Source organism: Pseudomonas sp. JL2, from assembly GCF_031570495.1.
In the GTDB taxonomy this organism is placed as follows: domain Bacteria; phylum Pseudomonadota; class Gammaproteobacteria; order Pseudomonadales; family Pseudomonadaceae; genus Aquipseudomonas; species Aquipseudomonas rhizophila.
Map to the genome: position 1 here is coordinate 1 of NZ_JAKUDH010000035.1, position 42,308 is coordinate 42,308.

The following is a 42,308-nucleotide window of genomic DNA, read 5'->3' on the forward strand; positions in this document are numbered from 1 at the left end:
CAGGATTTCGTAAAAGTCATGACTCGACTGCTCAACCTCGGAGCCCCAGGCCATCGACTTGCTGCTGACCGAATGTTTCGATCTGTTAGCCAGCCGTTCAAATGCCAGTTCGCGCATGTAGGTGGTGCGGGCAGCAAGTGGTTTGCGCTTGCCGTGCTTGTCACGATCACCCCAAGCAATCACATCCTTGAACCTGCTTGCTGTTAGGCGACCGCTGCGGTCCTGATGCCACTGCTCCGTGCGCTGAAGCTCTACAGAGGCGCTCATTGATTGCCGTCCTGCAGATCGCTGTCGGCATTAACGTCGAATCCCTCCTTGAGAGTTGTGAACTCTGCTTCGATAGTCTGCACAATCGACTTCAGCTCGCCGTGACGAGTTACACCAATGGCGCGGCGCTGCTGCGGCTTCAGGCGGTTGCGTCGGTTGTATCACCCTGAGGAACTGGCACGGCGCCCACGTCTGCTGGCTTTTCGTGGGTAGATCTCGGGGGTAACGTCTGTTTCAGAAAGCGCATAGCCGTCGTCCAGTTCGTCGCGTGTGTACACGCCCAAGATCACGTCAGGGCAATACAGCCGGGCGCATTTTTTGAGGGTCAGGTACGCGATCTGCTGCATGGATCGTCCGCCCATAGCGTCGAGTTCCGTGTTCGCGCTTGAGTCATCAAGGTGGTCAGTTCGCGGGGAGAGTCTTCGCCCACGAACGTAGCCCAAACGTGGACCCCAAGCCCTTTCTCGTCGTTTATGTTCCAGTTTGGGATGCGGTACTTCTTCGGCTGCGGATACCGTATTCGCAGCCTCGATCAGATGCCCACGCTCGGCGCTGTTGCTGTTTTTTTGCTGACAAGGGCTTCGATGCTGAAGCCCTGCGGCGCTACTGTGACCATTGCCGGATGCAGCCGGGAATAGATCCAACAATACGTCTGGTTATCGCGGCTTACCTTGAAACACTGTTGCGAGAATCGGTCATGGCCGACAAGGCCACGGAGGTCGCTGCTGTGCGCGTTTCTACACCTAACTTCACATACACATGCTCCAGATGTTTGTTCACGGTGCGTGGGCTCAGATCAAGAATGGTGCCGATGTCGCGGTTGGTCTTGCCGCAGGCCACCCAGCGCAGAACCTCGACTTCCCGACCGGTGAGCTGAAAGCGTGCCGACAGCACCCTCTGCGCCGGCTCGTCGTCCAGGCTCGGCGCGGCTGGCTGTGACGCCGCTCGGGCCGACAGCAGGATGCGCGAGGTGCGCAGGTGTGCGGCGACCCGGGCCAGCACTTCGTCGGTCTGGATCGGCTTGGTCACGTAGTCGCTGCCACCGACTTCAAAGCCCTGGACCACATGCCTGCTTTCCGTCAGCGCGGTCATGAACAGCACCGGAATATCGGCGTTGGCCGGTTGCTCCTTGATCCGCCGGCAGGTCTCGAAACCGTCCAGGCCCGGCATCATCGCATCCAGCAGGATCAGGTCCGGACGCCGGCGTTCGATGCGGTTCAGGGCGCTGAGCCCGTCGAGGGCCACCAGCACCATGTAGCCGGCATCGTTGAGGGCGTCGGAGAGCATGGCGAGGTTGTCCGGGGTGTCGTCCACAATCAGCACGACACCGGGCTCAGCGACTGAGGTCAATACATTCATCTTCTGCCTCCTTGAGGGCGCGGTTGATTTCGTCCAGGCGAAAGTTTTTCAGCAGCTTGCGTAGGGAACTGATGAAAGGGGCGGTGGCTGGCGTCTCGGCCTGGATGGCGTCAAGTTTTTCGTGCAGACCGCGTACGTAGCCAATGGCGCTGAGTTCGCCGAGGGCGATGAGGTCAGGCTGTGAGGGCAATACCCCCGGTACGGGGAATGTCGCAGGGGCTGGTTTTTCGCGGCGCAGCCAGCGCAGGTCGAGTTGCTGCTGGATCCGTTCGAGCAGCTCTGGGGTGTGTACCGGCTTGGCAAGGTAGTCGTTGCAGGCACTGGCCAGGCTGCGCTCGCGCTCGTCGTTAAAGGCATTGGCCGATATCACGATGATCGGTGCTGTGGACAACGCATTGCGGCGGATCAGTCGGCTGGTTTCCCAGCCATCCATCGTCGGCATCGACAGGTCCATGAGGATCAGATCCGGCCCCCGCAGGGCGACCTGGCGAATCGCTTCCTGGCCGTTGCTGGCCTGGATCACTTCAAAGCCCAGGGGCGTAAGCATGCCGCTGAGGACCTTGCGATGGTCCACATGGTCGTCCACTACCAGCACCAGACGCCGCGGCCCCTGGTAGCCGATGATGTCGTGTTCGACATGGATCACCGCTTGCGGCACCCGTACTTGCGAGAGAAACAGGCGCACCTGGAAACAGGTGCCCTTGTCCTGCTGACTCTTGACCTGCAACTCGCCGCCCATCAGCGAGGTGAGCATGCGGGTAATGGTCAGGCCCAGGCCAACGCCCTTGTCCTGGCGCATCAGATCACCGCGCTCGAAAGGCTGGAAGATTCGCTCGATGTGCTCGGGGTCGATGCCGATACCCGTGTCGATGATGTCGAAGGTTGCCGTCTCGCGCATGTAACTGACCCGCAGGCAGACCTCGCCGCTGTCGGTGAAGTTGACCGCATTGCCCAACAGGTTAATGAGGATCTGCCGGACGCGCTTTTCGTCGCCCCGCACTACCGCCGGTATCTTGCCGATCAGCTCCAGGCGAAAGCGCAACCCTTTGTCCCGGGCTTGTGGGGTGAACATCTGCTCCAGATCGTGGATCAGTTCCGGGAAGGGGATTTCCGTCGGTTCCAGGCGCAATTTGCCGGCCTCGATCTTGGCTACATCGAGCAGGCCGTCGATCAGCGACAGCAGGTGAGAGCCGCTGCGCAGGATGGTCGCCAGGGCATCCTGATGCTGCTCCGGCATGGCCGCATCGCGCTGCAGGATCTGGGTAAAACCGAGGATGCTGTTCAACGGCGTACGCAGTTCGTGGGACAGTCCGGTGACGTAGCGACTCTTGGCCGCGTTGGCCGCCTCGGAAGCCTCCTTGGCATCTTGCAGGGCCTGGTCGGTCAAGCGGTGGGCTTCGATTTCCTGCATCAGCAGCAGGGTCTGGCGGTCCGATTCTTCTTGGGCCACGCGGCGGCTTTCCCGCGTCAGAACCACCCACCAGGCGAGGATGGCCGCCAGTACCGAGAGCGTCAGGAAGGCCTGGAAAAATGCCTGGTACAGCGTCGCCTGGGCTTGCGGCGAGTGAGGCAGCCCCTGGGAGGCCTGGCCATAGATCAGCGCCAGAGCGCCGCTGAGCATCAGGATCAGCGCGAGCAGCAGGCCCAAGTAATGGACTAGCCGGGTGTGCAGGCGTGGCACCGTGGCATTGGGCAACAACCAATGCAACAGCGCTTCGAATTGCGCCGACAGACGCCCGTGGGGTTTGCAGCGATCGCCGCAACGCGCGTCCAGCGAACAGCAAAGCGAGCAGATGGGCGTGCTGTAGGCCGGACAGAAAGCCATGTCGGCGGTTTCGAATGGGTTGCTGCACAGGCCGCAGGTGATCTGCGTGCTCGCAGCTACCGGTTGCAGCAGTAACGGATCGCTGGTGCGGGCGATGTAATAGCGGCTACGGGTGGCCCAGGCCAGCAGCGGGGTCATGACCAGCGAGGTACCGAGGGCGACGAAGGGCGGAGCGGCCTGGGCCAGTGCACCGAATAGACCGAAGTGGGCGAGGACCGACAGCAGCGAGGCAATCAGCATGGAGCCGACGCCCACCGGGTTGATGTCGTAGAGGTGAGCGCGCTTGAACTCGATGTATTTCGGTGACAACCCCAAGGGTTTGTTGATCACCAGGTCGGCGACCACCGAGCCGATCCAGGCGATGGCGATGTTGGCGTAGAGACCGAGCACCTGGTCGATGACGTCGAATACCCCCAACTCCATCAGCATCAGGGCAATGGCCACATTGAACACCAGCCAAACTACGCGGCCGGGGTGACTGTGGGTGACCCGGGCGAAAAAGTTCGACCAAGCCAGGGAACCGGCGTAGGCGTTGGTCAGGTTGATCTTCATCTGCGAGACGAAGACGAACAGCACCATGGCCGCCAGGGCCCATTCCGGCGAGGCGAACACATAACCGAAGGCCACCAGGTACATCTGGGTCGGTTCCGTAGCGCGCTCGATGGGGATCTCGTGTTGCAGAGCGAGAAACGCCAGGAAGGCGCCAGCGAACATTTTCAGCGCGCCGGGCAGGATCCAGCCGGGGCCGGCGCAGAGCAGGGCGGCCCACCAGCGCTTGCGGTTGGCCGCGGTTTTTTCCGGCAGGAAGCGCAGGTAGTCGACCTGTTCGCCGATCTGCGTCACCAGGGATAGGGCCACGGTACAGGCTGCGCAAAACGCCAGCAGATTGAAGTCGCCGCTGGCATCACGGCCCTGGAAACTGGTCCAGTCGCTGAAGGCCTCGGGGTTTTTCAGCAGCACAAACAGATAGGGCAGCACCAGCAGCACCAGCCACAATGGCTGGGTCCAGAGTTGCAGGCGGCTGATCAGGGTCACCCCATAGGCCACCAGGGGGATCACCAGCACAGAGCAGATCACATAGGCAAAGGCCAATGGGATATGGAAGTACAGCTCCAAGGCCAGGGCCATGATCGCTGCTTCCAGGGCGAAGAACAGAAAGGTGAAGCTGGCGTAGATCAGCGAGGTGATGGTCGAGCCGATGTAGCCGAAGCCGGCACCGCGGGTCAGCAGGTCCATATCGACGCCGTAGCGGGCGGCGTAGTAGCTGACGGGCAGGCCGGTGAGGAAGATGATCAGGCTCACGGCGAGGATCGCCCAGAAGGTGTTGGTGAAGCCGTAGCTCAGGGCCAATACCCCGCCAATCGCCTCCAGGGCCAGGAACGACACCGCGCCCAGGGCGGTGTTGGCAATGCGCAGCTCCGACCACTTGCGGAAGGACTTTGGTGTGTAACGCAGGGCGTAGTCTTCCATGGTTTCGTCGGCGACCCAACTGTTGTAGTCGCGACGGATCTTGGCGATGCGCTGGGTGCCAGGTGGAAGCACGGCGAAAGACTCCTGGGTCAAGGCGCTCCGTGCCTGTCGGGTGTGCCCGTGGCGGATAGCCGAGCAATTTTCATGCCCTGCACCACGCCGTCTTGCCGCGCCAGCTGTTGCCTGCGCGCGCGTCCGCGCAGTGCCGTTCAGGCGGGGCCTGGGGCGATAGCCTGCGCCGCCTTGGTGCATTTTTCCCTACGTCAAATGACGTATGCGCTTACGTCAGGCTGCGTATACCCGTCACCGATCCGCGCCGCCATGCTGATGCCACCACCGTTGCCGGCCGCCTCAAGGCGAGCTGTCAGCGTCACCGCAGAGGAGTAGCAGCATGGAACCACGATTGATCCGCACTAAAGGCCTGTTGCCGCGCCGCCTGGCTCTGGGGGCGGCGGCCCTGTCGTTATTGGCTGCCAGTGTGTTCAGCCAGGGTGTGTGGGCGGACGAGGCCAACAGCACCGGCCTGGCGGTGACCGCCACTGAAGTCACGGTCGGCCAGTTGCACTCGGCCACCGGCACCATGGCGATTTCCGAGACCGGCTCGATCCAGGCCGAACGCCTGGCCATCGAGCAGATCAACGCTTCAGGCGGCATTCTCGGTCGGCAGATCAAGGTGATCCAGGAAGACGGCGCCTCCGACTGGCCGACCTTCGCCGAGAAGGCCAAGAAGCTTCTGGTCAACGACAAGGTGGCAACGGTGTTCGGTTGCTGGACCTCGGCCTCGCGCAAGGCTGTGCTGCCGATTTTCGAGAAAGAAAACGGCCTGCTCTACTACCCGACTTTCTACGAGGGGCTGGAGCAGTCGAAGAACGTGATCTACACCGGCCAGGAAGCCACCCAGCAAATCCTCGCCAGCCTCGACTGGATCGCCAAGACCAAAGGCGCCAAAACCTTCTACCTGGTGGGGTCGGACTATATCTGGCCACGCACCTCGATGAAGATTGCGCGCAAACACATTGAAAACGTGCTGCACGGCACCGTGGTCGGCGAAGACTACTACCCGCTGGGCAACACCCAGTTCGGCTCGCTGATCAACAAAGTCAAGCTGAAGAAGCCCGACGTTGTGTTCGCCGCGGTGGTGGGTGGCTCCAACGTGGCCTTCTACAAACAACTCAATGCGGCGGGCGTCAATTCGGCCAAGCAGACCTTGCTCACCCTGTCGGTGACCGAGGATGAATTGCTGGGCATCGGCGGCGAAAACATGGCCGGCTTCTACGCCTCGATGAAGTACTTCCAGAGCTTGGACAACCCCAACAACAAAGCCTTCGTCGACGCTTTCAAGGCCAAGTACGGCAAGGATTCGGTGATCGGCGACGTGACCCAGGCCGCGTATCTGGGCCCATGGTTGTGGAAGGCTGCGGTGGAAAAAGCCGGCAGCTTCGATATCGACAAAGTGGTTGCAGCCTCGCCGGGCATCGAGTTGAAAACCGCGCCTGAAGGCTACGTCAAAGTGCATGAAAACCATCACCTGTGGAGCAAGACCCGCATCGGTGAAGTGCAACCCGATGGCCAGTTCAAAGTGGTGTACGAGTCCGATCTGATCGAACCGAATCCGTTTCCTAAAGGCTATCAGTAAGGTCTGGGCCTATCTCGGCAAGCCGACTCCAACACTCTGTAGGAGCTGGTTTGCCGGCGATGGAGTTCCATCGTTTTTCCACATCCTCCCTCCAAGCAGGAGTCCATCATCATGGAATGGCTATCGGAATTTGGTGCCATCGCGGCGATGCAGGGGTTCAACGGCTTGTCCGTGTTCTGCGTGCTGCTGTTGATGGCATTGGGGTTGGCGATCATTTTCGGCCAGATGGGGGTCATCAACATGGCCCACGGCGAGTTCCTCACGATCGGCGCCTACACCACCTATGTCTGCTCGAGCCTGACCAGTCATTTCGCCCCGTGGTTTCAACCCTATTATTTTTTCATCGCCATCGCCCTGTCGTTCCTGATGGCCGGGGCCATCGGCTGGCTGGTGGAGTGGGCGATGATCAGTCGGCTCTACAAGCGTCCGCTGGACACATTGCTGGCGACCTGGGGGCTGTCTCTGGTGATGCAGCAGACCTTCCGTTCGGTGTTCGGCGCCCGTGAAGTCAGCGCGACGCCGCCGGAGTGGCTGATGGGCTCGTTCAACTTCACTGAGTCCATCGAGATCCCGCGCAACGGTCTGTTCATGATGGCCCTGACCCTGCTGCTCACCGGGGCCATTTTTCTCTTGCTCTACCGCTCACGCTGGGGCCTGCAAGTGCGGGCCACGGTGCAAAACCGACTGATGAGCCGTGCCGTGGGTATCAATACGCGCAAGGTCGACCGAATGACCTTTGCCCTCGGTTGTGGTGTCGCGGGGGTGGCCGGCGCGGCCTTTACCACCATCGGCTCCACCGGTCCCACCGCGGGCTCGCAGTACATCGTCGACACCTTCCTGGTGGTGGTCTTCGGCGGCGCACAAAGCCTGTTCGGCACCATTGCGTCGGCGTTCGTCATTGCCCAGACCCAATCGATTTCGGAATTTTTCCTCAGTGGTTCGATGGCCAAGGTGCTGACCCTGTCCGGGGTGATTCTGATCCTGATGTTGCGCCCTCAAGGGTTGTTCTCCATCAAAGTGCGCAAGTAGAGGCGAGCCAATGAAGCTTTTAGACAAGATGCTGGCGGGCAAGCAGAACCTGTTGGGCGTGGCCCTGTTGGCGCTGCTGATCTTCGTGGTCTTCCCGCTGACCCTGGATGCCTTTCGCCTGAACATGGTGGGCAAGTACCTGACCTATGCCTTCGTCGCTGTCGGCCTGGTGTTGTGTTGGGGCTATGGCGGCATTCTCAGTCTCGGGCAAGGGGTGTTCTTCGGCGTCGGCGGCTACTGCATGGCGATGTTTCTCAAGCTCGAAGCCTCCGACCCGCAGAGCACCAAAATCCAGTCGACGCCGGGTATTCCGGATTTCATGGACTGGAACCAGATCACCGAGCTGCCGTGGCTCTGGGTGCCGTTCCACAGTTTCAGCTTCACCCTGTTAGCGGTGATCCTGGTGCCGGTGGTGCTGGCCTTCATCATTGGCATGGCGCTGTTCAAGCGGCGGGTGGGGGATGTTTATTTCTCTATCGTCAGCCAGGCCATCGCGCTGATTCTCACGGTGCTGATCGTCGGCCAGCAGGGCCTGACCGGCGGGGTCAACGGCATCACCGATCTCAAGACTCTGCTCGGCTGGGACCTGCGCAGCGACAGCGCCAAGCTGCTGCTGTACTTCATCAACGCGGCCTTGTTGTTCGGCTGCATTTTCATCGGCCGTTTCGTCCTCGCGTCGAAGCTCGGGCGGCTGCTGATGGCGATGCGCGATAAAGAGGAACGGGTGCGCTTCTCCGGTTATGACGTAGCCAGTTTCAAGATTTTCGTGTTCTGCATCGCCGCTGCCTTCTCGGCCATTGGCGGCGCCATGTTCGCCTTGCAGGTGGGCTTCATGTCGCCTTCGTTCGTCGGCATCGTGCCGTCCATCGAGATGGTGATCTTTGCCGCTGTCGGCGGGCGCATGTCGCTGCTCGGCGCGGTGTATGGGGCCTTGCTGGTGAACTACGGCAAGACCTATTTCTCCGAGTCGTTCCCCGAATTATGGCTGTACCTGATGGGCGGCCTGTTCATTGCCGTGGTCATGTACTTCCCCAATGGCTTGGCCGGACTCTGGGACAGCCATGGCCGCCAGACCCTTGGCCGTTTATTGCGACGTCCCTCGCAGCAAGCTGCCGTTGCCGAACCCCTGCCAGAGGCGCCGCGCACCGCGCCGCCAGCCTCGGCTCCTGAACGTCCTTCGCTGGAGACGCAGCCATGACCGCCGTGGGTTTTCAAATGAACAAGCCGGTGCTGGTTATCGAGGGGCTGACGGTGTCCTTCGACGGCTTCAAGGCCGTGGACAACCTCAACCTGTACATCGACCGCAATGAAGTGCGGGTGGTGATCGGGCCCAACGGCGCAGGCAAGACCACGGTGCTCGACCTCATCTGCGGCAAGACCCGCGCCACCAGCGGCAGCATTCAGTTCGATGGTAAGGAGCTGACCAAGATGCGCGAGTACAACATTGTCCGTGCCGGGGTCGGGCGCAAATTCCAGAACCCGTCGATCTACGAAAACCTCACGGTGTTCGAGAACCTGGAGATGTCCTACCCGGCGGGGCGCAAGGTGTTGGGCGCGTTGTTCTTCAAACGCAGTGCCGCAGTGATTGCCCGGGTTGAAGAGGTGGCGCGGGAGATCTTTCTCGGTGAGCTGTTGCAGCAACAGGCCGACCTGCTGTCCCACGGCCAGAAGCAGTGGCTGGAGATCGGCATGCTGCTGATGCAGAACCCTGACCTGTTGATGCTCGATGAACCCGTCGCCGGGATGAGCGTCAACGAACGCGTCCAGACCGCAGAACTGCTCAAGCGCATCAGCCAGGGACGCTCGGTGCTGGTGATCGAACACGACATGGAATTCGTCAAGAGCATCGCCCATAAGGTCACGGTGCTGCACCAGGGCAAGGTCCTGGCCGAGGGCAGCATGGAGTCGGTGCAGAACAACCCGAAAGTCATCGAAGTCTATTTAGGCCATTGAGGAAGCAGGCATGTTCAACGTAGACAAGCTGTCCTGTGGTTACGGCCAGAGCCAGATCCTCCACGACCTCGACCTGGCCGTGGCCAAACGCGAAATCGTCGCCGTGATGGGACGCAACGGTATGGGCAAGACCACGCTGTTCAAGAGCTTGATGGGCATCCTTCCGCAGTGGCGGGGGCAGGTCAGCGTCGATGGCCAGGAGGTCTCGAACCTGGAAACCCACGAGCGGGTGGAGCTCGGCATCGCCTATGTGCCCCAGGGGAGGATGATTTTCCCCAGCATGACGGTGTTGGAAAATATTCAGACCGGCCTGCCGGCATCGGCCCGGGGCAAGGTCCCCGAAGATCTATATGCGTTGTTTCCGGTGCTTCACGACATGCGCTCGCGCAAGGGCGGCAATCTCTCGGGCGGGCAACAGCAGCAACTGGCCATTGCCCGGGCGCTGGCGACCAATCCCAAGGTGTTGTTGCTCGATGAACCTACCGAAGGCATCCAGCCGTCGATCATCAAGGACATCGCCCGCACTTTGAAAGAGATCCGCAACCTGCGCGACCTGACCATTGTGGTCTCCGAGCAGGTGCTGTCATTCACCCTGGAAATCGCCGACCGCTTCCTGGTGATCGAGAAGGGCCGCTTCGTGGTTGAAGAGACCCGGGACAAGGTCGACGAAGCCACCATCAGTCGCTACCTCTCTGTGTAGGTGCGGCCGGGCGGCGCGATGGTTTATCGGCCCCCTTTGTAGCAGCTGGCAAGCCAGCTCCTGCAGGGGTACGTCATCCAACGTATTGGCCGATTCGGGCCGCCATTCGAGACTGGTTCCAACGCGGTACACCCCCAATGTTCAGGAGCTTCGCCATGACCGATACCTTGATCAAAGTCGACCTCAACCAGCCCGCCACCGAGAACGAACAGATCCATAACCGCTGGCATCCGGACATTCCCATGGCTTGCTGGGTCAAGCCAGGGGATGACTTTATTCTTGAGACTTACGACTGGACCGCCGGCGCGATCAAGAACAACGACGACGCCTCGGATGTGCGTGACGTCGACCTGTCCACCGTGCACTACCTGTCCGGTCCAGTGGGCGTGCATGGCGCCGAGCCAGGGGATCTGCTGGTGGTCGACCTGTTGGACATCGGTGCCAAGGCCGAATCCATGTGGGGCTTCAATGGTTTCTTCTCGCGGCAGAACGGCGGCGGATTCCTCACGGATCACTTTCCCAGCGCACAGAAAGCTATCTGGGATTTCAAAGGCATGTTCACCAGCTCGCGGCACATTCCCGGGGTCAACTTTGCCGGCCTGATCCACCCCGGATTGATCGGTTGCCTGCCCGATCCGGTAATGCTCGCCGACTGGAACCGCCGTGAGCAGGAGCTGATCGATACCAACCCGACCCGCGTGCCGCCCTTGGCTAACGCCCCGCTGGCCGCCACCGCGCACATGGGCAAGCTCAAAGGTCAGGCCCGGGATGATGCCGCGGCCACCGGCGCACGCACCGTGCCACCGCGTGAACATGGTGGTAACTGCGATATCAAGGACCTGTCCCGGGGCTCGAAGATTTTCTTCCCGGTCTACGTCAACGGCGCCGGGTTGTCGGTGGGAGACCTGCACTTCAGTCAGGGCGACGGCGAGATCACTTTTTGCGGTGCAATCGAGATGGCCGGCTGGGTGCATATGAAAGTCGAGCTGATCAAGGGCGGCATGGCCAAGTACGGAATCAAGAACCCGGTGTTCAAACCCAGCCCGATTATCCCGACCTACCAGAACTACCTGATCTTTGAAGGTATCTCGGTGGATGAAGCCGGCAAGCAGCACTACCTGGACGTCAATATCGCGTACCGCCAGGCCTGCCTGAATGCGATCAACTACTTGACCAAGTTTGGTTATTCGCCCGCCCAGGGCTATGCACTGTTGGGCTCTGCGCCGGTGCAAGGGCATATCAGCGGCGTGGTCGACATCCCCAACGCCTGCGCGACCCTCTGGTTACCCACCGAAATCTTCGAGTTCGACATCAACCCCAACGCCAGCGGCCCCACCAAACACCTCGACGGCAGTATCGATCTGCCGATCGCCCCGGACCTGTGAGACACGCCCGAGCCCGATCAATGTCCGGAGAGCGCCATGCCGACCTATGAGTACGAATGCCAAACCTGTGGCCGTTTCACAATGTTGCGGCCTATGGCCCAACGGCACGAGCCGTGCCAGTGCCCGTTTTGCGCGGGCCCAGGAGGGCCGTTGCTGTTGTCTGCGCCGGCGCTGACGACGTTGTCGAGCAGTCAACGCCAGGCCATGGCGACCAACGAGCGAAGTGCCCACTCGCCGCAGACCCTTGGTGAGTACCAGCAGAACCGTCGTCACCCCAGTGGGTGCAGTTGTTGCGCACCGAGCAAACCGCTGGCCCCGACCAAAGCCAATCCACAGGGGCTCAAGAGTAAAACCGGCTCCAGACCTTGGATGATCAGCCATTAACAGAGGTAAATTTCATGCGTCATGGTGATATTTCCAGCAGCCCGGATACCGTGGGTGTCGCGGTCGTCAATTACAAAATGCCGCGGCTGCATACAAAAGCCGAGGTCATTGAAAACGCCCGCAAGATTGCCGACATCATCACTGGCATGAAAAGCGGTCTCCCCGGCATGGACCTGGTGGTGTTTCCTGAATACAGCACCATGGGCATCATGTACGACCACGATGAGATGATGGCGACTGCCGCCAGCATTCCAGGCGAAGAGACTGCGATCTTTTCCGCCGCGTGCCGTGCGGCAGACACGTGGGGGGTGTTTTCACTGACCGGTGAGCGGCATGAGGAACACCCTCTCAAAGCCCCGTACAACACGTTGGTGTTGATCAATAACCAGGGCGAAATCGTCCAGAAGTACCGCAAGTGCATTCCCTGGTGCCCCATAGAAGGCTGGTATCCGGGTGATCGGACCTATGTCTGCGAGGGACCGAAGGGCCTGCAGATCAGCTTGATCATTTGTGATGACGGTAACTACCCGGAGATCTGGCGCGACTGTGCAATGAAAGGGGCGGAGTTGATCGTCCGGTGCCAGGGCTATATGTACCCGGCCAAAGAGCAGCAGGTGATGATGTCCAAAAGCATGGCCTGGGCCAATAATTGCTATGTGGCAGTGGCCAATGCCGCCGGCTTCGATGGGGTTTACTCCTACTTTGGTCACTCGGCGATCATTGGCTTCGACGGTCGCACTCTGGGCGAATGCGGTGAAGAGGAAATGGGCATTCAGTATGCACAATTATCCGTTTCGCAAATCCGCGATGCGCGAGCGAACGACCAATCACAGAACCATTTGTTCAAGCTGCTGCATCGCGGTTACACCGGGGTCTATAACTCCGGGGACGGCGATAAGGGAGTGGCTGACTGCCCGTTCGACTTTTACCGCACCTGGGTACTGGATGCGCAGAAAGCCCAGGAACACGTCGAAAAACTTACCCGTCGCACCGTCGGCGTGGCTCATTGCCCGGTGGGAGAGATTCCCCACGACGGTAAAGAAAAACACGCAGGCTAAACCATGCCTTTCGTGAATGATCGCATCGACTCAAACCACCCACAGCCTGGCCTGACCAGCGCATCACCGGCAGCAGATTTGTTGACCTCACGTTTCGTCTTCAATCCCGCTCAGGTCATGGCGTTGTTGCGCAGTCGAATTGTCGGCCAAGAACAAGCCATGAGCGCGGTCGAGGCGTTGCTAAACGTGGTTAAGGTCGATATTGGTGAACGTGAGAGGCCGTTGACGGTGAACCTGTTCATGGGGCCGACCGGTGTCGGCAAGACCGAAATCGTCCGTCTGCTGGCACTGGCCATACACGGTCGCGCCGATGCTTTTTGTCGCATCGACATGCACACCCTGGCCCAGGAACATTACTCGGCGGCGCTCACCGGAGCGCCACCTGGTTATGTGGGGAGTAAAGAGGGCGTCAGTCTGTTCAATAGCGAATTGATTCAAGGTACCTACAGTCGCCCAGGCATCGTGCTGTTCGATGAACTGGAAAAAGCCAGCAAGGAAGTGGTGCGTAGCTTGTTGGGCATTCTTGAGAACGGCCAATTGACCTTGGCGGGCGGTAGCCGAACGCTGGATTTTCGCAATAGCCTGATCTTCATGACCAGCAACATTGGAGCCCGGCAAGCGACCACCTACAGGGAACGTTTTTCACGCGGTTGGCGGCGCTGGCTCGGCATCGCCCCACAAGGTGAGCAGGCTATGTTGGAGCAAGCGCTGCACGCCTGGTTCGAACCGGAATTTCTAAACCGTATTGATCGCATCCTGGTTTTCCAGCGCATCGAAACCCAATGGCTGGAAGCGTTGTTGCAGATTGAACTGAACAAACTCAACCAACGTCTCGGTCAGCATCGTCGTACGCTGGTCCTGGACGTTGCGGCAAGCAACTGGCTGTGCCGAAAGCATGATCCACGCTTTGGTGCTCGGGCTCTGACAAGGCGAGTGCGGGTTGAGCTGGAGCCTGCGATCGCGGAGTGTTTGCTGGCTTATCCGCAGGCAATGCAGATGACTGCGACTGTCGAATCAAACCGACTCACGGTTGTTCCAGCGCAAAGCACTGTGTTCAACGCATCAACGCCGAAGGATTTTCCTGCAACATCACCGAACTGTGGAGGGTAGCGAGCGCTTCCTTGAGTAAGGATTGCTCCTGCGCATCCTTGGATTTCTTGCTCTCCTTGGCGGCGTACTCCAGCAATACCAAGTGACTGCGGCTGGCTGAAGCCTCCTTCGGCACCACGGTCTCTTCAATCAGTTTGCCCGTGACGTACTTCTGTGTCCGTGTGTCCTGGCTGGCGTGTTGCGTGACGGAGGCTTTGGTCAGTCGGCCATCCTTGTAGGCGAGGCTGGCTGAGCTGCTGGCCTTGTCATTCACTTGTACGTAGAGATAGTTCTGCGATTCGTAATCTTTGCCCAGCGCAGGTGCTTTCCCGCCCTTCAGGCTTTTGTGAAAGCTGGCCGATAGACTCGATTGCTGGGTTTGATCGATCTTGCGGTCACGCATGATGGAGCCCGCGACGACAGTCTTCTGCGAGAGGGTATAGGCAAAGCTATCGAGTTCAGACAGGTGCATCGGGTTGGATGCCTCGTTAGTCTGAGTGATGGATGCCTCGAAGTCTGCCAGTCCGGTCAACAGGCCTTTGTCCGTCGCATTACGGGTCAATCGCTCAGGTAGGGTCATGCCCTGTGGGTAGTGGCTGTTCATGGCGCTGAACGCATCCTTGAACATCTCCATCAGGGCCGCCTTGGCGTTGCCACGTTCCTGCACCCGGTCAAACTGGGCAAGGTAGCTGTTCAGTGCGTTGGCCTGTTGCTTGGCATCGCCCAGGATTGCACTGTTCTTCAGGTCCACGCTCAGGTTCAGTTTGCCATCCGGACCGCTCATCTGCGTGGTGCGGCGTTGGTTGTCGGCGCTAAAGGCGAGGGTCAGATCTTCACCGTCCACGCCCTTAAGCTTGGCGTTCAGGTCAATGGATGCCAATACGCTGGAGTCAAACTGCGTCAGCTTGCCCAGGTCGAGCTTGGGTGGCTCGGCCGTCAACCCGTCGACAGCCGCCTGAAAGGCACTGCTCAGAGCGCCAATCGCCTTGAGTTCTTCCTCGCTCAGCGGGCCACCATTCACCGTCGCCTGGACGCCAAGACCATCGTCCTGGCTTGTCAGGCTGAAGGTGACCGTCTTGCCGCTAGCGGTCTTGATGCTGAGACTGATCAGGTTGTCGGCTTTATTGTGCAGCAGCGTCTGTTCGGATTTTATCCCTGCGACGTCGTAAGCCCTGTCCGTGGTGGTATGGAGCACTGACTGGGAAATGCTCGAACCATTCTTGGCGAACTGCTCCACCAGGACCGCACCCAGGCGGTGAAAACGGTTGGCTATCGACAGCGATCTGGGGTTGGTTCCCATGATGTTGGTGATAGCGTCCTGACCTTCCTTTTCCCAAACACGAACATTCTCCTGGCCAGGCAGTTGCCCGAGGCGGGAATAGGTCTGTGATTCAACATCGGCCACCGGGCTGTCCAGGCTGACGATTACCGATGGGCGAGCCGGGAAGACATCAGCACTGTCTATCGCTGTTGCAGGCGATGCCGCGACAGCGGGGCGAGTCTGGAGGGCAATGGCGGAAGTGATCGAGGAGAGGGTAGTCATGACAGTCCGTGTCAACAGAGCAGAGTTGCACTCAATGTAGTGAATCCACCACCCGATTGAAAGCGTGGCGGTCGAAATAAGTGGCAAAGAGCTATTATTCGTTTGCCCGTTAGCGAATTCCCGGAGCGGTTCAGCCCAATCTGCAAAGATTGGGCTTTTTTCACGCCTTGAGAAACGGCGTTCCCAGGCCTGTGGTCGACACTGTCGCCGTCAGAAGACCAGCTTGAACAGGGCGATGACCACGATCAGGCCGATTATGAAAATGATACCTACGGTGCCGCCAAGAAATTTCAACATAATGATGCTCTCATCGGATGGGCTTAATTTTCTAGACCACCCTCGACAACGCTCGTTTCGTTGAATTTCACCCGCAGTGATCAATGAACCGCCCAAGACCTCGGAACAGGCACCTGATCAAACTTCGAAACGGTCTTGATCCAGTAGCGCCGATAGTCGGTCTGGTCCGGCGCCAGGGGTTTGTGGGTTGACCATGGATGCTCCGCCTTCAGGCTCGCCCGGTAGGCTTCCCATTCTTTCTGCTCGGCCACTTCCCTGGCTTTGGTCCTGTCATCGAACCAACCCAGGACGTACGCTTCGCCCTGATCCGTGCCGTGTGCTATCAGCAGATAAATCTCTGTCATTACCTGATCCGCCGTTCAATCCTGAAACCCAGTCACTGGGGTCTTACCTTGGGTATCGGCAGCTTTTTTGTGTTGTTGAGGTTTATTGATGATCGGCGTGCGGTTGAAAGTCTGCCCCGTAGCAAACGCCCTTAGTCTCGCCGCTCGGCTACTAATAGTAACGATTGTGGCATCGCACTTTGCGGGTGCTGTGGCTCCTGTAGGCCGGCGAGCCGAAAGCCGGCCATGTCCAGTGCGTTGAGCCAACTGGATAAGGTTCGCAAGTACCACGGCATGGGTTGCCACTGTCCCTTGAAACCGGTGAAAGTCTCTTCCCGCCAACCATCCTGGTAGTCGTCCGCTGCCATGACCCACGGGTGCAGCGTCTGAATCACCAGCGTACCGCCAGGGGCGAGCAGGGCGTTCATGGCTGCGAGCAAAGGGACGATGTCTTGATGCAGCAGAGCGAAGTTGGCGCAGATCACGTTGTAGTCGCTGCCGATGTCCACCTTGGCCTGCGCCAGCTCTTCGTAGCTGGCCAAATATACCCGCGAAGAACCGACGGCCCGCGCGGCCTCAACCAGCGTAGCATCGCCATCTACACCGACCGCCTCGATACCTCGTTCAGTCAGGGCACGCAACAACCAACCCTCACCGCAACCCAGGTCGAGCACACGCTCGGGTTGGCGGCCTAGCACCGCCAGTATGATGGCCTGGTTGGTGACCTTGAGACGGCTTTCGAGGGTGCCGGTGCGGATGGCTTCGATCCAGGATTGGGCGTTGTGGTGCCAGCTTTGGAGGAGGGTGGATTCGCAGGTGGGCATTCGACTCTCCGGGTGGGTGATTAATGCAAGGATAGGACAAATGCTAATGGAGGCTTTGCCTGCCAGAGATACCGGTCAGGCAATTTGTGTAACCGAGAAACGATGGCGATAAGGCTGATGGTCGACTTCAAGACATATGTCTGTTCATGTCAATAAAATGTACTCACATGTACATTTTTGGGTCGTAGAGGTACATTGGTTTATGTATTTTGAAGGAGGCATGGGATGTCCCAGTTAGGGAAAGCACGTGGCAAGGCTCAAGACGCAGGCTGGCGGGGTTCGCCGGAGGGGTGGCTGGAAGCGGCCTACGAGGCTCTGAAGGAGTCGGGCATCGATGCTGTTCGGGTCATGCCGCTGGCCAAGCGCCTGGGCTTGTCACGCACCAGCTTCTACTGGTTCTTCGAGGACCGCGAGCAGTTGCTGGCGGCTTTGTTGTCTCGGTGGCGGGAGACCAATACCGGGGGCTTGATCAGGCAAAGCGAAAGTTATGCCGAAAGCATTTCCGAGGCGATCCTGAATGTGTTCGAGTGCTGGCTCAACCCGCAGTTGTTCGACTCGCAGTTCGAGTTTGCCGTGCGCAGTTGGGCGCTACAGTCCGCTGAAGTGGCCCAAGAGGTCGCTGCCGTAGACGAGCAGCGGATGAATGCTCTGGCGAGCATGTTCAAGCGCTTCGGTTATGACAGCCAAGGCGCTGATACCCGGGCCCGAACGATTTATCTGACGCAGATCGGCTATATCACCATGAATACGAGTGAGCTGATTACTGTGCGCTTCCAGCGCATTCCGCATTACGTGAGTATTTTCACCGGCAAAGTCCCCAAGCAGCGCGAGCTGGATCGCTTCTATGGGAAGTTCGGCTATGCCGAAAAGGAGCCTGGGATCTTTGTTCCCTTGACCGACACTTTCGAAGGCAGCACCGATGATCAATGAGACCGTGGGGATCATTGGCGGTACCGGCTGGCTGGGCGGGTCGATTGCCAAGGCGATGTTGGCGAAGGGACTGTTGCCGGCGGCGAACCTGGTCATTTCCAATCGTTCGGGAAACCACCCGTTGGCTCAGCAAGGTGCTTGCCTGGTCGCGGACAACCAGGACCTGGTGGATCGCAGCGACGTCGTGATCATCGCCGTTCGCCCCGAGCATTTCGCCAGCCTGAACATCAACGCGACGGGTAAAACCGTTATTTCTCTGATGGCTGGGATTGGCGCACAGACAATTGCTGCACAGACCTCGGCTGCGGCATTGGTGCGGGCGATGCCCAATGCGGCGGTGGAGATCGGGCAGTCCTTTACGCCTTGGTATTGCTTTGCAGAGGTAGCGGCAACGACGAAAAGCCTCGTGCAGCGCTTGTTCGAGTGTGTAGGCACGGCGGCAGAGGTGCAGCAAGAGGACTTCATCGATTACCTCTCGGCGCTCTCGGGTACGGGCCCGGCTTTCCCTGCCTTGTTGATGACGACGCTGGCCAATCAGGCGATGGCTGCCGGCATTCCCTGCGATATCGCCCAACGTGCCGCGAAAAATGTGGTGGTAAGCAGCAGCCAGTTGTTGGCCAGTCACGATGCCCAACACATGATCGACGCCCTGGTGGCCTACCGTGGGGTGACGGCTGCCGCCTTGCAAGCGATGATCGATGGGCACTTCGAGGAGCAGGTGGGCAGGGCGTTGCAGGCAGGTGCAGCGGTTGCTCGTCAGGGGCTTCAAGCCTGAAAAAAGCAGCCCCTGCGCGATCGGGGCTCGTGTGTGTATCGGTTGCTGGGGTAGCAGTTATCGCGAGCAGGCTCGCTCCCACATTCAATCTTCAGTCGATCTAAAATTCATGTCCAACACAGACCCCCTGTGGGAGCGAGCCTGCTCGCGATGACAACAGCACATCCGGCATCCACGTAGCTGAACCACCGCTATCGCCAGCAGGCTCGCACGGGGTGAAAGTCAATGTTAAGTCTCAAAAATGCCCCTGACTCATGGGGTCAGGGGCATGACCTTCAGACGTCTTTCACCAGCCGCAGTGCATCGTAGATAGCGGCATGGGTATTACGTGCCGACACCGCGTCGCCGATCCGGAACAGTTGAAAACGACCCTCGGGGTTGGTCACGATATTCTGGGTTTTCCCGGCGATCAGATTGTGCTGCTCCACCGCACCGTTGTTGCTCGAATGCGGGCGCAGGTCGAAGTACAGATCGTCCAGGGGCAGGGTGCCGTGGTTGATCACCACCTGATCGACCACGCGCTGCTTGTGCACTTGGCCATAATCGCTGCCGAAGCTGGCCACCAGCTGACCGTCGCGCGTCTCTACGGAGTCGACGCGATAGGTGACCGTGAAGGTGACGTTCAGGTCCTGCAGGCTGCGCATGTAAGGCACCAGGTTCATCGCCATCACCTCCGGCGCAAACGACCGGTCCGGCGTGACGATCTCCAGTTTTGCACCGCTGTTGGCAATGACCTCGGCCGCCTGTAGCGCCGCGTGGTCGCCGGCGTCGTCGAAGATCAGCACGTTCTTGCCAGGCTTGACGTCGCCGGAAATGATGTCCCAGGTCGACACCACCAGTTCATTGCCCTGCTTGAGCACCTCGGTGTGCGGCAAGCCGCCTGTGGCGACGATCACCACGTCCGGTTCCTCGGCGATGACGGTCTCGGCTTCGGCCCAAGTGTTGAAATGGAACTTCACGCCCAAGCGTTCGCATTGCGCCATGCGCCAATCGATGATGCTGATCATCTCGCGACGCCGTTCGCTCTGCGCGGTCAAGCGGATCTGGCCGCCGGGTTGGTCAGCCACCTCGAACACCGTGACGTCGTGGCCGCGCTCGCCGGCGACCCGCGCTGCCTCCAGGCCCGCCGGGCCGGTACCGATCACCACCACCTTGCGCTTGGTGGGTGCCTTGGGGATCTCGTGGGGCATGGTGGTTTCGCGCCCGGTGGCGGCGTTGTGGATGCAATACGCGGCGCCACCCTGGTAGATGCGGTCCAGGCAGTAGTTGGCGCCGACGCAGGGGCGGATGTCTTCTTCGCGTTTTTCGATAATTTTGCGCACGATGTGTGGATCGGTCATGTGCGCCCGCGTCATGCCGATCATGTCCACCTTGCCCGAGGCGATGGCGTGCCGTGCCGTGGCCACGTCCGGGATCTTGGCCGCATGGAACGTCGGGAAACCGGTGGCCAAGCGGATCTCGCCGGCAAAATCCAGGTGTGGCGAGTTACGCATGCCTTGGATCGGAATCACATCGGTGAGGCCCGCATCGGTATCGATGTGACCGCGAACGACGTTGAGAAAATCCACCAGCCCGCTGTCCTTGAGCATGTGGGAAATCTGGATGCCGTCTTTGGCACCGAAGCCGCCCGGCAGGTCCTCGTCTCCGGTGTAGCGCACTCCCAGCAGAAAGTCCTCGCCGCAGCGCTGGCGTATGCCACGCAGCACATCAAAAGTGAAGCGCAAGCGGTTTTCCAGCGAGCCGCCGTAGGGGCCGTCGAGGTCGTTGGTCAGCGGCGACCAGAATTGATCCATGAGGTGCCCGTACGCCTGTAACTCCAATCCATCAAGGCCTGCGGCCTTCATGCGTTCGGCGGCATCCACGTAGTCCTTGATGATCCGGTCGATGTCCCAGTCTTCCAGTTTCTTCGGAAAGGCCCGGTGGGACGCTTCGCGGCGATGAGAGGGCGATACGACCGGGAGCCAGTCGGCCTTGTCCCAGCGTGTACGCCGTCCCAGGTGGGTCAGTTGAATCATCACCGCGGCGCCATGTTCATGGCACTCGTCGGTCAGGTCCTTCATCCATTTGACCACCTCATCCTTGTACGCCAGCACGTTGTTGAACACCGGCGGGCTGTCACGGGAAACGGCAGCGGAACCTGCGGTCATGGTCAACGCCACGCCGGCCTTTGCCCGTTCAACGTGATACGCCCGGTACAGGTCCTTCGGCATGCCGTCGACGGGGTAAGCGGGCTCATGGGAGGTGGTCATGATCCGGTTTCTGAGCGTCAGGTGTTTGATCTTGTAAGGCTGCAGCAAGGGGTCGCTGGACATGGTGTTGCGCTCCGGAGCAGAACGTCAGGCGTGGTTTTGACATAACGGTAAGTTGGATGTTCATGTGTGTCAATGATTCAGACAGTGGTGTACATTTTTCTTGCGCCGTCAAAATGCCAGGATTAAGATCGGCTCGCAGCGAGGTGATTTGGCTTGCTCGGGGTGAGGGAACCCAGGCTTGGGCTCAAGAGGGCTAGAGGCACTGAAAATGTCTGCCGCAGTGAACGGCGCCATTGACCCCAACGTGAACGTAGAGATCAAAACCGCCTGAAGATGAGGGCGCTTTTGCGCTCATGAGTGAAGGTAATTGCTTCTGCTGTCCTGCCAACAACAACTCACACAGAACGCGGAGAGGCACTATGGTTACGTTATCCAGTAAGACTTTTAGCGGCTGGCTTGCAGGCCTGTGTATGGTCTTTTGCAGCTTGCTTGCCCATGCCGAGGAGCCTGCGCCTGTGCGCATTGGATGGGTGAATTGGTCGGATACGGAAATCGCTGTAAAGCTGGCAAGCACCGCCCTGCAAGACCACCTCAAGCAACCGGTCAAACTGGTGCTGGCCGATATCGGCATTCAGTTCCAGGCGCTGGCTAACGGTAATATCGACCTGATCCCGATGGTCTGGCTGCCGAGCACTCACAAAGCCTTCTATGACAAGTACAGCGACAAGCTCGAAGACCTTGGCGTGTTGTATGAAGGTCGGATCGGTATGGCGGTGCCAACTTCCATTGCCGCCAGTGAGATCGCCAGCATCGAGGATCTCAACAAACCAGATGTGCGGGAAAAGCTCGGCGGCAAAATCCTCACTTCAGAAGTGGGCAACGGCCAATACAAGCTGACAGAAAAAGCCATTGAGCTATACAAACTCGATGGCTACAAAATGGTTGCTTCGTCCGAATCCGGGATGTTGAGTGAGTTGGATCGTAACCTCAAGCGTGACAAATGGTCTTTGGTCAACGCCTGGAGCCCGCATTGGATGTTCTCCAAATGGTCGCTGCGCTATCTGGATGATCCCAAGAAGATTTTTGGGGGCGCAGAGCAGATTCACGCGGTGGCCCGCAAAGGTTTTAGCGCGGAGTATCCCGACGTCGCCCGCTTCTTCACTCACTTCAATATTCCTCAAGCTGACCTTGAGAGATTGATGGCGGCGGCGCGGGACAGTTCGGCAGACAAGGTGGTCGCCGAGTACTACGCAGCCAACAAACCGCGCTTCGAGGCCATGTTTGGCGGGCAAACCGCATCGGTGACAACAGGGCCGCAATGACTCGGTGACACAGCAAGTGTGGGAGCGAGCCTGCTCGCGATAGCGTCAGCACATTCAACATCAATGCAAGCTGACCCACCGCCATCGCGAGCAGGCTCGCTCCCACATTTGGGGTGGCTGTCTCAGGCTCTACAACTAGAACTTGAACCGCCCCACCAATCCTTTGAGCTGCCCGGAAATATCCGTCAAGCGCCCCGAGCCCGTCTGCGCCGAGTGGGCATATTCTTCCACCAGTTGTGCATCGGTATGGATTTGCGAGATGTGCCGGTTGATGTCCTCGGCCACCTGGTGCTGTTCCTCGGCCGCCGTGGCGATCTGGGTGTTCTGGTCGCGAATCGAGTCCACCGAGATACGGATCTTGTCGAAGCTGTCGCGGGCCTGCTGGATGCGTTCAACGCTGGTTTTGGAGCCCTGCAGACTGCCCTGCATCTGCAGGGTGACTTCCTGGGTCCGACGCGCGAGGTTGCCCAGCAGGCTGTCGATCTCGCCGGTGGAGTCGGCGGTACGCCGGGCCAGGGCGCGGACTTCATCGGCCACCACGGCGAACCCGCGACCTTGATCGCCGGCACGCGCCGCTTCGATGGCAGCGTTGAGGGCCAGCAGGTTGGTCTGTTCGGCAATCGAGCGAATGGTGTCGAGGATGGTGTTGATGTTCTTGCTGTCCTGCTCCAGCGCCTGCATGGTCTGGGTCGACTTTTGCAGATCCTCGCTCAATTTCAGCACACTGCCCGTGGCTTCCCCGATGTGATGCTGGCCGTCGTGCACGTCGCGATAACCTTCGTCCGCGCTGGAGGCGGCCTGGCTGCAAGAGCGGGCGACCTCGTTGGCGGTGGCGACCATTTCGTTGAACGCGGTGCTTACCAGTTCAACGGCCTGGCGTTGACGTCCGGCGGCTTCGTTCATGTTTTGCGCCACTTCGCTGGTATCGGCGGCGGCGCTTTGCAGGTCGGAGGAGGCGCTGCCAATGCGCTGCACCAATTGGGCGATCATGCCCAGGAACTGGTTGAACCAACTGGCCAGAGAGGCGGTTTCGTCCTTGCCTTGCACCGAGAGTTTGCGGGTGAGGTCGCCTTCACCTTCGGCGATTTCCTGCAGGCCATTGGCAACACCGCGAATCGGTCGCACGATCACGCTGGCGAAACTGGCGCCGACGATGGCGAACACCACCGCCAGCGCGGCGGCGATGATGGCGATCAACCAGGTCAGGCTCGCCGCTTCGGCCATGACTTCGTCGCGTTTGATCAGGCCGATGAAGCGCCAGCCCAGGCCTTTGGAACTGACGACGTTGGCCATGTAGGGCACCCCGTCGATCTCGATCTGAGTCACGCCATCACCGCTTTTGGCCAGTTCGGCATAGTTGGGGCCAATTTCTGCCATGGGCTTGAAGTTGTGCTTGGCATCGCTGGGATCGACCAGGACGTTGCCATTGGCTTCGACCAGCATCAGGTAACCGCTATCGCCCAGCTTGATGTTCTTGACCAGTTCGGTCAGTTGCTTGAGCGACACATCCAGGCCCACCACACCCACCAGCTTGCCGGCGGCGTCGGAGACCGTATGGACGATGCCGATCAGCGACACGTCGTCCGGTGCCCAGTAATAGGCGTCTGTGCGCACGGTGGTGCCCGGCGAAGCGATGGCAGCCTTGTACCAGGGGCGTACGCGAGGGTCGTAATTGGAAATTTTGGGATCGTCAGGCCAGCTGGCGTAACCGCCGTCGGCCAGCCCCAGAGAAAGATAGGCGGTGGTCGGATGGCTTTTGGCGAATCTGTCGAATATGTCCAGTAGCTGTTTGTTGTTCTCAGGCAGCGGAATTTGTGCAGCGTCGGCACCGGAATAGTTTTTCAGATCCTTGGCCGCGATAATCCGCGGGTCCTTGGCGAAGAACTCGACGTTCTGGCTGATGCCATCGAAGAACTGCTTCATGCCGTTGTCGATCTGGCGGATTTCACGGCCGCTGCTGTCCAGGAAGTTGGTTTGTGCGGCGTCGCGCAGGTTCAACACGACCAGCACCGCCACCAGGATAACTGGCAGGCAGGCGATGGCCGCGAACGCCCATGTCAGCTTCTGTTTGATATTCATGACTTCTCCCGCGGATATTTATAGGTGTTGAAACGGCGGAAACAGGAAACAGGAAACAGTAGCGGTGCGCGTTGCGAGTTTCTGGAACGGGGGAAGCGCCCATGCGTACCTACACGATATCGACCAGAATCGAAGGTACTTGAGGTCGAGGAGGGGGCGATGACCCTGCGGTGTCGCGAGTCGATTGCAGCCGTCGTGGTTAATCTGGAAGATGTGCCAATTGCTCTGCTGCTTAAAGCGCGAGCGTGATGCAAGTCCTGATGCCTTCATGTATTGACGAGGCCCTATGCCAAGCGCATTCGAGAGCGTACTTAAAAACAAAAACATGGCTTACCGGCCGCTCGGATCCTCAGGTGCTGACCAGGCTCCGGTTCGTGTCGCGTTCGTATTGATGGACAACTTCTCGATGATGTCCTTTACCGGTGCGGTGGATGCGCTGGTGACGGCCAACCTGATGAGCGACAGGCCTCTGTATGAGGTGCTGACGGTTGGGACCTCGGGGAGTCAGGTGACCAGTGACCTGGGGATCGTCATCTCTGCCGATATCGAGTTGGCGCAGTTGCCGGAAAACCAGGACGTCCTGATCGTCGCCGGTGGCTTTCGCGTGAAGTTGCAGGGCATGCCGCTGCTGCGACGCAAGCTGCGCGCCAACGCCGCGTCCGGGGCAATACTGGGCGGGTTGTGGAACGGCGTTTTTTTCGTCGCCGATGCCAGTTTGCTCGATGGTTTCGAGTGCGCGGTTCACCCGGAAAGTCGCGCCATGATGGCGGAGGTTTTTCCCCATGTGAAAGTTTCCAGCCGCGCTTATGTGGTGGACCGGCAGCGGGTCAGCTGCGCAGGTGCCAACAGCTCGCTGCGCATGATGCTTCAGTTGATCCGCCAGACGGGAGGCGAGGCGCTGGTGGGGGCGATCGAGGAGATCCTGCGGTGTGACGAGTCGGGCGACGCGTCGGATCTGCCGCCGGTCTTCGTCGAAACCGATCCGACGCTGCCAGAAAGTCTCAAGCTGGCGTTGGAGTTGATGTGGCAAAACATCGAGGAGCCGTTGACCATTGATGAGCTGGCGGCATGCGTGAAGATTTCCAAGCGGCAGTTGGAACGGCGCTTCTGCAGTTTCCTCGGCGCGACCCCGACACGTTATTACCTGGAACTGCGCCTGACCCGTGCGCGCCAACTTATCCAGCAGACCAATCGATCCGTCACAGAAATCGCCGTGGCGACGGGCTTTGTCAGCTCGCCGCACTTTCAGCGTCGTTTTCGGGATTTCTTCGGCGTTCCGCCCGGCAGTTATCGTTCGACGTTTGAGCGAAAACAAGCGTTGCGCTGAGGTAGCGCAGTTCACGCGGGCCTGCGCTAACGTGTGGCGTTGGCGCAGGTGCGAAGGTGCACTGCAGACCGGCGGCGTGGAATCAGGTTTTATCGTCGGGCAGTTCGTCGGCAGGCAGCTTGTCTGTCTGCGAGGCGGTCTGGGAGGCGGTCATGGTTGTGCCCTTGCAGAGCACTTTGCCAACCTCATCGGCTATCGAGCCTTCAATGATGCGACCTTGCATCTGGTCGAACTGGGCTTTTTCCAGGCCATCGAGGCTGTTGTACATCCCCATGTGGCGAACATTGCGCGAGGCGCAATCGATTTCCAGCTTTGTATAGTTGGTAAAGTAGCGGCCCGATCTTTGCAGCGTGGCCTGGATGGATGAATCGCTTTCAATAAACGAGACGATGGAGTATTCAGCGTCTGAATCGTCGTATTGGTAGGTGATTGTCTGGACGTCCGCAGTGGCGCAGCACGCAACGGAGAGTGCAACGAAAGAAATAACCGTTTTCATACTTTCTTCCATGAAATAAGCAGAAGCCAGGGGATTTTAATGGCCAAGTGAGATCATTTTGCTTGGCTTGTAACATTCAGTCAATATCACAGAGTGATGGCATCGCCCACCATTGGTCTGAAAGTTCAGTTGACCGGGAACTTATCCAGGCGTTTTTCCCATCAACCAAAGAGCGCATGGAAGGAGGGCGACGAGCCCTTGGATCCCATGCGCTACCTCTGATAGCAAAGCTCGATTGCGCCGGATTGCCCGACTTTTTTTAGACGCTTTTAGCGCCCATTGCTCAAGTGTTATAGCCGCGGTAATGGGCGACCGCTCATGGCATCTGCGGCAATTCCTGTGGTCGCAGATCAAACACCAGAACCTCGGCATCCTGACCGTTGCTCAACGTCAGCAGCTGTTCCTCGCGCACCCGTACGCCATCACCTTCCTGTAACGGCACCCCATTGAGCTCGACACTGCCGCGGGCTACATGCACGTAGGCATAACGATCAGGCGCCAATGTCAGGGTGGCGTTTTCCTTGCCGTCGAACAGCCCGGCATAGACCCGTGCGTCCTGGCGCACCTGGAGCGAGCCGTTGGCGCCGTCCGGGGAAATGATCAATTGCAGACGACCCCGTTTCTGTTCGGCGCTGAAGTGCTCCTGCTGATAGCGCGGTGTGGCGCCACTGACGTTGGGCACGATCCAGATTTGCAGGAAGTGCACCAGCTCCTCGGCACTGTGGTTGAACTCGCTATGGGCCACGCCGCTGCCGGCGCTCATCAGTTGCACATCACCGGGGCGAATGACGGAGCCGGTACCCAAGGTGTCCTTATGCTCCAGCGCGCCTTCAAGTACATAGGAAAAAATCTCCATGTCCCGATGAGGATGCTGGCCGAAGCCCTTGGCCGCGGCGACCCGGTCGTCGTTGATGACCAGCAGGTCGGAGAAGCCTTGTTCATTGACGTTGCGGTAGCTGGCAAAGGAAAAGGTATGGAACGAGGTCAGCCAGCCGTGGCGGGCAATGCCGCGGTCTGAAGCTTTGCGAAGGGTCAGCATGGTAGCTCTCCTGATGTGTATGGGCGGCGGCGTTGGGCGTTCGCCAGGTTCAGAAGAAGGTTAATGGTTATTGAATTGTTCAATAAGCAGGTGGAAAACGAAATACTGTCCGTTTTGAGTGGACAATAAGCGGTGCCTACCCGCAGGCGCGTGGCTTCGACATAATGTTGGTTTTGCAGGCTACACAAACCCTGTGGGAGCGAGCCTGCGTGCGTAAAGCCGCTTCAGCTTGGCCCTTTGTTGGTTGCCAGTGCGCTATCGTGAGCTGGCTCGCTCCCACAAGTGGCATCTGCAGGTCCTGAATATTTTGGCGTATTTTTGATGAAAACCGTTGCAATGGTGCTGTTCCCGGATTTTTTATTGCTCGACATGGCCGGGCCTCTTGAAGTGTTTTCCATCGCCAATCGTTACCTTGAACCCGATCTTCGTTATCAATTGCTGACCCTGGGAACCGAGCGCGGCGCGTTGCGAGCGTCCAATGGCGTGGCGGTACAGGCCGATATCCACATCGACCAGGCTTGGGCGGCCTATGACGTGTTGCTGGTGCCGGGTGGGCCGGGCGCCTATAACGACCAGCATCCGGGATTGCATACCTGGTTGCGCGCGGCAGCACCGCGGGCCACGCGCTACGGTTCCATTTGCACCGGCGTGTTTGTGCTAGGCGAGGCAGGGCTGCTTGACGGCTATCGCGTCACCACCCATTGGCACTACACCGAACGCCTGATTCAGCGTTTTCCCAAGGCACGGGTGGAGACCGATAAAATCTTCCTGCAGGATCGACGCTTGTTTACCTCCGGTGGTGTGACCGCCGGCATCGACCTGGCGCTGTCCATCGTCGCTCAGGACCACGGTCGTAAAGTCGCGCTGGATGTGGCCAAGGTGTTGCTGGTGGTGATGAAGCGCCAGGGCGGCCAGGCGCAGTTCAGCCCGCTGGTGGCGGCGGTGGCGGCTCAAGAGTCTGCCATTACCCGGGTGCAGCATCATGTGATGGAGCACCTGGAGGAACCGTTCACCATCGAACGCATGGCCGCGATCGCCGCCATGAGTTCGCGCCATTTCGCCCGGATGTTCGTTCGCGAAGTGAAGATGACGCCCATGGAGTTCCTGCAAGGTGCGCGCATCGACCGCGCCCGCCAGTTGCTGGAATCCACGGATTTGCCCCTCAAGACCGTGGCGTTTCGCAGTGGCTTCGGCAGTGTGCGGCACATGCGCTCGCTGTTCAGCGAAAAGCTTGGCCTGACCCCCGTGCAATACCGCCAGCAGTTCAGTTGAGCCGTCGGTGTCCGTCCAGGGCACCGCAATGTCCGTGATGCGCCCTGTGCCAGCATTGTCCTCTGGGCGATGGCTGCCAAGATAACCGCGAACCCTCTTGAAAGGATGCGCAGGAGCCAGGGCAGACGCGTTCGGATTGCCGTAGTGTCATGCCCGCGATGGTTATCCGGCGCTGGATCGCCCATGAACAGTTTCGCCAGACCCGACACCGAGCCGGCGGTGTGCTTCGGCCCGTTTAGCTTTTATCGCCAGCAGCGACTTGTCACGCGTGACGGCGAGCCTCTGGTATTGGGCGGTCGCGCCCTGGACATTCTTCAAGTATTGCTGGAGAACGCCGGTCACTTCGTCAGCAAGCAAGCGCTTATCGCGCGCGTCTGGCCTGACAGCGTGGTGGAAGACATCAACCTGCGGGTGCACATCGCGGCGCTGCGGCGGGCTTTCGGTGACGCGGCGCAGGGGGCGCGCTACATCCTCAATCATCCCCGGCAGGGCTATTGCTTTGCCGCGCCCGTGGTCGTGGATGCTGACGTCGAGCAGCCGATCGAGCGCCACAACCTGCCCGCGCGCCTGAGCCCGGTGATCGGTCGCGACAAAGTGCTGGGCCGGTTGCTCAGCGAGGTGCCCCGTCAGCGCCTGACCACCGTGACCGGACCGGGTGGGGTCGGCAAGACCACCGTGGTGCTGCGGGTGGCCGAACTGTTGCTGGAACACTTTGACCACGGTGCCTGGTTTGTGGACCTGTCCGCCATCAGCGACCCGTCGCAGGTGACGAGGCAGGTTTCCCGCACCCTGGGCCTGGGACATGGCGCCTTGGGCCAGCAACTGAAATCCTGGCGGGTTTTGCTGGTGCTCGATGGCGGCGACCATCTGCTCGACGCCTGCCGGGACCTGGCCCGGGCGTTGGGCGCATCGGCCCCGCAGGTCTCGCTGTTGTTCAGCAGCCGCGAGCCCTTGAATCTGACGGATGAGCGCGTCGTACAACTGCCGGGGCTGACAGTGGCCTCGCCCCGTGAGCCGGCGCACCAGATATTGGCGTGTCCGGCGGTGCAGTTGTTGATCGATCAGGTCGCTGCCCGGCAGCAGGGTTTCGAGCCCAATGACCGCGAGCTGGCGGTGATTGTCCAGATATGCCAACGCCTGGACGGGTTACCGCTGGCGCTGGAACTGGCGGCGGCCCAGGTGGGTGTGTTGGGCGTGGCGGGGGTCTTGGAACAGTTGGATTGTGGGCTGTCACTCTTGAACCATGGACGCCGCACGGCTGTGGCGCGCCATCGCAGCCTGGAGGCCATGCTGGATTGGAGTTTCGAGCGTTTGAGTGACGATGAGCAAGCCGTGTTCCAGCGCCTGGCCGTGTTCGATGGGCCGTTTACGCTCAAGGCTGCGCTGGCCGTCATCAGTTGTGCCGAGCTGGAAGCAGGGCAACTGCCTGGTCTGCTGTCACGGCTGGCGAACCAATCGCTGGTCATGGTTGAGCAGTGCGTGGACGGGGTTCGGTTCCACTTGCTCCACACCACGCGCGCCTATGCCCTGGAAAAATTGCGGCGCAGTGGTCAGTGGGTTGTTTTCAGCCGGCGCCACGCGCTGCAAGAAGCCTGGGAGGTTCGTCGTTCAAGGCCCCAGCCGTCGGGCCAGTTTTTGCAGGAGCGCGCCAGCTTGCTGTAGGTCGGGGGTGTTGAACCCTTCGCTGAAACGACGATAGACCGGCCCGAGCAGATCCTGGGCGGCATGGTCCATGCCCCGGCGTTGCCACAGCCGGGCCAGGGACATGGCGCTGCGCAATTCCCAAGCCAAGGCATTTTGCCGCCGGGCCACCGTCAGGGCGCTCAGCAGTTGCTCTTCGGCGCAGCGCTCAAGGGCGGGGTCGTTTTGCGCCAGCAGGGCTTCGGCATCGGCCCGCAAGATCTCCGCCGAACACCAGCCTGCCGCACCGTTGCGGGCGCGCTCGACCTGTGCCTGGTTGACGCAATCGATGCGCAGGGTGACGACGATGTCCTCGATCAGTCCTGCGTGGGTCGAACTCGCTTCCAGGGTTTCGTCATCGAAAGCGCGGGCATAGTGGCTGGCCCAGTCATGGAACAGCATGACCGAATGTTTTTTCGCCTGGTGCTTCAACAGTTCGAGCCTTTCCCGGGCGCGTGAATGATCGCCGTTGTAGTGCGCAATCACACAACCGCTCAGCGCCAGGGTGTAGCAGATCGAGATGCCGTGGTTGATCTGCAAGGCAATCTGCAGCGCAAGGTCGGCGGTGCGCCGGGCTTTCTCGGCAAAGCCTTGCAGCCAGAGAATGCGCGCCAGTACGGTCAGTGCCGCCACGCTCTGATCGTATTGCACGCCGAAGCCGTGGGAGAAACGGCTGAGGTGGCCGCTCTGGGCCAGGCGCTGGATCACTTGTTCGGCATCACGCCGGGCGGCCGTCTGGTCGCCGGTGAAATGCTGCGCCAGCACCCGCAGGCGTTGGGTGCTCAAGGACAGGGTCGGGTCGCCGTGCATGCCCAGTCGGTCGAAATCCAGGCTTTGCTCCAAGGCCTCTTGGTAGTTGCCGCAGCTGAGGTTGACGGTCATGAGCCCCGACACGGCTCGCAGCTCGCCAGCCAGGTCCTGGCATTGTTGCGCCAGGACCCGGGCCGTGGTGAAGGCTTCGACAGTGGCAGGCGTGCCGCCTTGGGTATGGTAATTGAAACTGGCATGGGCCAGTTCCAGGGCCAGGGTCAGTCGTGGGCACGGCACGGGGCTTTGGCGCAATAACGCCCGCGCCTTGCTCACGTAAAGCCCGTGCTCCCTGAGCAGCGACAACTCCTGCCAGAGGGGCAGGGTGCGGGCAGTCAGGCGGATCGCTACCGCATGCGACCCCTGCGGGCCCAGCCCTCGGTCGAGCGCGGCACGGATGTCGTCGCGATAGAGGGCGTAGCGGGCGATCCACTGCCGCGTGGGGGTCGTTTCCCAGTCTTTTTCGGCATGCTCCATCAGCGTCAGGCAGCGCTCGGCGTGACGCTGGTGGCTGGCAGCCAGTTCCCCGGCTTCAGTCAGTTTTTCCAGGGCATAGCTGCGGGTGGTGTCCAGCAGGCGATAACGCACCTCTTCATCGCCGACCTCGACGTTGAGCAGCGATTTGGCGACCAGTTGGCTGACCGACATCAGCACCTGGTCCGGCGCGATATGTTGACCCACGATCACCGCTGCGGCCGACGCCAGATTGAAGCTGCCCATGAACACCGCCAGCCGTCGCAGGCAGGTTTGCTCGCAGTCGGTAAGCAGCGCAAAACTCCAGTCCAGCGTGGCCCGCAGGGTTTGCTGGCGTGGTGCGGCGACGTTGGTGTCGTTGTGGAGCAGGGCGACGCTGTCTTGCAGTTGCCGGTGAAGTGCCTCCAGTCCGAATACCCCGATCTGACCGGCGGCCAGTTCGATGGCCAGGGGGATACCGTCCAGCCGACGGCAGATGTCGACCACCAGCGGTATGTCCTGATCCGTCAGCTCGAAGCTGTCATGACTGGCCATTGCCCGTTCGGCGAACAACTGCAGCGCCGGGAACTCCAGGGCCGGATACCCCTCGATGGGCATCTCCCGGGGTGGGAACGCCAGGGAATCCAGATGCTGCACGTGCTCGCCTTCGGCCCGCAGGCCTTCGCGGCTGGTGGCCAGGATGTGCAAGTGAGGCGCACCGCGCAGCAGGGTTTCACTGAGCTGGGCGATGGCATCGATCAGGTGCTCGCAGTTATCGATGACCAGCAGCAGGTGTTGCTCTTTGAGTCGCCGGGTGATGGCATCCAGCGGGTCGCCTTCATGCAGCGGCAGGTCCAGCAGCGCACACAGGTTTGGGACAATCATGCACGGATCGTTGAGCGACGCCAGGTCCAGCAGGTAGGCGCCGTCGCGGTAGTGACCGATCAACCGCTCAGCGACACGCAAGGCAACGGTGGTCTTGCCGATCCCGCCGGCCCCCACCAGGGTGATGAAACGTTTTCTCGGCAGCTGGGCCACCAGGTTTTCCACCAGGCCCTGGCGTCCGATCAGCCGGGTGCGGCGCGGCGGCAGGTTGTGGGCCAGGGAAGGGTGCGGGATGCGCGCCAGTTGCTCGACCGGCTCCAGGGACACCGGTGCGACGAAACTGTAACCGCGCTGCGCCACAGTGATGATGTAACGCTGCCCGGACTGGCCGTCTCCCAGGGCCTTGCGCAGCGCCGCCACGTGCACCCGCAGGTTGGTGTCTTCCACCACGCTCCTGGGCCAGACACGGGCCATCAGTTCGTGCTTGCTCACCACGTTTCCAGCGTGTTCGAGCAATACCAGCAGGATCTCCACTGCCCGGCGTCCCAGGCGTAACGGCTGCCCGGCCTCCAGCACCAGCCGCTGGCGAGGATGGACGCGGTAAGGGCCGAAATGCACCGTCTGTTCGACAGGCAGGTTGAGGTATTGGCTCATGTTGCTCTCAATGTTCTGGTCCCGGTGCAGGGGGCTTTTCCCGAGCATATTCCTCAGGTTTTGTTTCAAGCGCAACGGTGAACGTTTTCCAGACGCCGCGTTCTCTGTGGCGAGGGAGCTTGCTCCCGCTGGGCTGCGAAGCGGCCCCCAAGGCCCCGTTCCCAATCAATCTGGCACGCCGAGGTGACAGTCTTGGGGCTGCTGCGCANGGTGAACGTTTTCCAGACGCCGCGTTCTCTGTGGCGAGGGAGCTTGCTCCCGCTGGGCTGCGAAGCGGCCCCCAAGGCCCCGTTCCCAATCAATCTGGCACGCCGAGGTGACAGTCTTGGGGCTGCTGCGCAGCCCAGCGGGAGCGAGCTCCCTCGCCACAAAAGCAGTTTTCACACCGACGCTCCAAAAAAATTAACAACGTTTAACTCACGCAAATGCCCCCTCTGACCGGACCATTGAGCAATCCACCCACCTCAAGGAGTCACGTCATGAGCACCTTCATCACCCGCGACGGCACCGAGATCTACTACAAGGATTGGGGCAGTGGTCAACCGGTGGTCTTCAGCCACGGCTGGCCGTTGAACTCGGACAGTTGGGAGGCGCAGATGATGTTCCTGGCGTCCAACGGTTACCGCGTGATCGCCCATGACCGCCGCGGGCACGGGCGCTCCAGCCAGCCTTGGGACGGCAACGACATGGACACCTATGCCGATGACCTGGCCGAGCTGATCGAGCGGTTGGACCTCAAGGAGGCGGTGTTGCTGGGCTTCTCCACCGGCGGTGGCGAAGTCGCCCGCTACATGGGTCGTCATGGTGCCGCCCGCGTCGCCAAACTTGGGCTGATTTCGGCGGTGACCCCGTTGATGCTCAAGACCCCGGCCAACCCGGGTGGCTTGCCCGTGCAGGTGTTCGACGGTTTCCGCCAGGCCTCCCTGGCTGACCGATCTCAGCTATACAAAGATGTGGCCAGTTCGTTCTTCGGTGCCAATCGGCCGGGCGCCAAGGTCTCCCAAGGCATGATCGACTGGTTCTGGATGCAGGGCATGCTCGCCGGTCACAAGAACACCTACGACTGCATCAAGGCGTTCTCGGAGACGGATCTGTCCGAAGACCTGCGCAATATCGATGTGCCGACCCTGGTGGTGCATGGCGATGATGATCAGGTGGTCCCCATCGAAACCGCCGGTATCGCCGCCGCCAAGTTGCTCAAGAACTCGCAGCTGCTGATCTACCCCGGCGCGCCGCATGGCCTGACCGATACCCACAAGGACCGCCTGAACGCGGACCTGCTGGCGTTTATCCAGGGTTGACCAAGCCGCAAGCCTGTGGGAGCGAGCCTGCTCGCGAAAGCGGTGGGTCAGCTGGCACTTATGTCGACTGTGTTACCACATTCGCGAGCAGGCTCGCTCCCACAGGACCGGTATTCAACAGGAATAGCACCCATGAACCGCAATGATTTACGCCGCCTCGACATGAACCTGCTGGTGATCTTCGAGGCGCTGATGTTCGAGAAGAACCTGACCCGTGTCGCCGAAAAGCTGTTCATGGGCCAGCCGGCGGTGAGCGCGGCGCTGGGACGGCTGCGGGATCTGTTTGACGATCCGCTGCTGATCCGCAACGGTCGCGGCATGGAGCCGACGCCGCGGGCCCTGGCGATCCTGCAGGAACTGCAGCCGGCCATGGATACGATTTCGGGCGCGGTCAGCCGGGCCAAGGCTTTCGATCCATCCACCAGTTGCGACGTGTTCCGCATCGGTTTGTCCGACGATGCCGAATTCGGCCTGTTTCCACCCTTGCTCAGTCAACTGCGCGAAGAAGCACCCGGCATCATTGTGGTGGTGCGCCGGGCCAATTTTCTGCTGATGTCGTCGCTGTTGGCCAGTGGTGAAATCAGCGTCGGCGTGAGTTACACCACCGACCTGCCGGCCAATGCCAAGCGCAAGAAATTGCGCGACATTCCCTGCAAGGTCTTGCGCGGCGACCAGCGCCCTGGGCCGCTGACCCTGGACGAATACTGCGCGCGGCCCCATGCCATGGTTTCGTTTTCGGGCGACCTGAGCGGCAACATCGACCTGGACCTGGCTCGCATCGGTCGAACGCGCAAAGTGGTGTTGGCGGTGCCGCAGTTCAGCGGTCTGCGAGCCTTGCTGGCAGGCACCGAACTGATCGCCACCGTGCCTGACTACGCCGCCTGCGCGCTGGTGGAAGGCTGCGCGTTGCGCGCGGAGGATCCGCCGTTCCAGATCAATGCCGCCGAGTTGTCGATGGTTTGGAGCGGTGTGCATGACAACGATCCGGCCGAGCGCTGGCTGCGCTCGCGCATTGCCACCCACATGTCTCAATCGTTACCGGCCGCCGCCTATGCGGATCTGGATGGAGTACAGCGATGAGCAATGTGCACGAACGTTCCCTGCAGGATCTGGGTTTGCTGTTTCTGCGCCTGAGCGGTGGGCTGTTTTTACTGTGGGTCCACGGGCTGCCCAAGCTGTTGCATTACAGCGTTGAGCTGACGCGCATCGAGGATCCGTTTCACCTGGGCGCCGCGCCCACCCTGATGCTGGCGATTTTCGCCGAAGTGCTTTGCCCCCTGTTGATCATGGCCGGGGTCCTCGTGCGTCTGGCGTGCGTGCCCATCCTGTTTCTGCTGGCCGTCGCACTTGTGGTGGTACATCCGCAGTGGACCCTGGAAGAAGGGCAGTTCGGCTGGCTGCTGCTGATTGTATTTACCAGCGTGTTGATTGCCGGGCCTGGGCGTCTGGCGATGAACACGCGTTTTGTTGGAGTGCTACGTCATGTCTGAACCTCAAACCGTTGAATCCACCAGCGGCCCTGCAAAACCCGGCTTCGACGAAATCGTCACCCTGGTGATCAAGCACCGGATCAAGTCCGGCCAGGACGCGGCTTATGAGGCCTGGTTGCGCCGCACCGTGCAGGTGGCTGGTCAGTGGCCTGGGCACTTGGGTGTGGATGTGGTGCGGGGCAAGCTGGGCGGGCTGTCGCTGTTTACCTGCGTGCTGCGTTTCTGCTCCACCGAGGCGATGCAACGCTGGCTGGATTCGCCCCAGCGCCGCGAGCTGGTGGAAGAGGCCGCGCCGCTGCTGGCTGATGGCGACCAGACCGAAGTCGCCCCCCACAAGGAGTTCTGGTTCGCCCCGCTGGCCGATGCCGCCATTCCTCCGCCACGCTGGAAACAGGCGGTGGTGACGCTGTTGGTCATCCTGCCCCACACCTTGCTGGTACCGCTGATCTGGGGGCCTGTGCTGCAACTTCACGCATTTCTTTCCAACTACGTAGTCGCCACATTCCTGATCACCCTGACCATCGTGCTGTCGGTGGTGTACGTGTGCATGCCACTGGCCACCCGCCTGTTCGCGCCGTGGCTAGAAGCCTCTCAAACCCACGAACACCTGGAGCCCTAAGCAGCGCCGAGCTGTTGTGACAAACACTGTTGTGGCAAGGGGGTTTTGTGGCGAGGGGATTTATCCCCGCTGGCTGCGGAGCAGCCCCCTGCTAAATGCCACCACCGATTGATTCACCTGCACATTTATCGCCAAAGGAAGTCCGATGAACGCCGATCTGATTCTATTCAATGGCCAGTTCCATACCGTCGACCGTGAGAAACCCCGCGCCAGTGCGGTCGCCATCAGCCAGGGGCGCTTCGTCGCGGTAGGGACCGACGCCGAGGCCATGGCCCTGCGCGGCAGCGGCACCCAGGTTATCGATCTCAAGGGCCGTACCGTCATCCCCGGGCTCAATGACTCGCACTTGCACCTGATCCGTGGTGGCCTGAACTACAACCTGGAACTGCGCTGGGAAGGCGTGCCTTCCCTGGCCGATGCCTTGCGCATGCTCAAGGACCAGGCAGATCGCACACCGACGCCGCAATGGGTGCGGGTGGTGGGCGGCTGGAACGAATTCCAGTTTGCCGAAAAACGCATGCCGACCCTTGAAGAACTCAACCAGGCAGCCCCGGACACCCCGGTATTCGTCTTGCACCTGTATGACCGAGCCTTGCTCAACCGCGCGGCGCTACGAGTGGCTGGCTACACCCGCGATACGCCAAACCCGCCGGGCGGCGAGATCGTGCGCGACAGCAAGGGCGAACCCACCGGCATGCTGGTGGCGCGGCCCAACGCAATGATCCTTTACTCGACTTTGGCCAAGGGGCCGAAGCTGCCTTTGGAGTATCAGGTCAACTCCACGCGCCAGTTCATGCGTGAACTCAATCGCCTGGGCCTGACCAGCGCCATTGATGCCGGCGGCGGCTTCCAGAATTACCCGGATGATTACGCGGTGATCGAGCAGTTGGCCCGGGAGCAGCAGTTGACGGTGCGCATCGCCTACAACCTGTTCACCCAGAAGCCCAAGGAAGAACTCACCGACTTCAAGAACTGGACCGGCAGCGTCAAGTTGCACCAGGGCGATGACTTCCTGCGGCACAACGGCGCCGGTGAGATGTTGGTGTTTTCGGCAGCGGATTTTGAAGACTTCCTCGAACCGCGTCCGGACCTGCCACCGGGCATGGAGCAAGATCTGGAGCCGGTGGTTCGGCACCTGGTGGAGCAGCGCTGGCCGTTCCGCCTGCATGCCACCTATGACGAATCCATCAGCCGCATGCTCGATGTGTTCGAGAAGGTCAACCGCGACATTCCGTTCAACGGTCTGCCGTGGTTCTTCGACCACGCCGAGACCATCACACCGAAGAACATCGAACGCGTGCGAGCGCTGGGCGGCGGTATCGCAATCCAGGACCGCATGGCCTTCCAGGGTGAATATTTCGTCGATCGCTACGGTGCCAAGGCCGCCGAAGCCACGCCACCGATCAAGCGCATGCTGGCCGAAGGCGTACCGGTGGGGGCTGGTACCGACGCTACTCGGGTGTCGAGCTACAACCCCTGGACCTCGCTGTACTGGATGGTCAGCGGCCGCACCGTCGGTGGCCTCTCGTTGCACGAAGAAGGCCTGCCGCGCCTGACGGCGCTGGAACTGTTCACCCATGGCAGCGCCTGGTTCTCCTCGGAGCAGGGCAAGAAAGGCCAGATCAAGGTCGGCCAACTGGCGGACCTGGCGGCACTGAGCGCGGATTTCTTCAGCGTCGAGGAAGAGGCCATCAAGTGGATCGAGTCGGTGCTGACAGTGGTCGACGGCAAGGTGGTGTACGCCGCCGGCGACTTCGAAAAACTCGGCCCCGCCAGCGTGCCGGTACTCCCGGACTGGTCGCCGGTGGTCAAGGTGCCCGGCCACTGGCGTCCGACTTCACCGTTGCAGGCGCAAGTCCACCAGTGCAGCGGCCCGTGCACGGTGCACGCCCATAGCCATGAACGGGCGCGGCTGTCGAACGTTCCAGTCAGCGATTTCCAGGGCTTCTGGGGCGCGTTTGGCTGTTCCTGCTTTGCCTTTTGACTAACGCACCGATTTTCTCCTGTGGGAGCGAGCTTGCTCGCGATGGCGGCGGAACATTCAACATCGCCTCCGCCTGACATTCCGCTATCGCGAGCAAGCTCGCTCCCACAGGGTTTTGTCACAAACCATCCCAAAGGAGTCATCCCATGAGCAACGTTCCTGCTTACGCTTACAATCGCCTGAACAAGGACGACGCAGTCGTTCTGCTGGTCGATCACCAGACGGGTCTGATTTCCCTGGTCCAGGACTTCTCGCCCAACGAGTTCAAGAACAACGTGCTGGCCCTGGCTGACCTGGCGAAATTCTTCGAGCTGCCAACCATCCTGACCACCAGCTTCGAACAAGGCCCCAACGGCCCGATCGTGCCGGAGCTCAAGGAAATGTTCCCGGACGCGCCGTACATTCCGCGCCCAGGCCAGATCAACGCCTGGGACAATGAAGACTTCGTCAAGGCGATCAAGGCCACCGGCCGCAAGCAACTGATCATCGCTGGCGTGGTAACCGACGTCTGCGTGGCATTCCCGACGCTGTCGGCGCTGGCCGAAGGTTTCGAAGTGTTCGTCGTCACCGACGCTTCGGGCACGTTCAACGAAACCGTGCAACAGGCGGCCTGGGTGCGCATGACGGCTGCTGGCGCGCAGATGATGAACTGGTTCTCGGTGGCCTGTGAGCTGCACCGCGACTGGCGCAACGACATCGAAGGCCTGGGCAATCTGCTGTCCCAGCGTATTCCCAACTACCGCAACCTGATGAACAGCTATTCGGCGCTGACCGCCAAGTAAGCTGAGTGGTTGCTGCTGGATGACGCCCGCCTTGTGCGGGCGTTTTTGTGCCTGGCATCCACTTTTCGGCAAGCTGATCGGCCGTCATCGCGAGCAGGCTCGCTCCCACATTTATTCAGGGTGACCACAAGATCCTTGTGGGAGCAAAGCTTGCTCGCGATGACGGCTACACCTTCACCCTCTATGCAACCTGTCTCACCCTATCCACAATACCCACCAGAACATCCTGACTGTCCACCCTGGAATGACAATGAACCCCTTCGAAGAAATGCGCATTTTTGCCCAGGTCATGGAGTCGGGCAGTTTCACCGCGGCGGCGGAAAAGCTCGGGCTGTCCAAGCAGTTCGTCAGCCGCAAGCTCATGGAACTGGAGCAACGACTGGGCGTGCGTTTGCTCAATCGCTCGACACGACGGCTGGATGTGACACCGCTGGGCCAGCGCTATTACGAAGCAGCGCTGCGCCTGCTCAGTGAAGTCGAACAGGTGGAGCAGGGCATCAGCGGCCAGACCAGCGAGCCTCGCGGCACCATTCGTCTTAGCGCACCACTTTCGTTCGCGGTCGCGCACCTGGGCAGCCTGTTACCGCTGTTCTTGCAGCGCCACCAAGAGGTGAGTGTCGAAGTGGATTTGAGTGATCGCTCGGTTGACCTGCTGGGGGAAGGCTACGACATTGCGCTGCGCATTGGCGTGCTGGAGGATTCGACGTTGATCGCCCGGCGTATCGCGACCATCGAGCGAGTGTACTGCGCTAGCCCCGCCTACCTGGCGCAACGCGGTACGCCCGAACGGCCCGAAGACCTGCGCAATCACGATTGCCTGCCCTATGGGCATAGCCGTCAGGTGCAATGGCGGTTCGGTGGACGCAGCAAACCGCTGACCCTGGAGGTCGCCGGACGCATGCGTGCCAATAACGGCGATTTGCTCAGGGACGCGGCTGTCGCGGGCATGGGCATCACGTATCTGCCGACGTTCATTGTCGGAGAGGCATTGAAGGACGGTCGATTGATCAAGGTGCTCGAAGGCTTCGAGACAGAGGCGTTGGCGCTGTCGGCGGTCTATCCGCAACATCGGCAAAGTTCGCGCCCGGTGCAGGCGCTGTTGGAGTTCTTGCGAGAACAGATGCAGTGAGCTGCCCGGCTGCGTTCAGCCGTGGCAAACGGCTGAACGCATCGGCAGCGCCTGATCAAGCGGCCATGCTGGAGCTGCTCATTTCTTTTTTGTACTGCGCCTTCATGGCTTCCATCTGCTCGCCCAACGACTCCAGCGTCGCTTTGCCCAGCAGCTTTTTGGCTTGAGGGAACATCTCGGTTTCCTCTTCTTCGATATGGTGCTCAAGCAACTCTTTGACCACTTTCACCCGGCCGGCAAATTCTGGGGTGGACGGGTCGGTGTTCTTCAGGTCCGGCAGCACCAGCGAGTCGACGGTGCGGTGCTCTTCCTTGGCCTCGTAGTACATCTCGGCCTGCTCCTTGCCGCCGGCCTGCTTGTAGGCCGGATAGAGAATCTCTTCTTCCAGTCGGGTATGAATGGAGATTTCCATTTCCAGCTTCGCCAACAGGTCGGTGCGTTTCTTGATGCCCCGGCTGGTTGATTCGCTCAGCTGGGCAAGGATGGCCTTGACGCGTTCATGGTCGGCTTTCAACAGGTCGATGGCGTTCATATGTAGCTCCTGGCAATTCACGGATGCGGGCCGGCTTCAAGCGCCAACGCCGCGTTACAGGGAAATTGCATCAGTCGTGCCAGCCAATGATTTATATAAACTCGTTTTAAAACAGCAGGTTATATCGGCCTGTTTTTTGCGGGTCGTGCAGCCTGCATGAGGGCATGGAAAAATGCATTGCACTTTGCGCTGCCCCCTCCGCTAGACGATCAGTTGCCGCACCCGCCCGGCGAGCGCCAAGCAGGAGGTCAGCCCTGGCGATTCGATCCCGAACAGATTGATCAGCCCCGGGACCTGATGCTCGGCGGGGCTGCTGATGAGGAAGTCCCGGGCCGGCTCGTCGGGGCCGGAAATTTTCGGGCGGATGCCGCTATAGCCCGGTTGCAGGCTTTGGTCCGGCAAGCCAGGCCAATAATTGCGAATCGCCGGGTAGAAGGCCTCGGCCCGGACCGGGTCCACGCGGTAGTCCTCGCGCTCGAGCCACTCGGTGTCCGGGCCGAATCGGGCCTGGCCCGCCAGGTCCAGGGTCATGTGAATGCCCAAGCCGGCAGCTTCCGGAGCGGGGTAGATCAGATGTCGAAAAGGCGCGCGTCCAGTCAGGCTGAAGTAGTTGCCCTTGCACAGATAATCGCGGGGCACCGAGTGCGGCGCCAAGCCTTCGATACGGCGGGCGAGGGCGGGCGCCTGGAGGCCGGCGGCGTTGATCAGTCGGCGGCAGGACACGCTCATCTGCGCCGTACCACCCAGCTCCAGCATGAAACCTCCGGTGATGGTCCGTGCCCCCAGCAAGGGCGTGTGGAATACGATGTCGGCACCGGCCGCTTCGGCATCCCCCTGCAAGGCCAGCATCAGTGCGTGCGCGTCGACGATACCGGTGGAAGGCGAATACAGCGCGGCGACGCAGGCCAGAGCGGGCTCCAGCTCCAGCGCCTGCTGCTGATCGAGCAGACGCAGGTCGTCGACACCGTTCTTCAATCCTCGCTCAAGCAAGGCCTTGAGCCCCTCCACCTGAAACTGATCCTTGGCAACGATCAATTTGCCAAGCCTGTGGGTCGCGACCCCATGACTCGCGCAATACGCGTACAACTGTTGGCGACCTTCGACGCACAACTGTGCCTTGAGGCTCCCCGGAGGGTAATAAATGCCGGCATGGATGACTTCGGAATTGCGCGAGCTGGTGCCCATGCCGATGGCTTCGCCGGCTTCGATCAACAGCACTTCGTGACCGGCCTGGGCCAGTTCCCGAGCCACGGCGAGCCCGACCACGCCCGCGCCCACTACCACGCAATCGATGTCCATGCCCAAAGCCTTTCCCTCTTGGAGTCGTATGTTCAAGCGCCTCAGGATAGCCCGAGGTAGGCGACTTCTACAGCCCAAAAAAATCTATGGTCACCCCCATTTTTGCAATACTGATTAAT

General features: G+C 60.4%; 37 protein-coding genes and 1 pseudogene. 22 read left to right on the forward strand and 16 right to left on the reverse strand.

The genetic code is table 11. The features are described from left to right. The 5 genes from MKS85_RS27215 to MKS85_RS27230 form a co-directional block, all read right to left on the reverse strand. Positions 1 to 267, reverse strand: a 267-nt coding sequence (locus MKS85_RS27215) for a YqaJ viral recombinase family protein (RefSeq protein WP_310663189.1), incomplete at its 3' end; no start/stop codon positions are given. Positions 268 to 428: 161 nt separating this feature from the next. Further along, positions 429 to 614: a recombinase RecT gene (locus MKS85_RS27220; RefSeq protein WP_310663190.1), complete on the reverse strand. Its 186-nt coding sequence runs from the start codon at positions 612 to 614 to the stop codon at positions 429 to 431. Beyond that, positions 593 to 793: a recombinase RecT gene (locus tag MKS85_RS29085; RefSeq protein WP_409078034.1), complete on the reverse strand. Its 201-nt coding sequence runs from the start codon at positions 791 to 793 to the stop codon at positions 593 to 595. The genes MKS85_RS27220 and MKS85_RS29085 overlap by 22 nt, the downstream gene beginning before the upstream one ends. 140 nt (positions 794 to 933) lie before the next feature. Next, entirely contained in the window at positions 934 to 1,626 is a 693-nt protein-coding gene (locus MKS85_RS27225) for a response regulator (protein WP_310663191.1), read from the reverse strand. After that, positions 1,601 to 4,993 carry an ATP-binding protein gene (locus tag MKS85_RS27230; RefSeq protein WP_310663192.1) on the reverse strand — a complete coding sequence of 1,131 codons (3,393 nt, stop codon included), beginning with the start codon at positions 4,991 to 4,993 and terminating at the stop codon, positions 1,601 to 1,603. The genes MKS85_RS27225 and MKS85_RS27230 overlap by 26 nt, the downstream gene beginning before the upstream one ends. Positions 4,994 to 5,312: 319 nt before the next feature. Here MKS85_RS27230 and urtA point away from each other — a divergent pair, with 319 nt between their 5' ends. The 9 genes from urtA to MKS85_RS27275 all read left to right on the forward strand — a co-directional run bounded on the left by urtA (position 5,313) and on the right by MKS85_RS27275 (position 14,176). Beyond that, on the forward strand, positions 5,313 to 6,557 hold the full coding sequence (gene urtA, locus MKS85_RS27235; RefSeq protein WP_047229346.1) for an urea ABC transporter substrate-binding protein: 1,245 nt from the start codon (positions 5,313 to 5,315) through the stop codon (positions 6,555 to 6,557). 111 nt (positions 6,558 to 6,668) lie between these two features. Continuing rightward, a complete protein-coding gene (urtB, locus tag MKS85_RS27240) occupies positions 6,669 to 7,586 on the forward strand; it encodes an urea ABC transporter permease subunit UrtB (RefSeq protein WP_047229347.1) in 918 nt (305 codons plus the stop codon). Positions 7,587 to 7,596: 10 nt separating this feature from the next. Beyond that, entirely contained in the window at positions 7,597 to 8,784 is a 1,188-nt protein-coding gene (gene urtC / locus MKS85_RS27245; RefSeq protein ID WP_310663193.1) for an urea ABC transporter permease subunit UrtC, read from the forward strand. After that, complete coding sequence (gene urtD / locus MKS85_RS27250) at positions 8,781 to 9,539, forward strand: urea ABC transporter ATP-binding protein UrtD (protein ID WP_310663194.1); 759 nt, start codon at positions 8,781 to 8,783, stop codon at positions 9,537 to 9,539. Before urtC ends, urtD begins: the two co-directional genes overlap by 4 nt. 10 nt (positions 9,540 to 9,549) lie before the next feature. Continuing rightward, positions 9,550 to 10,239 (forward strand): urea ABC transporter ATP-binding subunit UrtE, encoded by a 690-nt coding sequence (gene urtE, locus MKS85_RS27255; protein WP_310663195.1) that lies wholly within the window; start codon positions 9,550 to 9,552, stop codon positions 10,237 to 10,239. Between the two features lie 155 nt (positions 10,240 to 10,394). Continuing rightward, a complete protein-coding gene (gene fmdA, locus MKS85_RS27260; RefSeq protein WP_310663196.1) occupies positions 10,395 to 11,624 on the forward strand; it encodes a formamidase in 1,230 nt (409 codons plus the stop codon). 36 nt (positions 11,625 to 11,660) lie between these two features. Beyond that, positions 11,661 to 12,008 carry an FmdB family zinc ribbon protein gene (locus tag MKS85_RS27265; protein WP_310663197.1) on the forward strand — a complete coding sequence of 116 codons (348 nt, stop codon included), beginning with the start codon at positions 11,661 to 11,663 and terminating at the stop codon, positions 12,006 to 12,008. A 14-nt stretch (positions 12,009 to 12,022) separates the two neighbouring features. After that, positions 12,023 to 13,066 carry an aliphatic amidase gene (locus MKS85_RS27270; protein ID WP_310663198.1) on the forward strand — a complete coding sequence of 348 codons (1,044 nt, stop codon included), beginning with the start codon at positions 12,023 to 12,025 and terminating at the stop codon, positions 13,064 to 13,066. 3 nt (positions 13,067 to 13,069) lie between these two features. Beyond that, positions 13,070 to 14,176, forward strand: a complete 1,107-nt coding sequence (locus MKS85_RS27275; protein WP_310663199.1) for an AAA family ATPase — start codon at positions 13,070 to 13,072, stop codon at positions 14,174 to 14,176. Here the strand turns inward: MKS85_RS27275 and MKS85_RS27280 are convergent. The 3 genes from MKS85_RS27280 to MKS85_RS27290 form a co-directional block, all read right to left on the reverse strand. Further along, positions 14,121 to 15,698 carry a lactate dehydrogenase gene (locus MKS85_RS27280; RefSeq protein ID WP_310663200.1) on the reverse strand — a complete coding sequence of 526 codons (1,578 nt, stop codon included), beginning with the start codon at positions 15,696 to 15,698 and terminating at the stop codon, positions 14,121 to 14,123. The two genes, MKS85_RS27275 and MKS85_RS27280, sit on opposite strands and share 56 nt — an antisense overlap. Positions 15,699 to 16,075: 377 nt before the next feature. After that, complete coding sequence (locus MKS85_RS27285; protein WP_047229356.1) at positions 16,076 to 16,339, reverse strand: hypothetical protein; 264 nt, start codon at positions 16,337 to 16,339, stop codon at positions 16,076 to 16,078. Between the two features lie 131 nt (positions 16,340 to 16,470). After that, positions 16,471 to 17,142, reverse strand: a complete 672-nt coding sequence (locus tag MKS85_RS27290) for a bifunctional 2-polyprenyl-6-hydroxyphenol methylase/3-demethylubiquinol 3-O-methyltransferase UbiG (protein ID WP_139050665.1) — start codon at positions 17,140 to 17,142, stop codon at positions 16,471 to 16,473. A gap of 225 nt (positions 17,143 to 17,367) precedes the next feature. Here MKS85_RS27290 and MKS85_RS27295 point away from each other — a divergent pair, with 225 nt between their 5' ends. Then, positions 17,368 to 18,072, forward strand: coding sequence for a TetR/AcrR family transcriptional regulator (locus MKS85_RS27295; RefSeq protein ID WP_107322866.1), 705 nt, complete (start codon positions 17,368 to 17,370; stop codon positions 18,070 to 18,072). Next, a complete protein-coding gene (locus MKS85_RS27300) occupies positions 18,062 to 18,847 on the forward strand; it encodes a pyrroline-5-carboxylate reductase dimerization domain-containing protein (RefSeq protein WP_310663201.1) in 786 nt (261 codons plus the stop codon). The genes MKS85_RS27295 and MKS85_RS27300 overlap by 11 nt, the downstream gene beginning before the upstream one ends. A gap of 275 nt (positions 18,848 to 19,122) precedes the next feature. Here the strand turns inward: MKS85_RS27300 and MKS85_RS27305 are convergent, their stop codons facing one another. Beyond that, the gene (locus tag MKS85_RS27305) at positions 19,123 to 21,159 is read right to left on the reverse strand and encodes an NADH:flavin oxidoreductase (RefSeq protein ID WP_310663202.1); all 2,037 of its coding nucleotides are present in this window, start codon (positions 21,157 to 21,159) and stop codon (positions 19,123 to 19,125) included. A gap of 359 nt (positions 21,160 to 21,518) precedes the next feature. On the opposite strand from MKS85_RS27305, the gene MKS85_RS27310 reads away from it, so the two are divergent. Next, positions 21,519 to 22,421 carry a glycine betaine ABC transporter substrate-binding protein gene (locus MKS85_RS27310; RefSeq protein ID WP_076385501.1) on the forward strand — a complete coding sequence of 301 codons (903 nt, stop codon included), beginning with the start codon at positions 21,519 to 21,521 and terminating at the stop codon, positions 22,419 to 22,421. Between the two features lie 135 nt (positions 22,422 to 22,556). Here the strand turns inward: MKS85_RS27310 and MKS85_RS29090 are convergent, their stop codons facing one another. Both MKS85_RS29090 and MKS85_RS29095 read right to left on the reverse strand, forming a co-directional pair. Next, entirely contained in the window at positions 22,557 to 23,411 is an 855-nt protein-coding gene (locus MKS85_RS29090) for a methyl-accepting chemotaxis protein (protein WP_370695189.1), read from the reverse strand. Positions 23,412 to 23,417: 6 nt separating this feature from the next. Continuing rightward, positions 23,418 to 24,500, reverse strand: a pseudogene (locus tag MKS85_RS29095) (cache domain-containing protein); the annotation flags it as partial. A gap of 286 nt (positions 24,501 to 24,786) precedes the next feature. Between MKS85_RS29095 and MKS85_RS27320 the strand changes: the two are divergent. Continuing rightward, positions 24,787 to 25,827 carry a GlxA family transcriptional regulator gene (locus MKS85_RS27320; protein WP_310663203.1) on the forward strand — a complete coding sequence of 347 codons (1,041 nt, stop codon included), beginning with the start codon at positions 24,787 to 24,789 and terminating at the stop codon, positions 25,825 to 25,827. Between the two features lie 82 nt (positions 25,828 to 25,909). Here MKS85_RS27320 and MKS85_RS27325 read toward each other — a convergent pair whose 3' ends face one another. Further along, the gene (locus tag MKS85_RS27325; RefSeq protein ID WP_188251528.1) at positions 25,910 to 26,323 is read right to left on the reverse strand and encodes a hypothetical protein; all 414 of its coding nucleotides are present in this window, start codon (positions 26,321 to 26,323) and stop codon (positions 25,910 to 25,912) included. A 316-nt stretch (positions 26,324 to 26,639) separates the two neighbouring features. Further along, positions 26,640 to 27,362, reverse strand: a complete 723-nt coding sequence (locus MKS85_RS27330) for a pirin family protein (RefSeq protein WP_188251529.1) — start codon at positions 27,360 to 27,362, stop codon at positions 26,640 to 26,642. 321 nt (positions 27,363 to 27,683) lie between these two features. On the opposite strand from MKS85_RS27330, the gene MKS85_RS27335 reads away from it, so the two are divergent. Further along, positions 27,684 to 28,634, forward strand: a complete 951-nt coding sequence (locus MKS85_RS27335) for a GlxA family transcriptional regulator (protein ID WP_047229361.1) — start codon at positions 27,684 to 27,686, stop codon at positions 28,632 to 28,634. 183 nt (positions 28,635 to 28,817) lie between these two features. Beyond that, on the forward strand, positions 28,818 to 30,296 hold the full coding sequence (locus MKS85_RS27340; protein WP_281459374.1) for a winged helix-turn-helix domain-containing protein: 1,479 nt from the start codon (positions 28,818 to 28,820) through the stop codon (positions 30,294 to 30,296). Here MKS85_RS27340 and MKS85_RS27345 read toward each other — a convergent pair. After that, complete coding sequence (locus MKS85_RS27345; protein ID WP_310663204.1) at positions 30,243 to 33,053, reverse strand: winged helix-turn-helix domain-containing protein; 2,811 nt, start codon at positions 33,051 to 33,053, stop codon at positions 30,243 to 30,245. The two genes, MKS85_RS27340 and MKS85_RS27345, sit on opposite strands and share 54 nt — an antisense overlap. A gap of 479 nt (positions 33,054 to 33,532) precedes the next feature. On the opposite strand from MKS85_RS27345, the gene MKS85_RS27350 reads away from it, so the two are divergent. From MKS85_RS27350 to MKS85_RS27380, 7 genes are all read left to right on the forward strand, one after another. Beyond that, positions 33,533 to 34,354: an alpha/beta fold hydrolase gene (locus MKS85_RS27350; RefSeq protein WP_047229364.1), complete on the forward strand. Its 822-nt coding sequence runs from the start codon at positions 33,533 to 33,535 to the stop codon at positions 34,352 to 34,354. Between the two features lie 132 nt (positions 34,355 to 34,486). Further along, complete coding sequence (locus MKS85_RS27355; RefSeq protein ID WP_047229365.1) at positions 34,487 to 35,434, forward strand: LysR family transcriptional regulator; 948 nt, start codon at positions 34,487 to 34,489, stop codon at positions 35,432 to 35,434. Then, the gene (locus MKS85_RS27360) at positions 35,431 to 35,844 is read left to right on the forward strand and encodes a DoxX family protein (RefSeq protein ID WP_139050656.1); all 414 of its coding nucleotides are present in this window, start codon (positions 35,431 to 35,433) and stop codon (positions 35,842 to 35,844) included. Before MKS85_RS27355 ends, MKS85_RS27360 begins: the two co-directional genes overlap by 4 nt. After that, positions 35,837 to 36,463, forward strand: coding sequence for an antibiotic biosynthesis monooxygenase (locus MKS85_RS27365; RefSeq protein ID WP_188251534.1), 627 nt, complete (start codon positions 35,837 to 35,839; stop codon positions 36,461 to 36,463). Before MKS85_RS27360 ends, MKS85_RS27365 begins: the two co-directional genes overlap by 8 nt. 145 nt (positions 36,464 to 36,608) lie before the next feature. Continuing rightward, positions 36,609 to 38,447 carry an amidohydrolase gene (locus tag MKS85_RS27370; RefSeq protein ID WP_076385492.1) on the forward strand — a complete coding sequence of 613 codons (1,839 nt, stop codon included), beginning with the start codon at positions 36,609 to 36,611 and terminating at the stop codon, positions 38,445 to 38,447. Between the two features lie 146 nt (positions 38,448 to 38,593). Further along, positions 38,594 to 39,229 carry an isochorismate family cysteine hydrolase YcaC gene (ycaC, locus tag MKS85_RS27375; RefSeq protein ID WP_139050654.1) on the forward strand — a complete coding sequence of 212 codons (636 nt, stop codon included), beginning with the start codon at positions 38,594 to 38,596 and terminating at the stop codon, positions 39,227 to 39,229. A gap of 250 nt (positions 39,230 to 39,479) precedes the next feature. Next, positions 39,480 to 40,358 (forward strand): LysR family transcriptional regulator, encoded by an 879-nt coding sequence (locus tag MKS85_RS27380; RefSeq protein WP_310663205.1) that lies wholly within the window; start codon positions 39,480 to 39,482, stop codon positions 40,356 to 40,358. A 55-nt stretch (positions 40,359 to 40,413) separates the two neighbouring features. Here the strand turns inward: MKS85_RS27380 and MKS85_RS27385 are convergent, their stop codons facing one another. Both MKS85_RS27385 and MKS85_RS27390 read right to left on the reverse strand, forming a co-directional pair. Next, positions 40,414 to 40,890, reverse strand: coding sequence for a hemerythrin domain-containing protein (locus MKS85_RS27385; protein ID WP_160892945.1), 477 nt, complete (start codon positions 40,888 to 40,890; stop codon positions 40,414 to 40,416). A 201-nt stretch (positions 40,891 to 41,091) separates the two neighbouring features. Beyond that, positions 41,092 to 42,195: an NAD(P)/FAD-dependent oxidoreductase gene (locus tag MKS85_RS27390; protein ID WP_310663206.1), complete on the reverse strand. Its 1,104-nt coding sequence runs from the start codon at positions 42,193 to 42,195 to the stop codon at positions 41,092 to 41,094. Between the last annotated feature and the right edge of the window lie 113 nt (positions 42,196 to 42,308).

Excerpts from the sequence above, each read along its gene's own strand:
- fmdA (WP_310663196.1), top strand. The coding sequence starts at position 10,395 with ATGACCGATACCTTGATCAAAGTCGACCTCAACCAGCCCGCCACCGAG.
- MKS85_RS27355 (WP_047229365.1), top strand. The coding sequence starts at position 34,487 with ATGAACCGCAATGATTTACGCCGCCTCGACATGAACCTGCTGGTGATC.
- urtE (WP_310663195.1), top strand. The coding sequence starts at position 9,550 with ATGTTCAACGTAGACAAGCTGTCCTGTGGTTACGGCCAGAGCCAGATC.
- urtC (WP_310663193.1), top strand. The coding sequence starts at position 7,597 with ATGAAGCTTTTAGACAAGATGCTGGCGGGCAAGCAGAACCTGTTGGGC.
- MKS85_RS27225 (WP_310663191.1), bottom strand. The coding sequence starts at position 1,626 with ATGAATGTATTGACCTCAGTCGCTGAGCCCGGTGTCGTGCTGATTGTG.
- urtA (WP_047229346.1), top strand. The coding sequence starts at position 5,313 with ATGGAACCACGATTGATCCGCACTAAAGGCCTGTTGCCGCGCCGCCTG.
- MKS85_RS27275 (WP_310663199.1), top strand. The coding sequence starts at position 13,070 with ATGCCTTTCGTGAATGATCGCATCGACTCAAACCACCCACAGCCTGGC.
- MKS85_RS27295 (WP_107322866.1), top strand. The coding sequence starts at position 17,368 with ATGTCCCAGTTAGGGAAAGCACGTGGCAAGGCTCAAGACGCAGGCTGG.
- MKS85_RS27305 (WP_310663202.1), bottom strand. The coding sequence starts at position 21,159 with ATGTCCAGCGACCCCTTGCTGCAGCCTTACAAGATCAAACACCTGACG.
- urtD (WP_310663194.1), top strand. The coding sequence starts at position 8,781 with ATGACCGCCGTGGGTTTTCAAATGAACAAGCCGGTGCTGGTTATCGAG.
- MKS85_RS27280 (WP_310663200.1), bottom strand. The coding sequence starts at position 15,698 with ATGACTACCCTCTCCTCGATCACTTCCGCCATTGCCCTCCAGACTCGC.
- MKS85_RS27360 (WP_139050656.1), top strand. The coding sequence starts at position 35,431 with ATGAGCAATGTGCACGAACGTTCCCTGCAGGATCTGGGTTTGCTGTTT.
- MKS85_RS27340 (WP_281459374.1), top strand. The coding sequence starts at position 28,818 with ATGAACAGTTTCGCCAGACCCGACACCGAGCCGGCGGTGTGCTTCGGC.
- MKS85_RS27385 (WP_160892945.1), bottom strand. The coding sequence starts at position 40,890 with ATGAACGCCATCGACCTGTTGAAAGCCGACCATGAACGCGTCAAGGCC.
- MKS85_RS27335 (WP_047229361.1), top strand. The coding sequence starts at position 27,684 with ATGAAAACCGTTGCAATGGTGCTGTTCCCGGATTTTTTATTGCTCGAC.
- MKS85_RS27300 (WP_310663201.1), top strand. The coding sequence starts at position 18,062 with ATGATCAATGAGACCGTGGGGATCATTGGCGGTACCGGCTGGCTGGGC.
- MKS85_RS27290 (WP_139050665.1), bottom strand. The coding sequence starts at position 17,142 with ATGCCCACCTGCGAATCCACCCTCCTCCAAAGCTGGCACCACAACGCC.
- MKS85_RS27365 (WP_188251534.1), top strand. The coding sequence starts at position 35,837 with ATGTCTGAACCTCAAACCGTTGAATCCACCAGCGGCCCTGCAAAACCC.
- MKS85_RS27325 (WP_188251528.1), bottom strand. The coding sequence starts at position 26,323 with ATGAAAACGGTTATTTCTTTCGTTGCACTCTCCGTTGCGTGCTGCGCC.
- MKS85_RS27320 (WP_310663203.1), top strand. The coding sequence starts at position 24,787 with ATGCCAAGCGCATTCGAGAGCGTACTTAAAAACAAAAACATGGCTTAC.
- MKS85_RS27380 (WP_310663205.1), top strand. The coding sequence starts at position 39,480 with ATGAACCCCTTCGAAGAAATGCGCATTTTTGCCCAGGTCATGGAGTCG.
- MKS85_RS27330 (WP_188251529.1), bottom strand. The coding sequence starts at position 27,362 with ATGCTGACCCTTCGCAAAGCTTCAGACCGCGGCATTGCCCGCCACGGC.
- MKS85_RS29090 (WP_370695189.1), bottom strand. The coding sequence starts at position 23,411 with ATGATCGCCCAATTGGTGCAGCGCATTGGCAGCGCCTCCTCCGACCTG.
- MKS85_RS27350 (WP_047229364.1), top strand. The coding sequence starts at position 33,533 with ATGAGCACCTTCATCACCCGCGACGGCACCGAGATCTACTACAAGGAT.
- MKS85_RS27310 (WP_076385501.1), top strand. The coding sequence starts at position 21,519 with ATGGTTACGTTATCCAGTAAGACTTTTAGCGGCTGGCTTGCAGGCCTG.
- urtB (WP_047229347.1), top strand. The coding sequence starts at position 6,669 with ATGGAATGGCTATCGGAATTTGGTGCCATCGCGGCGATGCAGGGGTTC.
- MKS85_RS27270 (WP_310663198.1), top strand. The coding sequence starts at position 12,023 with ATGCGTCATGGTGATATTTCCAGCAGCCCGGATACCGTGGGTGTCGCG.
- MKS85_RS27220 (WP_310663190.1), bottom strand. The coding sequence starts at position 614 with ATGCAGCAGATCGCGTACCTGACCCTCAAAAAATGCGCCCGGCTGTAT.
- MKS85_RS27345 (WP_310663204.1), bottom strand. The coding sequence starts at position 33,053 with ATGAGCCAATACCTCAACCTGCCTGTCGAACAGACGGTGCATTTCGGC.
- MKS85_RS27285 (WP_047229356.1), bottom strand. The coding sequence starts at position 16,339 with ATGACAGAGATTTATCTGCTGATAGCACACGGCACGGATCAGGGCGAA.
- MKS85_RS27265 (WP_310663197.1), top strand. The coding sequence starts at position 11,661 with ATGCCGACCTATGAGTACGAATGCCAAACCTGTGGCCGTTTCACAATG.
- ycaC (WP_139050654.1), top strand. The coding sequence starts at position 38,594 with ATGAGCAACGTTCCTGCTTACGCTTACAATCGCCTGAACAAGGACGAC.
- MKS85_RS27370 (WP_076385492.1), top strand. The coding sequence starts at position 36,609 with ATGAACGCCGATCTGATTCTATTCAATGGCCAGTTCCATACCGTCGAC.